Raw genomic sequence first — 57,314 nt, 5'->3', positions numbered from 1 at the left:
CGCGTGATCAAAGGCTTCAATGCGGAGGCGCAGGAAATCAAGACCTTTGAAGATGGCGTGACGCGACTTTTCCTGAACGTGAAACAGAGCCTGACCACGACCAGCATGGTGACCTCTGCCGCTACCTTGTTGCTGGGCATTGCCTCGGCGGGCATCATGGGCATCGGCGGCTACCTGATCATGAAGGGCGAGATGACCTTTGGCGACTTTCTGGCCTTTACGCTATACCTGGGTTTTATGATCGCCCCGATCCTGCAAATGAGCAACATCGGAAGCCAGTTCACGGAAGCCTTCGCCGGCCTCGACCGCACTCAGGAAATACTGAACACACCGCTGGAGGATGCCCATGGAACCCGGACGCTCAAGCTCGATCACATTCAGGGTGACATCGTGTTCGACCGCGTGTCTTTTGGGTATGAAACCGGAAAGGATGTGGTGAAGGAGATCAGCTTCCGGGCGCCTGCCGGCTCTGTCACGGCATTGGTGGGCACTTCGGGCTCCGGTAAAACGACGATTGCGGGGCTCGCTGCCTCGTTCCTGAACCCCGACAGTGGCACTATTACCGTAGACGGGCACGACCTGCAGAGCATCAGTTTGCAGAGCTACCGCAGTCAGCTGGGCGTGGTGCTGCAGGACGATTTTCTGTTCGAGGGCAGCATCCGGCAGAACATCCTATTCCCGCGTCCTCAGGCTACAGAGGAACAGCTGATGCAGGCGGTAGAGGCCGCTCATGTGCAGGAATTCACCAACCGTTTCCCGGAGGGCCTGGACACGCTGATCGGGGAGCGGGGTGTGAAGCTGTCAGGTGGGCAGCGACAGCGCATTGCCATTGCACGGGCTATCCTGGCTGACCCGCGCATCCTTATCCTGGACGAGGCCACCTCCAACCTCGACACCGAAAGCGAGAGCCTGATACAGGCCAGCCTCAAGACCCTGATGCAGGGCCGCACCACCTTTGTCATCGCCCACCGCCTCAGCACCATCCGGCAGGCCGACCAGATCCTGGTGATCGAGCAGGGCTGCATCGCCGAGCAGGGCCGCCATGAAGAACTGCTGGAGAAGCAGGGGCGTTACTATCAACTCTATACCTATCAGGCCAGAATTTGATGTGGTAGCGGTTGTGAATGTGTAGGCTGTTTTCCTGGTTTTAAAGTGGCAGTAGGTATAGCTGCTTTTGCTATGCGGATTGCAAATCCACAGCCATTGACTTCCGGATTGCAAATCCGAATGAGCTCTTGTTCCACAACTGTAAGAGCGGGGGGCACCGGTTTTGTGGATAGGCCGCCCGCTCCGTAGCTTCACACCCCTGCAGTCCCCTCAAGGGGACAATTCTCAAGCATAAAAATTGTTCCGGTAAAGATAGGGGACAGAATAAGGCTGTCAGATCGCGCCTGTATAGGGGGCGCCTGCCTTACATCATTCCTAAGATTTTCAGAATTATCCTTAAATTGGTAGATCGTTTTTCAGCTTATCTACCTTAAAACCATGAAATACCTTTTCAAGTCCCAGGCGCTCCTGCTGCTTTTGTTCGTCTACCTCTCGTCCTGCGCCACCAACCCTAAAACTGATTCTGCAAGCGAGGTGGCGAAGTGGGAAGAGCAGGCAGCCCGCATCACCATCATGCGCGATGATTTTGGCGTGCCGCACATCTACGGCAAAACCGATGCGGATGCTGTTTTTGGACTGCTGTACGCCCAGTGCGAAGACGATTTCAACCGCGTGGAGCGCAATTACCTGTGGGCCACCGGTAGGTTGGCGGAGGTAGAAGGAGAGGAGCAGCTTTACAGCGATCTGCGCGCCCGTTTGTACATGACAGAAGAAGAGGCCAAGGCTGAATATGAAAGAAGTCCGGCGTGGCTGAAGGAGCTTTGCCAGGCCTTTGCCGACGGCATCAACTACTATTTGCACACGCACCCGGAAGTGAAACCGAAACTGCTTACGCGCTTTGAACCCTGGATGCCGATGTACTTCAGCGAAGGCTCCATTGGCGGCGACATCGAGAGCGTTTCTACCAAAGGAATCAAAGCATTTTATGAATCTGACAGATCACTCGGGCTGAACAGTGCTGGTCACGGACTGGTGCAGCCGGCCTTGCTGGAAGAGCCAAAGGGATCCAATGGTTTTGCCATCTCGGGAAAGCACACGGCCTCCGGCGACGCCATGCTGCTGATCAACCCGCATACCTCTTTCTTTTTCCGGGGTGAGGTGCATGCGGTGAGCGAAGAGGGGCTGAACGCCTACGGCGCCGTGACCTGGGGGCAGTTCTTCATTTACCAGGGCTTCAACGAGAAGACCGGCTGGATGCACACGTCTGCCTATGCCGATGTGATCGACGAGTTCGAGGAGACTATTGTGAAAGAGGACGGTAAGCTGTTCTATAAGTACGGCGAGGAACTGCGGCCGGTGGAAACACAGGAAGTGACGCTGGCCTACAAGAATAGTGATGAACTGAAGCGAAAGACCTTCACGACCTACCGCACGCACCACGGACCGATTACGCACATCAACGGCGACAAGTGGGTAGCCACGGCCCTGATGTGGAAGCCGGTGGATGCGCTGATCCAATCCTATACCCGCACCAAGAAAAGCAACCTGAAGGAATTTAACGAGATGATGCAAATGCGCACCAACTCCTCTAACGCCACCGTGTACGCGGATGCCGACGGCAACATCGCCTACTACCACGGCAACTTCTTCCCGAAGCGCGACACTTCCTTCGACTACTCCAAGCCGGTGGATGGCAGCAACCCGAAAACCGACTGGAACGGTCTGCACACGCTGGACGAAACGATCCGCCTCGTGAACCCGCCAAACGGCTGGATCCAGAACTGCAACTCCACGCCTTACACGGCCGCTGCTGAGTATAGCCCGAAGAAAGAAGACTACCCCGTGTACATGGCGCCTTCGCCTGAAAACTTCCGGGGTGTGCATGCCATCCGCCTGCTCCAGAAAGCAGAGAACCTGACGCTTGACAAACTGATTGATCTGGCCTATGACCCCTACCTGCCCGGCTTTGAAGTACTGATACCCGGTCTCGTGAAAGCCTATGATGCCCAAAAGCCGAACGACCCGAAACTGAAGGCCGCCATCGACGTGATGCGCAACTGGGACTACGCCGTGTCGAAAGAGTCCGTGGCAATGTCGCTGGCACACTTCTATGCCACCAACTTGCTCCGGGACGGCAGTGCGCCAAAAGGGCATATCATGGAGCGATTTGACTATTACGCCAACACAGCCCCTGCAGCCGAGCGCCTGGAGATTTTCCAGAAGACCATCGCCGAACTGGAAAAGGACTTTGGCAAGTGGAACACACCCTGGGGCGAGATCAACCGCTTCCAGCGCCTGACAGGTGACATCAAGCAGCCTTTCAACGATGCAGCCCCAAGTATACCGGTAGGTATGGCGTCGGGCAACTGGGGTGCGCTGGCTTCCTATGGCGCCAACCGCTACGACACCAAACGCCTGTATGGTACTTCAGGCAACAGCTTTGTGGCGGTGGTTGAGTTTGGCGACAAGGTAAAGGCCAAGACCATCCTGGCCGGTGGCCAGAGCGGCGACCCGAAATCCCCGCATTTCAACGACCAGGCCCAACGCTATGCCGATGTTAATTTTAAAGACGTGGCCTATTACCGCGAAGACGTGGAGAAAAGAGCCAGGGCTACCTACAAGCCGGGGCAGCGGGTGAGCAAATAGAAACTCTAATTTGATCTGAATAATAAGAAAGGTCCGGGCTAAAGAGTCCGGACCTTTTTGTTTGGCATTGCATCGCTAGCACGAGCTGCAAGGTCGCTACTCCAAAATTGTCTACTGCCGCAGGAAATCCAGCAGCGCATTATTCAGCTCTTCTTTGTGTGTCAGGAACAAGCCGTGTGGGGCGTTCTTGATTTTAATGTATTTGTTCTGCCGGATCTCTTTGGAAGCCTGGTCGCTGCTGGTTTCGATCGGCACGATCTGGTCGGCATCGCCGTGTACGATCAGCGTTGGTACCGTTACGTTGCGCAGTTCGGGGCGGAAGTCCGTATGGCCCCAGGCTTTGGCTGTTTCGATGGTAGCGTGCGGAGACGCAGCCGTGGCAATCGTCCAGTCATACTGCAGCACCTCTTCTGTAGCCGTGTCTTTGTTATCGCTGGAGTTGTAGAACAGCTTGCTGAACTCCGCCAGGAAAGTCACCCGCTTGGTTTGGAGCGCTTCCATGATCCCGTCCAGCTTGTCTTCCGGCACGCCCTTCGGGTTATCGTCCGTTTTCTTCACGATCGGGATGATGGAGCTGATGAGCACGGCCTTGTCGATGCGGTCGTTGCCATACATGCTCAGGTAGCGCACTACTTCACCGCCTCCCATCGAGAAGCCCACCAATACGCAGTGTCGCAGGTCGAGCTGCTCGATCAGGGCACGCAGGTCAAGAGCCAGGGAGGTATAGTCATAGTGGAGGTAAGGCCGGTCGGAGTCTCCAAAGCCGCGGCGGTCGTAGGCGATGCAGCGGAAGCCGGCATCCACAACAGCCTGTACCTGGTTCTCCCACATCTTGTGGCTCAGCGGCCAGCCATGGATCAGGATCACGGGCTGTCCGTCGCCATGGTCCTGGTAATTCAGGTATACATTCTCTCCCCGCTGGATGTCTTCTGTTTCGATAAAAGGCATGATTTTAAGTTTGTTTTAGTGGTTATAGATGTTGTTCAGGGTATGCCGACAGGCATTTTCTTTTAACTGATTATAGGGGTAAATGTTCACTCAAAGGCATTTCTTACTTTTCGAGATTTGATACGCTGTGGCAATCAGATGGCCTAGGGTTGCTGCTTGACAGGACAGAAAATTATTCCATTTTCGCGGTAATTTTATTTTCCTATCTTGCATAGTAAAATAACTATATATCTATGAACAAACTTAGATTTGTATTGATGTGGTGCCTGATGCTGGGCATCCTGGTTTCGTGTGGCGACAAGGACGAAGATACTTCTCCGGCAACAACTGAACTGGATTACTTCCCTACTACAAAAGGCTCCACCTGGAATTATGGTGGTACCAATCCTTACTCGGTTACCGCCACAGGCAACACCAAGGTCATCGAAGGGAAAACCTATTCAGAGTTTGAAACGAAGCAGGGAAGTGAAACAAGAAAGTCTTATCTGCTGAAAGAAAAGGGCGTGTATACCGGCATCGGAATGGATCCAACCATTGGTAATATAGCCCTGACGTTTCTGAAAGAAGAGATGCCCGAGGGCAAGCCATGGTTCCAGACCAATGTGATGAATGGCATCGATACCAAAACGACCTTTACCATTATCGCCAAAAACATGACCAAAACGGTGGAGGGCAAGACCTACAAGGAGGTGATCCATGTGCAAACCAAGACCTCTATTACTTTCATGGAAATGGAGATTGATTCGGGCATCGAGATGAATTACTTCTGGGCCAAAGGCGTAGGCCTGATCCTGACAGATGCCGGTCAGTATGCTAACATTCCGCTGATGACCTACAGTATCACGTAGATTTGGTAAGCTTGCTGAGTTACCAGCAATCAGGAGCTTTCGAAAGTATATCCGACTGAAAAAAGCTTGTCTATTAAAAAAGCCCCTGCTTTTGGCGGGGGCTTTCACTTTTTATTTAACTCGTACCGGTATCAACTCCCGCTCGAAGTACACCAGATCCCGCTGCAAAGGGTTGCCAACAATGGTGCAGTAGTAGATGCGCTTCAGGTATTGTCTGATTATTAATTTTAGATCCGGATTCACTTTGGCGAACACTTCAGATCCGATGGGGAATGTATTTTCTAGCATATCCTAAGATACGCACTTTAATCCATTATCAACGGGTTATTCCGGGGTATTTTAACAAAGCTGCCATTGGGCAAGATCAGCATACTTATCAACCAAGTAAAACAAGCAGGGTAATTCAAACAAAGCGCGAAAATCCTGTTATTACTCCGGCTTCTCATCTTGTTTGAGTTGTTCCATACTCTGTTGGTTTACTTTGATAATACCACGTTTTGGCCGGTCCAGGTCAATGATGATGAACACCACCAGGCAGATCATGGAAATCAGGAATGCAGATGGTAGCGTGGTGCGCTTTTGGCCCAGTCCGCTGCCATACCCGATCAGGGCCCCTGACATGATGAACACAATGAACAGCAGGTATAGAATGACCTCGGGTACATGCATCGCCAGCAGGGCATTCCGTTTGCTGTGGGCGTCTATCATGTTATTGAGCGAGTTGATAAAGAAACCGGTAGTAACCGTGCGCGGATCCACACGGGCTGCCTTTACGGCATTCTCCCAGATCTTGCGCTGCAGCGCTTCAGTCTCGGTGGCAAGCGCCTCCTGCTCTGTCACCATGGCGTAATCGGTGTTGCTGAGGGCCAGGCGCAGGTCGAGGTATTGCTGGAGCAGTACATGCGAAATCGAATCGTAGGGCGCGGGAAGCAGGTGGGCGCGCATCAGGGCGGTGCCGATGGCGTTGGCCTCATTTATAACGGCCTCGCTTCGGTTGTTGTAGCGCTGCAGGGCCATGTTGAAGGTAAAACCAAGTATAAGCGCCAGCAAACCCAGGGTGCCGGCCTGTATCGTACTGGTCTGCGCTTTTAGGTCTGTGTCGGTTTTGCGCTGGTAGCGGTGTCCGATCCGGTAGCCTGCTTCCTGGGCTGCCAGTATCAACACAAACAACACCGCCACAATCAGGATACTGTTATGGTCGTACATAATTTCTGTCGCCATGCCTTTTAAGCTTTTCCGAACTCCAACCTGTCAGCCGCAGGCACCCGTAAAGCGGCTAAGCCCTATACGTAATTTCTGTTGAGATGAAGTATGTAGGACGCTATACCTACGGTAATTATCAGCCAGAACTGCAAGGGCACACTGGCAATGTTGCCGTTATCAGAGGCATTAATTAAATACACGTTGAACATTATACTTTTATTCAGAAAAAGATATATTTGTCTGCCTAACACCTGTTTACATGAAAACACGCTTACTCCTTTTCTTCGCACTCGTATGGCTGAGCGCCTGCGACAAAGACGCTGATGGTCCGGGCCTGGATTATCCCGCTACATTCGAACTCAAGCGGATTGACCAGGTACAACCCGTCCGGATGTTTACACGCAAGGGGGAGGTGAAAGACCAGACCTTTATCAAGGGCCACGCGTTAACCCTGAGAATGCAGTCGCTCTACGATTTGGGGGCCACGGAGCCTGAGGATGCATCCGGCGCCAAAATCACTTTTCTGTCCGGTTCAGAAGCAGCAATGGATAACGGGAGGGTGACCAAGTATGAGGTGCAGAAGCAGAACGATGCGCTGGTGCTTACTTCTAAAGAAGAGCGCAATGGCGGGTATAGCCGCTACGACGAGTTCTACATGAATTTACTCGCTGGCATCAGCAAGCACAAGCCCCTTATCTACGACATTCAACCCTTGCCACCTGCCCTGAACACGGGGTATGACTATACCTACAAAACAAAAGAGCGATTGGTGGCTTCCCTGAAAAGACCGGACCTGCTCTTACACCGCCTGGCTTATGCCCATCAACGGCAGTCCAGTGGCCGCGGCATGGTCGTCAGCAACCAGTTTGACCCAACAGGCATTTCCTTGCTCCGCGAGGGCGATACCCTAGTGGTGCAGGAATTCGCGATAGTGGGTGTCCCTGTCAAATAAGGAGGAGCGTGCTCTTGCACGAAACAAGCTTTTATCTGATTGGTCAAGATTTAACCACATGGCTGGCATGAATGTACGCTTCCTTTTTCCCCTGGTCCTGCTGCTGTGGGGCTGCTCCGAGCGCGATGAACCTGTACCGGTAGCGGTGCCGGAGTGCCTGCTGGTGGAGCAAACCAGTACGCTCACTTATGACCCTGTGCTTTATCCTGGTAACCCCATCAAGCCCCAGACGATCACGACCCGGCTGGAGTATACCGACAGGCAGGCGCTCGCTGCCATTTTCCAGACAGATTACGCAGGTTTGTATTTCGAAAAAGCCGAACTGAAGTATAACAAAAAAGGGCAGGTAACAGAGGTTGTACAGAAGTATAACCGTTACGTGAACGAGTACAACGGGCAGGGAAAGCTGGCGAAGCAGACCAGGTTCAACACGCGCACCGGCGACTTCAAAGAAGTGGAACTGGGCTACTATACCCTGATCTATAACAGCCGGCATGAACTTGCCGAGGCGCAGTATGTCAGTATGTCTTCCGGAAAGCCGGTTACGGAACTAATGTGGCGGTATACCTATGAGGAGGGCGATCCTGTTTCCTTAGAGCAGCTGGTTCCGGGCGCTGATAGCTACTACCATGTGCAGTTGAGCTAAGATGCGAATCCCCTGCCAGCCGCCTCGCTGGCCCATACCTATTTCGAGCCGCTGCGGCCACCGTCTGCGCACAACCTGGTTCGCTATACCGTGCAGGAAGTTAACCCAAGCTTCCCCAGCCATACCACCGCCTATACCTACAACGAACAGGGCTTTCCGACTACGGCCATTACCAGGTATAGCGATGGGAGGGAAGAAGTGGTAAGCTATACCTATCAGTGCAGGTAAAGCCACAAGTATAGTTGGGTGGGAGGGTATAGGCACGAGCTGCAAACTTTCTTCGATGGGCAAGATGGTGGCAAGTCCTGGGCTAACACCTACACCTTTTTTAGTTTCCCTCGTTTTTACATAAGTGTAACACTAACTCATTTATACTTATGATCTTACCTGCCAAACTACTCCTGCTTATATTCCTGCCTTTGGCTGCCGCTTTCTCTGTGTTGCACCATGGCTGGGCAAACTACGACCAGACCAAAACGCTTGACTATACCGGCCTGGTGGAGGAAATCACTTATGAAAACCCGCATGGCATGTTGAAGCTGCAGTACGAGGACAAAACCTGGACAGTGGTGCTGGCTCCACCCAGCAGAATGAGCTCCCGCGGGCTGAGCAAGGGTATGCTGCAGGCCGGCGACTCGGTGCGGGTGGTGGGCTATCCGCATAAGGAAGTGAAAAATGAAATGCGAGCAGAGCGGGTATATGTCGGGGATAAGAAGATAGAACTACGCTAGCGGTGACCGTGATCGGGCTGCTGCAAGGGCTGGAAGAATCAGCGCTGGCCAGCGCTATCCGGCAATCTACCTGGCTATACCCTTTTCTGGAGATCCTTCACATCCTGGGCATCGTGCTGCTGGTGGGCGCCGCTTTCCTGTTCGATCTGCGTCTGCTGGGTTTTTCCAGAAACCTGCCTGTTCCGGATTTAGCCCACCATCTGTTGCCCTGGTCCAGAAGGGGCCTATACCTGATCGTTCCTTCCGGTTTACTGCTGTTCAGCACCAACGCGGTCGCGCTGGCAGGCGATCCCGTATTTCACACCAAGCTGATCGTACTCGCGGTGGGAGGTATAAATGCCGGATATTTTCACTGGTTTCTCGCGCCTTCCTCGCCGGATTGGGGGAGCGGTAACACGCCCCGGATTGCCAAAGGGGTGGCGGTGTGCTCGCTGGTGGTGTGGGTGGTGGTGATTGCCTGCGGAAGGTTGCTGGCTTATTAAGTCATAGCAAGTCCAAAGAAAGCCTTAAACAGCTGCCGGGAAATAGAGCCTGAATTCTGTGCCGGCATCCTCTTCGCTTTCCACTTCTATTTTGCCGCCGGCATTTTCCAGGATGCGCTTTACCATGTATAGCCCGATGCCGGTGCCTTCCACATGGTCATGAAATCGTTTGAACATCGTGAACAGCTGGGTTTGCTGGCGAACGTTTATACCCAGCCCATTGTCTTTCATGCTTAACACCACCCAGGGTTCTTCCAAACGTGTGCTTAGCGTGATCAGGCAGTCACGGTCCGGCGACTGAAACTTGATGGCATTGCTGATCAGGTTGTACAAAATACTCCTGAAGTTTTTCCGTGAGAACGTAAGCTGATACACCTGCAGGTCAGTATGGATGAAGCAGTCCTTTAGCCTGGCGGGACTGTTCATATCCGCCATGATCTCATCGTACACTTCCTTGATGTTGATCACCTCACTTGAAGCACTTTCGCTGAAACCCTTCTGCATCCTACTGATCTCGGTCAGGTCGGCAATGGTCCGTTTAAACCGGTTAACAGAATCCACCACATACTGTAAAATCTCTTCTGTGGTGCTGTTCAGGGCATCAGAGGCCTCCAGTTCCCTTTTCAGGATATCCATCAGCCCTTCTATGTTCATGATCGGAGACCGGAGATCGTGGGAGGCTGTGTAAATGAAGGTATCCAGGTCAAGGTTGATGCGCTCCAGTTCGGTATTCTTGTGCTCGAGCGCACTTTGCTGGCGTGCCGCCAGCTTGTCCCGCAGCTCTTTCTGCACGGTTCTGTCGCCCGTTATCTTCGTGAAACCGATGTGCTTGCCGTCTGCGTAAATGGGGGTAAGTTTAACATTGGCCCAGAACAGGGAACCGTCTTTTCGCTTGCGCCAGTCCTGCGCTTCGTACACGCCTTCTTCCAGGGCAGATTTCAGTTCTGTCTGGGGTTTGCCCGCCTGCTGGTATTCATCCGGAAACAGCATACCATAAAAATGGCCAACAAATTCCTCTTCTCTGTATCCCTTCAGCTGCTCTACTCCCTGGTTCCAGGTGGTAATGATACCCTCGGTATCCATCGCGAATATGGCGTAGTCTTTAACCTGCTCAATAAAAAAAGAGTTGAGTGCTTCCGGTGAATGCTGTGGGTTCATGCAGAGTTAGCGTTTTTTTCAAGCTATTTACTCTTTAAACAGAACACAGGTTATGTTGTTCGTGCGGCTACCCAAGCTGAAGGTATAGGTTGCGTCGGTTTCGGTACGAGCTGCAAGCCCGCGCCAGCCACTACCAGCCAGGCCTGCCTGATCTAGCCAGCGGACCTTTTGGATTGATGGATCGAAACAATGTAAGTTCTCTATTTGCCGGATGCGGCAGTCACCGGAGGGGTGGGGGCCGGAACTACGTTCTTGATCGGCTTGGTGGATTTAAGGTAGGCGAAGATGGCCCGCAACTCTTCGTCTGTCATGTTTTTGTACATATCCCAGGGCATAGGTGGCAGTAGCATCCGGGAGTTTTCCAGACCCTTATACTTGCCCTCCCGAATGGCCGTGAAAAACTGTTTCTCCGTCCACTTGCCGATACCGGTCGCATCGGAGGTTAGGTTGGCTGCATACGAAATTCCCCAGGGCCCCACCCAGGAAGTCAGTGTACTGGTCACGATCAAGCCCTTCTGTTCCATTTCCTTGCGGTTTACGTCAGGTGCCGGCTCATTAGCAGGATGTCCGGACAAGGCTCTGTCGTAGTCCATCACTGGACCCTTGTCGGTCATTTTTTTGGGCGTATGGCAGTCGTGGCAGGCAGAAGTAAGCACCAGGTGCTCTCCTCGTTTAATCTGCTCCTGATTTGCTTGCAGTACAGTCCCGGAGACGGCCGGCTTCCTGTCTGTTTTCGGCTGATTTTTCAGAACAGGTGTCGAAAGTATCAGGATGGAGAAGAGCAGGAGGGAGGAAATCAGGAGATAAATTTTCATAGCGGTAAGGTTTTAAGTGGAATAAACACGTTAACTGGCTTACCTAATTTACCAATTATCCAAAAGATCCGGAACAACTGATTGGATTACTGCGTGAACAGCCTCAGGTCTGGTGTTAAGGTTAGAAATTCTGGAAGGAAGCGTTTTGGTAACGGTCTGCCCGGATGCTTCGTTCTTGCCCAGACACTCGCAGTACCTTCGGATACTGCATGGTCTTTAGACCAGGCTTCCTGACTTCTCAACTTTCTAACTATACCCGGTCCACCTCCTTCATAAACCTTACCAGTCCTTCGAAGTAAGTTTTCTGGTCGTCGTAGAAGGCCATGTGGCTGCCTTCGGGGCAGTGCAGGTAGCGGCCGTCCGGAAACTGCGAGGCCATCCACTCCATGTGTTTCGGGTCCATGGTGTCGTGCTGGCCGCCGATGGTGAGTGTGGGCACAGCTATACCTGGTAGGTCTTTGGAGCGGTCCCATTTTAACAGCGAGGCATTGCCCCGGATGCCGAACTCGCTCGGGCCCTGCATCTGCACGTAAATGGTCTGGTTCATGTGGTCGAGCATGCGCAACGCCGGGTCCGGCCACTCTTCCAGCGGCATGCGCAGCGCGTGCTGGGTATAGAAGTGCGGCAGCAGCAGCTCCATGTAGCGCGGGTTCTCAAAATCGTTGTCGGCCTCTATTTGCTTGATCTCGGCCAGCACCTCGGTGGGCATCTGCGGACCCAGCACCTCGTCGGCGTAGCGGTTGTAGGCGGGCACGCTCGACATCATGTTCGAGATGATCAGGCCTTTGAGGTGCTGCTGGTACTTGAGCGCGTACTCCATGGCCAGGATGCCGCCCCAGGAGTGGCCCAGCAGGTAGAAGTTGCTATTGTCTAGTTGCAGTGCCTGGCGTACCTGCTCTACTTCCTCCACAAAGCGGTCGATCTCCCAGAGGCTGGTATCGTCGGGTTTGTCGCTGTAGTGGGAACCCAGCTGGTCGTAGTAATAGTACTCGATGCCCGCCCTGGGCAGGAAACTGTGGAAGCACTCAAAGGCCTCGTGTGTGCCGCCCGGGCCGCCATGCAATAAAAGCAGCTTGATGGTCGGGTTGTTACCCACCCGCTTCGTCCAGACAAAGAATTCACCTTTCGGGGTGTTGATGGTGATCCGGCGGGCCCCGCCGCTCAGTTCGTGTTCCGTGCCGGCGTAGTTGTGGTAGTCTACCACGGAAGGTGTGTGGCTGCCGGAGTTTCCGGAAGGGGAGAGTTGGCGAATGGAGAGAAGTGATTTCATGGCGTATTGTTTAAGGTGAGAGGAAGGAATATGTACGATAAATATAAGAAAAGTATAGCTTCCTGTTCGCGTGTGGAAGGTATAGCTGTGTGGAAAGGGATATCCGCTAGTTTAGGTAGCTATCTGCTATTTGCTTCCTGATAGCTCTATCCCAGTACATTAAGTCAAAAATAAATGAAAAATAATTTGCGCAACCGATTAATTGCGCGTATATTAGCAATCAAATGGTTGCATATTTTATTCTGACATGAGAAGAGACGTTTTCCAAGCGATAGCAGACCCCACCCGCAGGGCCATTATCGGGTTGATTGCCTTGCAGGCCATGACGCCGAATGCTATTGCCGAGCATTTTGACACCAGCAGGCAGGCTGTTTCAAAGCACCTGCAGATCCTTGTAGAGTGCCAGCTTGTGAAACAGGAGCAGCAGGGGCGCGAGATTTACTATCAGCTTGAAGTAGCTAAAATGAAAGAAATTGACAAATGGCTGGAACAGTTCAGGAAGATCTGGGAAGACCGTTTCAATGAACTCGACAATGTATTATCAAACCTAAAAACAAATAAGCCATGAAAAAGAACCTTGAATTCGAGTTTTCTGTGAACAAGGAAAACAAAACGATCACTGTGAAAAGAGAGTTTGCCGCAGAGCTTCCGCTGGTGTGGGATGCCTACACCAAAAGCGAGATCCTGGACCAGTGGTGGGCGCCTAAACCCTGGAAAGCCCGCACCAAAACGATGGATTTCAGTGAAGGCGGCCACTGGCACTATGCCATGGTGGGTCCGGAAGGGGAGGAGCACTGGGCACTGGCCAATTACAAGACCATTGACCCTAAAAAGCGTTTTACCGCACTGGATGGTTTTGCCGATGCGGAAGGCGTGGTAAACCCGGAAATGCCGCAATCGAAGTGGGAGGTAAGCTTTACACCCAAAGACGAGGTGACGCTGGTGGAGAACCTGATCACATTCGATGATCTGGCTCAACTTGAAACCACCATCCAGATGGGCTTTAAAGAAGGCCTGACCATGGCCATGGAAGGCCTCGATGCACTATTGGCTGCCCAGAAACAGGAGGCTTAAGGTCTCTGTTAGCTGCAGAGAAGAAAACATACTTTGTAACTTAAATGAAAGCGGGGCTGGGATTAAAACCATCGAGCCCCGCTTTTTTGGTTTACTGCGCGCATGCATCGGCTGCTCGTGTGGGCTGATAGTTCGTAGTGCTGCATGTGCCGAAGGTATAGCTGCGTAGGAAGGTATAGGCGCGACCATAAACTCGCACCTAAGTGGAAGTCATTGAACAGGTGTTATTTAGCGTGATATCGATTAATTTGCCACTCTTTCAGTTCTTTGTTTAGTACAGCCTCCGGATTGGCCCAGTAGTCTAGGAATGAATTGTAGGTTGCGTCTTTCACCAGATAAGACGTGATGCTGAAGGGCTTTAGCAGACGGAAGTCTTTCTCTTTTAGGAGTTTCGCATTGAGCTTCTCTAAAAAAGCCTTCGGTTTAAAAGTTGTTAATTCTGATGGGGAAAATACTTGCCAGGTGGCCGTGAAGGCTCCGTCCTTTGCTTGCCATAAGGAGACAGAAGCGTTGGGCTTATCACTATCGAAAGCAAGTTGTAAGTCATCTACAGTGAAGCTTTTTACTTCAAAACTAGACCTTTCTTTAAAGCCAAATTCAGAAGGAATTGATTTGCCCAGATAGGAATATGAGTGAGCATAGCCCTGCTGATCCGTGTACCCTACCACCAGCTCAAACTCCTCAATGTTTGTAGAAGGATACAGCACTTCGTAATTGGTAGTAGGGGCCAACTCTGACTCATGCAACAGAAATTTCCTGCTGTAGTCACCCGCTTTTGGGTATCCGTATAAGTGACTATCATAATTCCTGATGCCGTCGGGCACTGGCATTGTTTTACTGGAAGCGTCTTTCGCCTCAGAAAAGTCTACTTGATGCTCTGCTGATTCGATCTGGGAGAAGATATACTTACCTTCGCTTTTCAAGAGGAAATAGGCCATATCCTGAGGTACAAGTCTCCTGTATTCGATCCTAAGCGCGTTATTCTCTCTGCGGCTAAAGACGGGCCCAAGTTGCAATGTGCTAAATAAGAAACGGCTATTAGGTGCATTGGTATATTGAATAACTCCACTCGCTGTTTGAGTAGAAAGTGGGTGTTGGAGGTTACTCACTATATTCCAATTGTCGGGACGAGCCTGCAGATAAGATCTGATGATATGAGAGTTGTTAGCAGGATTAACGGCTACCGTAGTCAGGTCTAACTTAGTGTCCTTCGTTTTGACTTGAAGTGAATGTTTTGTATTTGTGGCTACCAGGGTGTCCAGTAAAATCCTGCCATCCTGTTGTGTAACAATCAGTTCGAAGTTTTGGATGGCAGTGATCTGTGGATCATATCGGAATGAGAAGTCGTAAACAGGATCCGGCTCTTTTATCTCGGGTACAGGGTCAGACTTTTTGCTGCAGCTGAAAAGGGCACCAGTTAGTAAAAAGCCAAAGAGTAATTTTGAACGCATAAAATTTCGGTTTATTTCCGTGAGGTGTAATAGTTGAGCAGCCTAATATAGGTGTATTTTTTTTGAAATTCAGAAGCATGCTGCATCAGAAAGTATAGTTGAGTTGAGAAGCAAAGGTGCGAGCTCTTGGCGGCAGATTGGTAAAGAGAAATCCCGAAGTTTGTGGGTATTTATGAATAGTCGTGCTGTATTTCCTGCAGCAACAGTCCATGCCATTTTTCATGCGTATGATAGCCTTGAACAGGTGAAACATAAACCGATACTTACAGCATGCGCGATAAAATAAAACTATCCTTTTCCCCGGACCTGAGCCTGAATGCCGAAGGCAAGCATGTGCGCGACGGCCTTTCGACCGCCATGCTTCTGGGCGACAACCTGTGGCTGAGTTGTGACGAGCGCACCACCATTGAGCGCCTCACCCGGTTGCCCGACGGCTCTTTTGGCAAACACCAATCCTTTGACGTGCACGATTACCTGGACCTCCCGGCAAAGGATTTCAGCGAGATCGACATCGAGGGGATGGGTATGGCCGACCACTACCTTTGGCTGATTGGCTCCCACAGCCTGAAGCGTAAGAAGCCGAAACGGCCTGACTCGATCAAAAAACAGATAGAGCGACTGTCAAAAATCAAAAGTGACCCGAACCGTTACCTGCTGGCGCGCATACCTATTCTGCAGGATCCGGCAACGGGAGAGTATACCTTGTACAAAGAAGTGGAAGATCCGGACAAGCCCGGCAAAATGCTGCGTGCGGGTCAGTTGAAGGGCGACAAAACCGGCAGTCTGTTAACGGAAGTGCTGGAAAAGGATCCGCACATTGCTCCTTTTATGGACATCCCCGGCAAAGACAACGGCTTCGATATAGAAGGGCTGGCCATACACGGGCATCGCATTTTTATAGGACTGCGCGGACCGGTGCTGAGGGGCTGGGCCATGGTGCTGGAAGTGGAGCCGGAGGAGGACAAAGCCGGCGTATTACACCTGAAGCAGCTGACAAAAGAGAAGCCCTACCGGAAGCACTTTCTGAACCTGCGGGGCAAAGGTATACGGGAGCTGCGCATTTTCGGGAATGACATGTACCTGCTGGCCGGGCCCACCATGGATCTGGACGGTGTGATTGCCATCTACCGCTGGCGCGATGCCGTGAACAAACACACCGAGCAACTGCTGCACCACAACGAACTGGAGCGGCTGTGCGAGGTGCCGCACGGCACAGGCGAGAACTCCGGGAAAGACAAAGCCGAGGGGCTCGCCATACTGGATGAGCAGCGTGTGCTGGTGGTATTCGACAGCCCGATGGATGAGCGGATTGTTGGTAAAAATGATGTGCAGGCAGATGTTTTGCGGGTAGTGGAGTAGCCTCAGATGGTTTGCCAGCCGGCATCTGTGGCAGGAGAGAAGGCAGGACGGGGCGGGATATCCAGGAAAGGGTAGGTTACTTTGGACAGGTAGAGCCCCTGCGGATAGGCCGGTGAAAGGTGCTTGGGTGCTTTCTCCAGCGCCAGGTAACTTTCAAACTCGGGCAGGCTGAGCGCGCCGGTTCCGGTCTGTAGGAGTTGGCCCACGATGATGCGGATCATGCGGCTCAGAAACCTGTTGGACGTAATCTGAAAACGCAGCCTGTCACCCTGCTGGTCCATCAGCCAGCGGGCTTCTGTTACATGGCAGATGGTGCTGTCATGCTCTGCCGGCGTCAGGCACAGATTCCGGTAATCGGTGTAGAGGGGGAGCAGGGCAGTGGCCGCCTGCATGGCCTCCAGGTTCAGGTTCCGAACCGGGTACAGGGCGCTTACATCGTGCAGAAACGGATCTTTGTAAGTATGTATAAAATAGTCGTAGCTTCTTTTGCTGGCATCGAAGCGGGCGTGGGGCAGGCCCTCCACCGGTTTGATATCGAACACGGCGATATCGGACGGTAACACTTTGTTCAGCCGGAAAAGCATATCAAACTCCCAGGGCTGCGCTACATCCAGGTGAAAAAAGAACTGGCTCGCATGTACCCCGGCATCCGTTCTGCCACAACCCACGATCGCTACCGGCTGCTTCAGAACCTTCTTCAGACATTCTTCTATCACCTGCTGCACCCCAACCCCATAGGGGTGTCGCTGCCAACCTTTGTAGTGCGTGCCGCTATAGCCGATATGAAAGAAGTAGCGCAAGGTTTTGCTCAGGTATAGGTGGTGGAAATTGCCTTACAAGATAGTGATAAAGGAGGTTCAATATGTTTGTTAGCACAAGGAGTAGTGATTTTTAAGTATTCCTCCTGCGAGAAGACGACTCTCCAGTACACCAAAATGGATATTCTTTGCCATCTATTTATCCTGCTAATGTTTTAACTCCTTCGGCAGTGCGAGCTTGTAGCTCGTACTGTTCTTTAGCTGAAGGTATAGCTGTGTGGAAAAGAAAAGACACGAGCTGCAAGATCGCGGCAGTGCGGGGAATCGCCTGCATTTCAATTTTTAGGCGGGTAGCAACTTAAAGTAAATGATGGTACAACGGTCTTCGGCTGTAATGTCCGGGTAAAACACTTTCAGGTCTGCCCGGAGGGTTTCCAGACTCTCAAACCCATCCGTCAGGGCGTCAGCCTCGGTTAAGTCGGAAAACGATTTGGTAAAATCCAGCTTTTCTATCTGTGCCTTTTCTGGTAAAGGCATATCGCCAAAAACCAGCGGCAACTGTATGGCGTTTGGCAGCACATACCCTAACCGGACCGTAGACGTTTTCCGGCGCTGCTGCACCAGCTCAAGGTATTTTTCATGAAAGTGCAGGTGGTCGATGATCTCTGTTTCAGCTTTTGTCATGTGCTATTCTACTTAAAAATATAGCAGGCTATTACACCTGCTGGAGCGAGCTTGTAGCTCGTATTGTTACTCGTGCTGAAGGTATAGCTGCGTGGAAAAGAAAAGGCACGAGCTGCAAACTCGCGCCAGCGGAAAGAACTGGCTCGCATGTACCCCAGCATCCGTTCTGCCACAACCCACAATCGCTACGGGCTGCTTCAGAATCTTCTTCAGACAATCCTCTATCACCTGCTGCACCCCCACACCATAGGGGTGTCGCTGCCAACCTTTGTAGTGTGTGCCGCTATAGCCGATATGAAAGAAGTAGCGCAAGGTTTTGCCTCAGGTATAGGTGATGAAGTTTACTTGCAAGATAGGGATAAAGGAGGTTTAGTATTCTTGATAGCACAATGAATACTTAGCATGGAGGATTATTTTAAATAATATATTACAATGGCTATGTATAAATTTATGTGCATATTTGTACATAAATTTAACACAAGTTTTCAATAAATTTTTCAGCAATGCTAGGTATTGACCTGTTTTCAGGAGCTGGAGGACTTACATTAGGAGCTAAGCAAGCAGGAATCGAAGTTGTTAAAGCAATAGAATTTGACAGAGAGTCTTGCAATACATATTGTCACAATAACCCTGATGTTGATCTTATAAATGAAGATATTAGGAATGTCAAAGATCTTGCTGTGACTACAAATGGACCTCTGATTCTCTTTGGAGGGCCGCCTTGCCAAGGATTTTCTACATCAAACCAAAGAAACCGTTCGGTTAAGAATCAAAATAACTGGATGTTTAAGGAGTATGTTAGGTTTGTTCATAGCCTTAAGCCTCAATGGATTTTGATGGAAAACGTGAAGGGGTTTTATGAAACAGCTGGAGGGGCCTTTTTTGCTAAAACATTAAAGTTGCTTGAGAAAGAAGGCTATAAACTCAATTATAAAATACTTAATGCATCTGATTATGGAGTACCACAATCTAGATCAAGAGTGTTTATTGTAGGTAGTCTGAACAAAGGGATAGATTTTAAATTTCCAGAAAAATCTACAGCAAAACCTGTAAGCGTGATCGAGGCTTTAGATGATTTACCTGTTTTAGACAACGGAGCAGCAAAGTGTATATTACCTTATAAAAAAGAAGCTGAATCGAAATTCGCAAAACAACTCAGGCTCGAAAAAGAAACATCATCTAATAACTTAGTTACCAGAAATTCAGCTCTTGTAATTGAGCGGTATTCACACATACCTCAAGGAGGAAATTGGGAGAACGTACCTGAAGGGTTAATGGGTAACTATAAAAATAGAAGTAGGTGTCATACAGGTATTTATCGCAGGCTAATCGCTGATGAACCATCTGTTGTCATTGGTAATTTTAGAAAGAACATGCTTATCCACCCTTTTGAGGACAGAGGGCTATCAGTAAGAGAAGCAGCAAGACTACAGTCTTTTCCTGATAACTATGAGTTTAAAGGCAGCATAGGTTTTCAGCAACAGCAAGTAGGCAATGCAGTGCCGCCTATGTTAGCTAAAGCCGTTTTCCAAGCAATTTTGCACAGTTAACCTAAGATTATAATGTGGAACAAACAGCCCATTGAAATAAGAATGGAGGAAGCTTTGATAGCTCAATTTGGTCAAGAGCAGGGGCACAGATACTATGTTCAATACGAAACTGCGAGAAATCAATTAGTTGATGAAATTTTTCCTCAAATAAGAGCTGTTGAACCCTCTTTAACCGAACATGATGCAACACATATTAAAGATGTTCTAAAAAATGCTGAGCTGCTGCTAGGTGAAGACATCAGTAAACTTAACGGTATCGATTTATATTGTTTAGGCCTTGTAATACTATTCCATGATGTAGGTAACATTCATGGAAGGAAAAAACATAATTTGTACAAAAATACTGTTACAGTATACAATCATGTTCGTAACAGGATTGCAAAGTATAATCATGAACGCACTGTTGTTTTGCGAGCTGCGCAAGCTCATAGTGGCCTTTCTAATACTGGATCTACAGATACATTAAAAGATATTGATCCGACAGATCATATAGATGGACATACTGTTCGGCTAAGAGATATTGCTTGTATATTAAGATTTGCTGATGAATTGTCTGAAGGACCACAAAGGACCTCCACATTTATGCAAGTAAATAATAAGTATGATCCTAAAAGTAAAATTTTTCATAAATATGCTGATAGTACTCATATTCATATAGATAGGCCAAACGAGAGGATTGCTATAACATATCATATCGACATTGAGAAAAAGGGTAAAAAATTCTCTGCTAAAGCAGAGAAGGAATTTATCGAATTAATTCATTTTACATATCATAGAATTCTTAAACTCGACCAAGAGAGAAAATATACAAAGCATTATAGTGGATTACTATCGCCTTTCAAGAAGACGTCCGTAAAGCTGAACATTCATGTAAATGGTCAACTGCAAAATTTAGATTTGAATGAGATAACACTAACTGACATTGTAGTACCGGGTGATGAATGTAGAAATATTTTTGAACTAGACGAATCGTACAGAGTGGAAAATATTTTAGATGCTTTAAAATCTATTGGATCATGAAAAAAAATAAAAACCCATTTGAATACGAAGGCTCTAATAACTTGTCAGATGAGGAGATTTTAGATTTTTACATAGAAGATTTTAATTACTCCAGATTTATCCAGTCCACTCGCAATGTTTTTTTAGTTGGAGAACGTGGTACTGGTAAAACAATGGCGCTACTTTATAACTCATTTATAATACAGAGCAAATTAGCAGCAAGAGAGGCATCTTCATTGTCATTTGATAAAATTGGAATACATATTCCCTGCAATACACCTCTTTTTCATAAGAAAGAGCATCTACTTATAGAAGATTCATTTCGTGCATCTATAGTATCAGAACATTATTTAGTATTATCTATAGTATCTCAGATAGCAGAAACGCTTTCTGCGATTGAAGAAATAGAAGAGGCTTTTAAGCCCTACAATAAAAAACTTAAAGAAGAATTTGAATATGTGCTTGGCATAACGCTACACAAGGCTTCTTCCTTTTTAACATCCATTACTTATTTTATAAAAAAAGAGGTAATTGATACGCAGAGAAAAATTAATAGTCCAGAGTCTAATTCTTTTTATGAAAATGCCTTTTCTTTTTCATCATTGGCTCTGCCATTCATAAATAGCCTTAAAAGTGTACCTATCTTAGGAAAGTCTCATTTCATGCTTATGATTGATGACGCTCATGATCTAAATAAATCTCAAGTTGAGACTTTAAACTCATGGATAGCATATAGAGACCACTCTGATTTTAGCTTTAAGGTTGCTACAACAAGAAAGAATCATTCTTATGTCACTTCTAACGGAGGTTCAATACTAGAAGGTCACGACTTCACTTCTATTGATATGGGGAAAGCTTTATTTAATAAAGATTCAGATTTTGCGAAGATGGCTAGAAGGATAATTCAAAAGAGATTAGATACCTTGGGAAGGAAAATAAAAGTAGATAATTTTTTTCCTATTAATCCAGACTTCCAAAAAGATTTAGAAGAGTGTAAGGAAAAAGTAAGATTAGAAGCTGAAGACAAATTTAAAGGAGGGACTAAAAAGCAAATAAGAGATCATATATATAAGTATGCTAGAGCTGAGTATTTTCGCAACAGATCTAGCAAGGCAAATAGACCTCCGTATTCTGGTATTGATACAATAATTGATATTTCTACAGGTGTTGTTAGAAATTTACTAGACCCCTGTTTTTGGATGTATGACACTGTCTTATCTGAATCTAATAATCGTGAAATAAAGAGTATACCTTATACAGTCCAAAATGTAATTATCATAAATCGTAGTGAAGCTAAATGGGAAATTTTAAAGTCGCTGCATAAAATTGTAGAAGGGTGTACAGAGGAAGATAGTAAAAAGGTTTTCTGTTTGTTTGACAACTTAATGGTTCTGTTCAGAGAAAGATTACTAAAGCATAATTCTGAGCCTAGAGCTATTATGTTTTCTATCTCACAAAAGAAAGATAGTATAATGGAAAGGATTCAACCTCTTCTAGACATAGCTATTAAGTCACAAATGCTTTATACACGCTCAGGAAATTCAAAAGATGATGGTAAGCAAGAGACTTATTTTGTCCCTAATCGTATGCTATTGCCTGCAAGAGGTTTGGATCCTCATGGGCAACATGCACGTGTGTCTCTAAAGGCTGTTGATATCTTAGCCGCAGCGGAAAACAATAAGTCTTTCCCCTTTGTTGATGCTGATAATGAATTAAAACAACCAGTTCAAACAGGTCTTTTTGATGAATAATTACGATTCACTTGTTACCGTTTTAGGTTGGGAAGATCGCTCTAGCGAAGGTATTCTTAACGATTTAAGGAATAATCGGATTTTGAGGATCTATGCTCTTGATTTTGAAAAAAACCAAGATACCCCACCGTTCAAAAGTGGAGAAATCGATGAATACTGTCTAACGCATCATATTGAGTTTAATAAGATTAAAATTGATTATGAAACTCCTCTGAAAAGCTGGAAGGGAATTGAGGGCTTCGTTCAAGGGCAAAGTGATATTGGTACAAAAGTGCTTCTGAATATTACTACAATGCCTAGAGAAACTATTTGGAGCTTATTGTTTTTTTTAAGACAGAGTAAAGCAGCCCAAATAGATTATGTTTATTACAAGCCCCAAAAGTATTCTAATAAATGGTTGAGTAAAGAGCCTTGTAAGCCGCGCTTACTTTTTAAGCATTCTGGTATAACTGAATTAGGAAAACCAACTGCTTTGATTATACTAACAGGTTTTGATGCAGATAGAACAAGACAACTTATAAATTTCTATGAGCCAAGTTTAACTGTCCTTGGAATTCAAATTGGAGATCAATTTGATAATTTGAATAGGAATGACAAAAAAATGCATATTGAAAAATGCATGGGTGTCACTAGTTTCAGTGAATTCAATATCGATGCCTATTCAGAAGATCATGGGTTAGAAGTACTGAGGAAAGAAGTTAAAAAGCTGAAAAAATTCAACATAATCATTAGCTCTTTGGGACCTAAATTATCAGCAATTGCTATTTATAAGTTGTTCCTTGAATTTCCTCAAATTGCTATTAGTTATGTTTCAAGTAAACATTACAATTCAGATTACTCTGAGGGTACAGGAGAACCTATTAAAGGATCTTTTATAGAGAATAATTGATTTTAAATTATTTCTCCTTGGCTTCAACCCATTCACCATAGCCCCCCGTTCGGGATATTATACCTGCCCTCAGCGATCATCTCTCAGTAAAAACAAAGCAGTCCCGGCAACAAACGTCCGGGACTGCTGCGTTTAAGAGGTATAGCAGCTCTCTAAATTTTGCTGTAGCAGCTATACTATACCTTCACACCTCTCACCGCTTCCTGTTTTTGTTGAAGAAGCTCCACATCATTTCATTGATGTCGATGTCGGCGGTCGTGTTGCCCAGGGGGTAGCCGATGTTAAAGGGTGCACTGCCCGGCCAGGTATGGCCCCCGTTTTCGACCGTCACGAGCGAGACCGTAATGCCTTTGTCGCTTACTTCCTGAACCATGACGGAGGTACTGTCCTTCTTATTCACATTCAGCACCTTTTTGCTTTCTTTCTGACCAGCCAGTCCGTTGTGGGTGAGCCAATAGGTATAGGTTGCCGGGGCCGAGGCATAGCCATTGGCTTTTCCGTCGTATTTCACCACCTCGTCTGCAGTGCCATGCACCTGCAGCACACTGATCCGTTTATCCGTCCGGTGATAAAATTTAACCGAGTCCGGCAGCGGACCACCAATAGAAGCGATGGCAGCAAAATCGTTTGGCATTTCAGCCGCAAGGCGGTGACAGAAGAAACCACCCCGCGACAAGCCGGTCGCAAAAATCGCTTTGTCATCTATCCGGTAGCTTTGTTTCAGGCTGTCGAGCAAAGCCTTCACGAAGCCCACATCGTTGGTGCCGTGTTGGTGCGACATATCAAAGCCCACATTCCAGTCCTGCTTTATACCGGAGGGGTACACCACAATAAAGTTGTGCTTATCGGCGGCGTCATTCATTCGGGTGTACAGCATTTGCTCGGCCACGGTCATGCCCCCGCCATGAAAATGGAACACCACCGGAAAGGCTTGCGCCGGGTTGGCCGCATAGGAGGCAGGCAGGTAGAGCAGGTACTTACGCTTGGTACCTTCAAATTCGAAAGGTTTCAGTTGAGCTGAAACCGTGATAGTGGCAAGCAGTAGCGCCGCAGTAAAAAGAAATTTTAACATGATCGTTTAGGGTTTAGTTCTGACACAAAAGAAGCAGCAGCGTGTGTCAGAATCTTCCAGAATGATCATTTACCTATAGCAAATCGCGATTTTGGCAGTGTTTGGGAGGAAGGCCGACAGGGAGTAGGGGAATTCTTCTTTAGGGAATTCTCCCCTTGAGGGGAGCGCAGAGGGGTGTCATTAAGCCGGAATTCATGCAAGGAAGTAACTACGAAGCAAAGCCTCAGCCTTATACACCCCTATAATCCCCTCAAGGGGATAGTTTTTTCTATAAAGTAATGGTCAAACCTGCTTGAGGAGCCAGCGGATGCCGCCCTAGGTTTGCGTAACCCGCTTGCGGTAAGCAGAAGGCGTTTCCTGCAGCTGTTTTTTAAAGGCGGTATTGAAGCTGGTGAGGCTGTTGAACCCCACCTCAAAGGCGATGGCTGCGATCGTGCTTTCACCGGATTGGCTGTGTTCCAGCAGTGCCTGCGCCTGCTTAATGCGGTACTGATTCACAAAGCCGTTGAAATTGGTGCCGGACCTGCTGTTGATCGCCATCGATATTTTCTGCGGACTTACTTTCAGCGCTTTGCTGAAGGTGCTCAACGTCAGGTCCGGGTTCTTGTACAGCGCCTTGTCTTCCAGTAGCCGCTTCACCTCCTCAAAGATCTGGTTTACCTCCGCCTCAGACAGTGGCGTTGTCTTATACTTGGCTGCATCAAGTGCATCGATGTATCCCTTTTTGATAGCCATAAACGTCACCCCGTACGCGATAAAAGAATACAGAATCGGCCCCAGGATGTAAGGCACGTCGTCGTCGAGCAGGTTCAGCACATAGACCACCCAGAGCGCCGCCAGCGCATAGGTGAGCGTGCGCAGCCATTGCACAACGGCATCAGCGCCTCCGGCAGCGGCCCGGTACTTCTGTATCTGCCGGTAACTCAGGTATAAGTATACCAGGTAATGGCCGTAATACACACAGAAAAGGAGCACAAACACAGGTATAGGGATGGTCTTCGCATGCTCCTTGTTGATAAAAAAGCTGAAGGCAAGCCCAACCAGGAAGGGGATGCCGTGCAGGAGGGAGCGGTAAGTGAACCGGATCGATTTCTCGAGCACAGACCGGGTATAGCCATAAAAGAGCGGCCCGATGAGCAGGAGGGAGGCGAGGCCTGCAAAGATGAGCTGCAGGTATACGTCCTCCACAAATTCCAGAAACAAGGACTTGCCGATACGGAAAGAGAGAATGAGCAACAGGACGCTCAGTATTTTATTGGAGGTGGTGAGCCCTTTGGGGTAGAACCAAAGAAAAGCCGCCAACACCAGCCCATGAAAAACACCTAGGCCACTGAGCAGAATAAGAATAAAATGACCTGTAGACATAGGAGCAAATAAACAAATTAATAAGCTCGGAAGTATTTCGCCTTTGCTTTAAATTTTCTGCCTGGCTGGTTTGCGTGGCTGCTGTTTGAGACTTTGGGGACCATTACATACAGCGGACTATCTTTCTGCTCGAACTTGCTCCGGGAGGTGACCTATACCTGCTCTGCCATTATAAGTTTAGTAAATTGCTATATCTTTATGCTGGTATTCTTAGAATATGGGTCGACATCTACTTTCTGGCGGGTTTATTAGCCTTCTCCTGCTTTTACTTATTACAACAGACGCTAAGGCGCAACGCAACAGGGCCAGTCACTGGTATTTCCCCTATCTCTCCGGTGTTGATTTCACACAAAATCCACCTGTTCCTACAGACTACGGGAAGACAGATGAAATTTATAGAGGAACGGCTACCATTAGCGATAACACAGGACAGCTGCTTTTTTACACCGACGGGCATCGTGTCTGGAACAGAAACCATCAGCGAATGCCAAATGGCTCAGGCTTAACGAAAGGGGAAGTGCAGACCTCTTTACAATCGTCCCTGATTGTACCCAGGCCAGGCTCCGAAACACTGTTTTATATTTTCACGACGAACCCCGGCCATGGGCCAGTGGAACAGGGGTTGTTCTATGCCGTAGTGGACATGTCGCGCCGAAGTGGATTGGGCGATGTGATCCAGAAGCATGTGCCGCTCCACAACCCTGTAACGGGAAGTTTAACAGCCGTACAGCACGCCAACGGAAACGATTATTGGGTGATCGCGCATGAATATGACAGTGGCAAATACCTGGCTTACCTGGTAACAGCATCCGGTGTGCAGACAAGTCCGGTCATCAGCGAATTACCTTCCATACAGCGGGAGTACCCAGGCCAGATGAAGGCTGCCCCTGACGGAAGCCGGATTGTGGTGCCCGCCGATGCAGGCGCGGAAATTTCTGATTTCAATACACGTACAGGGAAGCTGTCTAACCCATATGTACTGCAACGTAATCCGAACGCCTGGGTATCCGGGTTAGAGTTTTCACCAAATTCAACTTTGCTCTATGTTGCCAACGCCAATCAAACCATCTACCAGTATGATTTGAACAAGAACACATGGGCTGAGGTGGAAGCCTCCAAATACCAGGTAGGAGGATGGGGGTTCACCAACCTCATTCATGATTTGCAACTGGCCCCGGACGGAAGAATTTATGCGGCCAAAGGAGGTGGACAAGGCTGGGGAGCTACTTATCTGGGTGTTATCAGCAATCCAAACGGCTTACGGAATCAGGCTAGCTTCGATGAGAAAGGCTTCCCGCTCGTATCGCCTGTCGATCAAAGGCTCCCCATGTTTGTTACGTCATTCCTGGCTGATCCCGCAGCCATCAGTTATACCAATCATTGCTTTGGTGAGGCTACTGTCTTTCGTGCTACCGGCATTGGCAGCAGGGAGGCCCTGCTTTGGAACTTCGGTGACCCGGCTTCAGGAAATGCGAATACCTCTGCAGACTTAGCCGCCACCCATACCTTCAGTTCGCCCGGCACCTATACCGTATCGCTGCAAGTGACTTTAGGAGACCAGGTGAGAACCCACCAGGTGCAGGTAACCATTCACGCTAAACCTGCAGTTGACCTGGGGCCAGACATAAACGTGTGTGGAGGCACCGATGTAACGTTGGATGCAGGCGCTGGAAACGATTTCACATACCTGTGGTCTACAGGCGAAACAACTCAAAAGATAGCGCCCACTTCCGCTGGCAGCTATTGGGTGGAAGTGAGCAACGGCTTTTGCACGGCCCGGGACGAGATCAGGGTAACGATCACGACAAAGCCAGGTTTAGAACTGGGACCGGATCGTACGCTTTGTGAAAACACACCCGTGCTGCTATCAGCGGGAGGAGCGAATCAGGACTATAGTGTTTTATGGTCTACTGGCCAGACGACTCCTGACATAACAGTGACCAAACCCGGTTTGTACTGGGTGGAGGTTACAAATGGGGTGTGTCGTGTCAGGGATGAAATCACGATCAACTATACCGGGTTGACAGACCTGTCGATAGCTGCTGCAAATGACACTTTGTCTTATCAGGAGCCGCTATACCTGGAAGCAGTGGGTACCGATCTTGTTTCCTGGAACTGGGATCTGGGCGATGGTGCTACTTCCAATACGGCCAAGCCTATCCATCAGTACGCCTATGCAGGCACGTACAATGTCAAGCTTCATGCAACAAACAAGAATGGTTGTCCGGCCATTGCTGAAAAGGAGATCGTTGTGAAGCCCCACCTGTTCATCCCCAATATTTTTACCCCGAACAATGACGGGAAGAACGATTCCTTTCGGGTAGAATACAACGGGAGAGGAGCATTTGATGTGCAGCTATACAACAGGTGGGGAAAGCAGGTATACGAGGCCGCAACAAAAGACTTTGCCTGGTCCGGAGAGAACTTTCCGGCAGGGGTATACTTTTACCTGATAAAAACCGAAACCGGCACCTACAAAGGCTCCGTAACCTTAGTGAAGTAAGACATCATCCATATCATCTAATAATTACCCCTTGCCTTTCAATCCATTCTCCATAGACCTCCCCGTTCGGGAAATTATACCTGCCGTCAGAGAACACCTTTCGGCGCAGAATACCTTGATCGTTAACGCTCCTCCGGGAGCCGGTAAAAGCACCTTGCTGCCGCTGGCCATCCTCGACGAGCCCTGGCTGAAAGATCAGAAGATCATCATGCTGGAGCCCCGGCGCCTGGCGGCCAAGACTATTGCCGAACGACTGGCGCAGCTGCTGGGCGAGGAGGTAGGCCAGACCGTCGGTTACCGCATCCGCTTCGAGACGCGCATTTCGGACAAGACCCGCATCGAGGTCGTGACTGAAGGCATCCTCACCCGCATGATCCACAGCGACCGCACGCTCACAGGTATAGGCATCGTGATCTTCGACGAGTTTCATGAACGCAGCATCCACGCCGATGTGGCCATGGCCCTGAGCCGGGAGGCGCAACAGGCGCTTCGCCCGGACCTGCGCATTCTGGTGATGTCGGCCACCCTGGATATGCCGCAACTCACGAAACTACTGCAGGCCCCGGTGGCGCAAAGCATGGGGCGGCAGTACCCTATCGAAACCTTTTATACCGGCGATGCCGACGACCGCATGCTGCCCGAAATGACGGCCAAAGTGGTGGTGCAGGCGGCAAAGGAGCAGGAAGGCGATATCCTTGTTTTCCTGCCCGGCGAAAACGACATCCGGAAAGTAGAAGAGCTCCTGCGCCGGCAGCTGCGTGATTTCAGGATACACCCGCTGTTCGGGATGCTGCCCTTTGGCAAGCAGTACGCCGCCATCATGCCCGACCGCGAAGGCAGGCGCAAAGTGGTGCTGGCCACCAGTATCGCCGAGACCAGCTTGACCATAGAAGGTATTTCGGTGGTGGTGGATACGGGCTTTGGCAAAACCTCCCGCTTCGACCCGAAATCCGGTTTATCGCGCCTCGAAACCGTGCGCATCTCCAAAGACGCCGCCGACCAGCGTGCCGGTCGCGCCGGACGTTTGGGCCCTGGCACCGCCTACCGCATGTGGAGCAAAACCACGCAGGAGCGCATGGCCCCGCACCGCACACCCGAGATCATGGAAGCCGACCTGTCCTCACTGGTGCTCGACATGGCACAGTGGGGCATCACGGACATCCGGGGCCTGACATGGCTGAACCCGCCGCCGCGCGCTGCCCTGGCCTATGCCACCGACATGCTGCACCAGCTGCAGGCGCTGGAGCACGGCCGCATCACCGAGCACGGCAGGAAAATGCACGCGCTGCCCTGTCACCCGCGTATTGCGCACATGCTGCTCAAAGCCGAGGAAACCGACCAGGTGGCCCTGGCCAGCGACATTGCCGCCGTCCTGGAAGAGCGCGACCCGCTGGACCGCAACGCCGGCATCGACATCAACTTAAGAGTAGAGGCCTTGCGCAGGTATAGAAAAGAGCAGGGGCAGGGCAAGAAATTTGGCAAGATCGAGAAAGTCGCCCGCTCGTACCGCTCTCTTTTCAGCATTGAGCCGGACAATGGTAACTTCGACGACTACGAGACCGGTGTGCTGCTCACGCATTGCTACCCAGAGCGCATCGCCTACGCCCGTCCCGGCAACAATGCGCAGTTTCAGCTGGCGAGCGGTCAGTATGCTTCTGCCGGTCACCGCGACGACCTGGCCCACGAGCCCTGGCTGGCCATCGCTCACCTGCACGCCGGCACCGGCGACAATCCGGGTCGCATCTTCCTGGCCTCGCCGCTAAACCCGAGGGATCTGGCCCCGCTCGTGAAGCAGCAGGAAAGTTACCACTGGGACCTGAACGACGGCGAGCTCACCGCCTCGATGGACACCCGCATCGGGAGCATCGTGCTGCAAAGCAAACCGCTGCCAGCCCCCGACGAGAAGCACCGCGTTCCAGCCATATCCCAAGCCATCAAGCTGGAAGGCGAGCACCTGCTGGACTTCAACTACGAAGTAAGGCAATGGCAAAACCGCGTGCTGAGTCTACGCAAGTGGCGCCCCTCCGAGTTCTGGCCCGACGTGAGCACCAGCACTTTGCTGATGACGAACTGGGACTGGCTGAAGCCCTACCTGTTCGACATTGAGCACCCCGATGAACTGATGGAGCTGGAGCTCCTGCCGATTCTGGAGAAGTTTCTAAGTGACGAGCAGCGTGCCCGCCTGGAGGTGTTGGCACCGACAGGCATCACCTTGCCGGATGGTTCCGCTATCGACCTCACCTACCAACCCGACGGCAGTCAACCCAAACTGGAGATCCGGCTGCAGGATGTGCTGGACTGGGAAGAAAGCCCGAAAGTAGACGATGGCGAAATGACGGTAGAGCTGGCTTTGCTCAGCCCGGAGCTGAAACCGATCACGACCGTTTCGGACCTGGCGAGTTTCTGGAAAGGCAATTACCGCGTGATCAAGCGGCAGCTGGAAGTGGTGTTTCCGGAAGTTGAATGGAGTAGGGGAGTTTAGTGACCGAACGAAGATAGTTTGTGCACGATTACACCCCTGTGGTCCCCTCAAGGGGACACTCTTTTACTGCGGTTTTAAGGCTATACCAGGTAGTAACCCTATTTTTTCGATGCTAAGCATACTAAATTTTGAAATAGTAATAGCGGAACTGTCCCCTTGAGGGGACCACAGGGGTGTAATCGTGCACCGGCAAGATCTACAGGGTGTCACCAAGTATAGGCAATATCACTGGTTCTCAGTTATCCAATGCTCTAATGTTCGAAGTACATTTTGGATATTTTTCTTGACCTCGATATCATCAAATCTTAAAAACTTTACCCCATACTTTTCCAGCTCCGACTGTCGCTTTGCATCATTATCAAAGCTGTAATCATGGCTATCCCCATCTATTTCAATTGCCAATTGCAACTCGTGGCAATAGAAATCAACGATATAATCTAACATGGGTACCTGTCTGTGAAATTGAAAACCCATCAGTTTTCGTTCCTTTATTTCCTGCCATAAAAGGATCTCAGCGAGTGTGCTGTTTTTCCTCAGCTCTCTTGCTTTGACTTTAAGATACTCCTTGTAAGGTACAATGGTGTTCTTTTTCATACTTGGTATTTGCCATATTTAATGCGCTGTAACCCATACACAAGGCAGGATTTTTAAGTTCTGCAGAAAACTACAGACTGCGCATATTACAGGCTTTATAGATTCGAAAAGAACACCCCTATAATCCCCTCAAGGGGATAGTCCCCAAAAACGACTACCCTGTAAAACAAAAAGAGACGCCTCAACAGCGTCTCTTTCGTTTTCATCTCTTATCTCTAGAGCTAAACCGCTTTCAGTTCTCTTTGATCCAGCGCTTCCGGCGCGTCCGTGCCGATGGCTTTGTTCCAGTCGCCGGCGTTCTTGATGCCGAGTTTCTCCGGGTCAAAGGTCGGGTCGAGGCCCGCTTTGCGCTGGGCCATGTAATCTTGCAGGGTGCGTAAGGCGGGCTTGCGCAGCAGGATGATGGCGACCACGTTCAGCCAGGCCATGATGCCCACGCCGATATCGCCCAGCATCCAGGCCGATTCCGCTGTCTTTACCGAGCCGTAGAAGGTGGCGGCGAGTATAAAGAAACGAAGTGCCCAGAGCATCCATTTTTTGTTTTTGGTGTTCAGGTAGCTCAGGTTGGTTTCGGCGATGTAGTAGTAGGCCATGATGGTGGTGAAGGCGAAGAAAAACAGGGAGATGGCGATAAAGCCGCTACCCAGCGCGGGGAAGTGGGAGCTAACCGCCAACTGCGTATACTCTGGCCCGAACGGCACACCTGGCAGGTTCTCCACTATAAAGCCGCCCTCCGGATTCACTACATTATATTGCCCTGTAAAAAGGATCATGAACGCCGTAGCAGTGCACACAAAAAGCGTATCTACATACACAGAGAATGCCTGCACCAGGCCCTGCTTGGCAGGATGGCTTACCTCGGCCGCGGCTGCTGCATGTGGGGCAGTGCCCTGGCCTGCTTCGTTTGAGTAGATGCCACGCTTCACGCCCCACGAAATGGCCATGCCGAACACGCCGGCAAAAGCGGGCTCCAGGTCAAAGGCGGAGCTGATGATCAGGCTGAGCACGGCGGGGACTTCCGAAAAATTCATCAAAATGATGACCACAGACATCAGGATGTAAGCACCGGCCATAAACGGCACCACCACCTGTGCCACGTTGCCGATGCGCTTCACGCCCCCTACAATAATAAGGGCAAGCAGCAAGGTTACGGCACCACCCGTGTACGCCACCGGTACCTGGAAGGCATTGCTGATCCCGGAGGCGATGCTGTTGCTCTGCACGCCCGGCAGGAACAGGGCCATGCTGATAATGGTCGCTACAGCAAACACAACAGCGTACCATTTTACGCCAAGCCCTTTCTCGATGTAGAAGGCAGGGCCACCTCTGTACTGGCCATCCTTTACCTGCTTGTAGATCTGGCCCAGTGTGGCTTCTATAAAGGCCGAAGAACTGCCCAGGAAGGCGATCGCCCACATCCAGAACACGGCGCCCGGTCCGCCCATCGCGATGGCAGTGGCAACGCCGGCAATGTTACCGGTGCCAACGCGGCCGGCAATGGCCACGGTAAAAGCCTGAAAAGAACTGATGCCTTTGTTGGAGGATTGCCCCCGGAAGAGCAGGCGCAGCATTTCGCCGATATAGCGAACCTGCAGGAATTTTGTGACAACGGAGAAGTAGACACCTGCCCCAAGGCAAAGTATGATGAGGGCATTGCTCCAAACGATGTCGTTCACTGAACTGATAAGGTTTTCCATGAGAGAGTGGCAGGGGTAAAATCTTGTAAAGTTTAGTTTAACAGCCTGTTATGGGAGAATTACAGGTTTTGAGCTGTTTAAATTAAACAGAATATCCGAAAAGTGTATCCTTTATCTCAAGGTTATTGATCGGGACGTAGACAGTTTTGAATGGGAATGGCCGCGTGCAGGTGTAAAATAAGTCGCTCGTGATGAGGGATGTAGCAAATTAAAAGGGAGCCCAAGCCAAAGCCAGGACTCCCTTCCGAAAATCAAAAATAACCGTGGGGATTAGCAGACCATACAAAGGGTATAAGCACATTCACTCCTGGCACCCTATCCTAACGCTCCAACCGGAAGAACTTTCTGGAGATAGGGATCAGCATGGCGCCTGCCAGGGCGAAGGTGACGAAAGCGAACTTGAGGTTGAAGGCGTGGGCCAGGTAGCCGATGAGTGGCGGGCCCATGAGCATCCCCACGATGCCGAAGGTCACGATCATGGAGATGGCGATGCCAGGCGAGTACTTTTTGGAGGCGCCCGCCAGTGTGTACGTCATCGGTATAACCGAGGCGGTGCCGAAGCCCACCAGTGAGAAGCCGACCATGGCCGGCCAGAAACTCGGGAACAGAATGGCCAGTGCTATACCTGAGAAAATAAGGCTGGCACTGAGCACGTAGGTTTTTTCCATCCCGATCTGCTCGATGACCCGATCTGAAACGAACCGCGATAGCGCCATAAAGGACATAAAAATAAGATAGCCTGCGGTAAAGACCTCTTCGCCTACCACCTGCTGGAAGTAAATGCCACTCCAGTCGAACATGCCGCCTTCGCAAACGGCCGCAAAGAACACAAGCAGCCCCAGGTATAGGATGTACGGATCGGGCTTGCCGAACGTGAGCTTATTGCCAGTCGTGGAGCGGTCGTTGCGCAGCAGGTAGGGGAAGGCGCCCAGCACAAGCAGCGTCGTGATGATGGAGACGGCCACCAGATGCGGCACGATGGATATGCCAAGCGAAACCAGCAGGGTGGTCACGCCGACGCCCACAATGCCGCCCGTGCTCCAGAGACCGTGGAAGGCGCCGTTTATTTTGCGGTCGTAGAGTTTCTGCAGCGTAATGGCCTGGGTATTGATCGCGATGTTGAATACCCGCATGCTCAGCGAGAACAGGAACAGGGCCACGACCAGGGCAAACGGTGTGGCGGCTATCCCGATCAGCGAGAGCGAAGCGGCATTCAGAACCATGGCCACAATCAGGGGATAACGGCTGTCGAACCTGGTGACCAGCCAGCTAGATAAGGGCAAGCCGATCAGCGAGCTCACCGGCATGGTCAGCAGGATGCTGCCCAGTTCGGCCTCGTTCAGTTGAAGCTTGGACACAATGGTGGGAATGCGGGATGCCCAGCTCGCAAAGTTGAAGCCGGAAAGAAGGAAAAAAAGGCTAAGCGAAAGCCGGTTCGTAGTGATAGAATGCATTGCGGAAAAATAAAGACGCAAGTTGCTAAAAAGTAAAGCCTTTCAATACGTTTATGCTTTCTTTTCATGGGAGGCCATGTGCAAATTCAGTTTTTTTTCGTGCAGAGCAGATTCGTCTGCCAGGCTGAGCGTCTGATGAGCCTGGTCAGTCTCAATGCTTAAACGACCGGGGCTTTGGGAGGAGGAAGCTATACCTGCACAGGGGTTTGGAATGGCCAGTCCGAAATGCAAGACATTAACAAAACCTGTCAGGAAAGAGTACATGTTATTGTTGGCAGGAGAATGCAACACCTTCCGGCACCGATTCGCTTAAGCAACCTTACCTCACAGAAAAAAACAATAGAAGGATGATTCAGAAAACCTACCTAAAGACCAAAGACCAGTGCAAAGTGAAGTTTACGATGAGCCTGGCCGATGCGGAAAGAGTGGAAATACGGGGGCTAAATGGCGACTGGGACACGCCGATCCAGATGACCAGGAAAAAGGGCGGCATATTTGAGAGTGTGCTGACACTTCCGCGCCATACGCAGCACGAATTCAAATACCTGGTAGACGGCACCGAATGGCGCAACGATCAGGAGGCGGACGGAGAGGCCCCCAACGAGTATGGCGGCACCAACTCCCTGCTGGTCTTGTAATTGACGTTTCTTTAAGGCAGCAGCTTGATCTAATTGCTTATACCGGAGATGTAGGAGGCTATTTCCTCCTCCTTTTCCTGCATGTGCCCGTAGGCGAACTTCTGTAGCACATCGCAGGCAACTTTGTCCAGCACACCGAAAATACGCGCCTCACTGATCACTTCCTGGTTCCAGTCAGAGGCGATGACCATAATGGCCTGCCCGTTGTAGGGCGTGAGGTCCAGCAGGTCGGCGGTGAGGTTGGGTGAGGGCCACTTGCCGGCTGCCAGGCTGTACGTGCCCGCCTCCCAGCGGGGAGGGCTCTGCTTCAGGTCCGGCAAAGGTTTGAAATAGCCATTCTCCACAGGCCCTATAAACAAAACGTTCGCTTTGTTCAGCGTAGTCGGAACAAGCGTTTGGGGGTGGGGCAATACGGTGCCGGCTTCTTCCAGCTTTTCTTCAGCGTCATTCATACCTATACTTACTATCCGGAAAGGCAGAGGGTTTTCCGGCAGAGCTGCGGTAGTGCCTATACCTGATTAGGTGATAAAAATTTACTCCGCTGCTGTGCGAAGCGGTAGGCAACGAACCGGTCATCAGTTAAATCGCGTGCAGTACAACAGTGGTCAATTGTAGAGCTGTTCCCCTATGACAGCGTCTGCTTGAATCACTATGTTCCGTAATCCATTGTCCTTTGTCACAAATTCCTTTGTCAAAAAGGTCGCCCGGAGAAAAAGCAGGAGTGCCATCGCGTAGTTTGCAGCCGGTCTAAACGTAGAGCGAGCTCACCAGGTCTTTATACCTTTCCAGAATAACCCGGCGCTTGAGCTTGAGGGTGGGGGTGAGCTCCCCGTTTTCGATGGACCACTCGGCAGGTATAAGCGCGAACTTCTTCACCTGTTCTACCGGGTTGAACTCCACGTTGTACTGGTTCACTGCCTGTTTGATCAGTTTCCATACCTCCTGGTCTTCCAGCACGGCCTTGTTGCCTGGGTAGGATTTGCCCTGGGTGTCGTACCACTCGCGCAGCTTGTTGAAAGCCGGCACGATCAGGGCGCCCACGAACTTCTGCATCTCGCCCACCACCATGATCTGCTCGATCCAGTTGCTCTCCACCATCTTGTTCTCGATCGGCTGCGGGGCCACGTACTTGCCACCGCTCGTTTTGAAAAGCTCTTTCTTGCGGTCCGTTATTTTCAGGAATTTGCCGTCGATCATCGTGCCGATGTCGCCGGTATGCAACCAGCCGTCCCGGTCAATGACCTCGGCCGTCAGGTCCGGACGACGGTAGTAGCCCATCATCACGTTCGGCCCTTTGCACAGGATCTCGCCGTCCCCGGCAATCTTCACTTCCACACTTTTAAGCAGCGGACCCACGGTGCCGAACATACGGTTGTGTTCCGGGTAGCGGTTACCGCTGATAATTGGGGAGGCCTCGGTCAGGCCGTAGCCCTCCTGTATGACGATACCGGCAGCGGTGAAGATGCGGAGCAGGCGCACCTGGCAGGCAGCTGCCCCCGTGATGATGGCTTTCACTTCGTCACCCAGCGCCTGCCGCCACTTGCTGAACACCAGGCGGTCGGCCAGGGCCAGCTGCATCCGGTAGGCCAGCGGCATCGGCTTATTGATTTCAAAGCGCTCGGCCAGTTCCAGTGCCCAGAAGAAGATTCTCTTTTTGCTACCGGTGAGTTCGGAGCCTTTGGCCACAATACCCTCGTATACCTTCTCGAGCAGGCGCGGCACTGTGGTGAACATGGTCGGCTTCACTTCGCGCAGGTTGGCGGCGATGGTTTCCATCCCTTCGGCATAGTAGATCGACACGCCGCAGTAGAAGTAACAGTAGGTGGCCATGCGCTCGAAGGCGTGGTTGAGCGGCAGAAAACTGATGGCCTTTTTGCGGTACACACCGATCTCCTGGATGATGAGCGCACTGTCGAACATGTTGCTCAGGATATTGTTGTGTGAGAGCATCACGCCTTTGGGTGTTCCGGTGGTGCCGGAGGTATAGAGGATGGTGGCCAGTTCGTGCTCGCCCACGGCATCGCGCAGCAGCTCCACCTGCTGCAAGGTATAGGGAGAAGGTTCGGCCAAGAGTTCTTTCCAGTGGGGGGCGTCCTCCACCGCCTTGAAGGTATAGACGGCCTCTAACGCAGGGAGCGCGTCCTGCATGCCCAGTATCTTGCGGTAAAGTACTTCGTTCCCCACAAAGGCCAGTTTCACGGCGGCGTCCTGCAGCACAAACTCCATTTCGCTGTTGTTGATGGTGGGGTAGATGGGTACCGAAATGGCGCCGATCTGCTGGATGGCCATGTCCACCAGCATCCACTCGGGGCAGTTGGGGCTGATGATGGCGATCTTGTCGCGGCCCTCGGCGGTGCCGTCGCCTTTGGTGATGCCGAGCCCAAGCAGGGCGGCGCTGATGCGGTTCACCTTGTCCTGCACATCGCGGGTGCTATACCTGATCCACGCATCGTCTTCCTTGGCGGCCAGCATGTCTTCCAGCGGAAAGTTCTTCAGTTGCCAGTCAATGCAATCGAACAGGCGGCTGGGCTTTGCCGCCTGTGCTGTTCCTTCGTTTTTTTCCACGAATCTCTGTCTTAAATCTATACCTATACAGCAGTACTGCGTCAGTAGCTTCTGTGTTGCCAGAGGCTATACCCGCCGCTACTCCCACCACTGCGATTTTGGAATGCTTCTATTCAGGATGATGGGCTCCCCGATGCGCGGTGTGGTCGTGGGCACGTTCAGCTCCCTTGCCTTTTTCGTCACGCGCTCAATCGGGTCGGTCCAGGAGTGCATGGCCAGCGTAAAGGCGCCCCAGTGGATCGGCATCATCAGTTTTCCTTTCAGGTCGAGGTGGGCCTGCACGGTTTCCTCCGGCATCATGTGGATGCTCTGCCAGAGTTCGTTGTACTGCCCGCACTCGAGCAGGGTGATGTCGAAGGGGCCATACCTTTCGCCAATTTCCTTGAAGCCGTCGAAATAGCCCGTGTCGCCGCTGAAGAAGATTTTTTCGTTTTTGCCCTGTATCACCCAGGAGGTCCAGAGGGTCTTCATACGATCAGAAATGCCGCGTCCGGAGAAGTGCCGGGCCGGGGTAGCGACAAATGTTATACCTGCCAGCTCGGCCTCGTCCCACCAGTCCAGCTCCGTGATCTTTTCGGCCGGAATGTCCCAGCGCTCCAGGTGCGCGCCCACGCCCAGCGCCACATAAAAGTGACCGGTCTTTTCTGCCAGTTTTTTGATGGAGCCGTAGTCGAGGTGGTCGTAGTGGTCGTGCGAGATGAGCACTGCATCGATGAAGGGCAGGTCTTCAATGGTGATGGGCAGCTCGTCGGTAAAACGCTTCGGACCCAGGAAACTGAGCGGTGAGGCCCGCTCGCCCAGCATGGGGTCGACGAGCAGGCGCTTGCCGTCCAGCTCGATCAGAAAGGTGGAGTGGCCGAACCAGGTGAGCACCGTGGCGGTGTCCTGCGCCGAGGCGAGTCTACCCGGATCCAGCTTCTCCACTGGCAACTGCCAGTCAGGCGCCTGGTTCTCCGTTTTGTCGAAGAGGCGGGAGTTGATCATTTTGACAATGCCCCCGAAGCCCATGTCCATGTTGGTCGGCACCGGGTTGTGAAAGATGCCGTCTTCGTAGTTAGGTGAGGCCTGCATGAGCTTCAGTCGTTCGCCTTTGGCCTCGCCGCCGAACTGGGGGGAGAGGTGCATAAAGCTACAGCCGGCAGCACCGGAAATCAAGAGCAGGGAAAGTAAAGCGTAGGACGTGATTTTTTTGAGCGTCATGGGCCAAAAATACACATTCTTTTGCTCTGTGAAGGTGGAGGGCAGCAAAAAGCCCTGTTTGCTTTCAGCCGGAGAGGCTTTGCAAACAGGGCTTGTGCCTATAATCGCGAAGTCAGGTTAATTGGAAGAAAGCTGCGTAACGCCCAGGTGACCAAAGTGCGTGGCCAGGGCCATAAAGACAGAAGAAATTACAACGCCAATGCTTATGGCCAGGAAAGCCTTTCTACGCTCAATCTTGAAGATGTTGGCGGCAATGGTACCCATATAGGCGCCTGTGCCGGGCAGCGGGATCATCACAAACACCATCAGCCCCCAGAAACCATGCTTTTGCACATTGTCACCGGCCAGTTTCTTCGCTCGCTTTGATAAGAAAACCACCCCTCTTTTGTAGGCCCTGAACGGCCAGAACTTCTGGCTAAAGGTATCGATCAGCCACATGAAAAGTGGGAACACCAGTGTATTGGCCACAGTGCCAACCAGGAAGGCCAGAATAAAATGCACATTATTTAAAATGGCGTATGGTATGCCTGCCCGCGCTTCTCCGAAAGGGGAGATACTCAAAAGAAAGGTATAAAGAAGCGTTTCAAACATATGGATATTAAAAATAAGCTAAGCTACTAGTCAAAAGTCTGCAAATATAACGGCAAAACCAGTGGTTATACATCAGTGCAGTATGCGATAGCTGAAAATAATTCAGCCACCGGCTTTACGGACCGTCCAACCACCGTGTTGCTAACAGAGTGATCTACAATATAATTCAACGTGATTTGGTAGTTTTTTGATATAGTGATTTGCTAATTATAAATATGATCTTGGACGTATATAGCGTTTTGACATGCTAAACCGATCAGCAAAGGCTTTTAAAAGACATTTCAGGTGGCGGGGCAATGTTTCAGAGCCTAGTCCAAAGAAGCCTTAATATTTGTTTTAGTTGTATTATTTTTATTTGATAAAATGATTAAAATTGCACGTATACCTATAAACAAACACAGGTGCAAAAGTTCTGGACTTTGCACCTGTGTTTGTTTATACTGTCAAAGCTCACACATAAGGTGTGGGCTGGCAATATTTGGCTTATAGCGGACGCTGCGGAGGGAGCGGGGTTACGTTTACCTCTTCCACAATCTCCACGACTTCCACCATCTCCGGTCTGGTATTCGCCTGTTTATACCGGTCGCCGTTCATGCTCGTGCGCTTCTTGCCCATTAGCGCCAGCGCGGCGGCACCTGCGGCAGCCACCACAGCGCCTGCTATGACCGGGTTGGTCACCGCGCGGGTATAGAGGCTGGTCGGCATGGTGTCCTTGATGCGGCCGTGTATGCGGCCGCCCTCCCCCGGCTGGTGCAGGGTTCCCTCGCGGTGGCGGGCCGGCTCGTCGAGCAGTTGCTGATCGGTCATCAGTTTTTCGCTGGAAAGGTCCATCAGACCCGGGGCCAGTTTGTTGGTCAGGCTCATGAGCTTGCCTCCGCCGCCCACCATGATGTCGCGTTTCTGATGGGTGGCGGCATACAGAATGGCGTTGGCCACTTCCTCAGGCTCGTATACTGGTGGCGGAAGCGTCAGCTTGCGGTCGGTATAGTTCTTGGCGTGGTCGGGGTAGGGGGTGTTGATGGCGGCCGGTTTGATCAGGGTAACCGATACAGGCGCCCCTTCTTCTTCCAGTTCGATGCGCAGGGCATCCGTAAAGCCCTTCACGGCGTGCTTGGTGGCGCTGTACATCCCCTGCATGGGGATGGCAGTGTCGGAGAGTACACTGCCGAGGTTGATGATGGCGCCGCCCCGGTTGCGCAGGTGCATGGCCGCCATCTGCGAGCCGTATACCAGTCCCCAGAAGTTGGTGTCGAAGAGGCGGCGGTTATCTTCGTCGCTCACCTCCAGCAGGCGTCCGTAAATGGATACGCCGGCGTCATTCACCCAGGTGTCGAAGCCCCCGAAGTGGGAGAGGGCCGCATCGGCGATGCGTTGCACGTCCTGCTGCCGACCTACATCGGCCCCAACGGCAATGGCCTGTCCGCCCTTGTCGTTTATTTCCTGGGCTATTTCCTGCAGGGCCTGCTCGTTGCGGGCTGCCAGCACCAGGCGTGCGCCCTTTTCGGCGGCGGCAAAGGCTGTGGCCAGTCCAATGCCGCTCGATGCCCCGGTAATCACGATTACCTGGTCTTTCAATGGTTTAAGTTTGATCGTCATAGTTGTAAATTGTTATATCAGTAATAAATGCTACCTTCATAAGGTACGGCCTCAGGCGGCGCATGTTGGGCTGCGTGCCAGCCGGCACAAAAATCGCTGCCCTTTGAAATGAATTGCCGCAGAGTTTGTTACAGGTATAGCTTACCACATGATAGCCCCTAAAATGACCGAAGAAGAGTTCGACGCCACGTTCACCTATACCTTAGATGTGCTGCTGGCCACCATGGCGGAGGAGCCTGAGATTGACCCTGAGAAGTTTTACAGCATGGCCTGCGTGCTCGAAAATCTGCGGTTTTTCAGTCCTGTTCTCTACGGCGCTTTGCGGGGTAAAGAGGACTAAGGCGGGGCTATGTGGAAGAATCCGCAACGCCAGACCGCAACACAGCGTATGCGGGTACATACATGTAAACAACCCTATGTTTCTCTCATATATTTTTCAGGATTGGAACGCAAACAAGGGAAACCTGAAAGGCCGCCTTGTGATGCTGATGTTCCGCATTGCCTACCCTGCCCGCCTCAACACTTTTTTCCGCATTATCTGGCTGCCTTACCTGATGTTCTACAAAATACTGGTAGAGTGGTTTATGGGTATCGAGTTGCCCCACTGGACCAAAGTGGGTAAGAATTTCTTCCTGGGCCACGGGCAGGCGCTGGTCGTAAACGGCTGCTCCGTGATCGGCGAGAACTGCTTTTTCCGCCACTCCACCACGCTGGGCAATATCCGCCGCGAGGACGGCAGTTACACGGGTTCCCCCATCATCGGCAATAATGTGGAGCTGGGCTCCAACGTGTGCATCATCGGCGAGGTGCGCGTCGGGAACAATGTGCGCATCGGGGCGGGGTCGGTCGTGGTGAAGGACATACCCGATAACTGCGTGGCGGTAGGTAACCCGGCCCGCGTCATCAAGCGCCTCGACCAGCCAGCCGTAGCGAGTGAACCAAGCGCTACCCTGCAGGCGCAGGAGGTATAGCCTGGCCCGTCCAACCCGGTCGATTGACCTTGAACAGATTTTTTCCCCTATATTAGCCAATTGCTAACAATGTTTTATATCAAAGGCTGAACCCTCTCTTATACCTTACTCACCTTACCTAAGCAGCTTTTTTGAATGGACATAAACTTAAAACCAGTTACTGCTACCGCAGCAGGTATAGACACCAGCGGCGAAGAGCAGTACCGGATTCTTATTGACAGCATCACGGACTATGCAATTTTTCTGCTCGATGCCGAAGGCCACATCATCACCTGGAACACCGGTGCCAGGCAGATCAAGGGCTATGAGGAGCAGGAGATCCTGGGCAAGCATTTTTCGATCTTCTATACCCAAAAGGATATTGATACAAACTACCCGGCGCAGGAGCTGACCAAAGCAATTGCTGAGGGCAAGTACGAAGAGGAGGGCTGGCGCGTGAAAAAGGACGGCTCCGTTTTCTGGGCCAACGTGGTCATCACACCCGTGTATGACAAAGACCGGCAGCTGGTTGCCTTCTCAAAAATAACCCGCGACCTGTCGGTGCGCAAAAAAGCCGAAGATGACCTGTACCGGGCCTTTGAGGAGCTGAAAGAGAGCGAAGAGCGCTTTCGCCTGCTCATAGAAGGGGTAACCGATTACGCCATCTTCATGCTGGACCCTGCCGGTAACGTGGCGACCTGGAACAATGGTGCCCGCCGCATGAACGGCTATGAGGCGCACGAGATCATCGGGAAGTATTTTGCCCGGTTCTACAGCCAGGAGCTGATCGCTGAGGGTTTTCCGGATTATGAACTCAAGCAGGCCAAAGCGCATGGCCGCTTCGAGGACAATGGCTGGCGTTACCGCAAAGACGGTTCTGCCTTCTGGGCCAATACGGTGATCACCTCCATTTACAATTCCAAAAAAGAGCTGATCGGCTTTTCAAAGATCACGCGCGACCTTACGGATAAACTGAAAATGGAGCAGCAGCTTTTCCTCACCAACGAAGAGCTGCGGGAAAGCGAGGAAAAAAGCCGCCTCATGATCGACAGCGTGAAGGACTACGCCATCCTGATGCTGAATCCGGAGGGAATCGTGATGAGCTGGAACGAAGGCGCCGAGCGCATCAAAGGCTACAAACCGAAAGAGATTATCGGGCGCCATTTCTCCACGTTTTACAACCGGGAGTCCATCGCGAACGGGTTTCCGCAGTACGAGCTCAAGAAGGCGCAGGAGATGGGCCGCTTCGAAGACGAAGGCTGGCGAATTCGCAAAGACGGCACCGCTTTCTGGGCCAACGTGGTGATCACGCCGATCTATAACAGCAAAAAGCGCCTGCTGGGCTTCTCCAAAGTAACCCGGGACCTGACAGAGCGGCGGCGCAACGAGGAGCTGATGCACAAAAACAGTGAGCTGATCAAGATCAACAACGAGCTCGACAATTTTGTGTACGCCGCCTCCCACGACCTGAAAGCACCGATCACCAACCTGGAAGGCCTGCTGCAGGCGCTCCGGGAAGACCTGGGGGACAACCTGGCGCAACATGAAGTGCTGTTAAACTACATGGGCAGCGCACTCGGCACGCTCAAAAACGTGATCGCCGATCTGTCGGACGTCACCAGGCTGAACCATGAGCTGGAATCGCCGGAGGATGTGCAGATACGGGACATGATGGAGGACATCAAGATCAGTTTGCAGCCCTATATCGAGCATACCGGCGCCGTGGTGGAGTGCACCGACATGGAGTTTAACACGCTGCGCTATGCCCGCAAGAATCTCCGGAGCATCCTGTTCAACCTGGTTTCCAACGCCATCAAGTACGCTGACCCCGATCGAAGCCCGGTGGTCAGCATCAGCACGGCCATTACAAAGGAAGGGGTATACGAACTCTCTGTGCAGGACAACGGCCTTGGCCTTGCTCCGAGTCAGATCGGTAAGATCTTCTCGCTGTTCAAGCGTGCGCACGATCATGTGGAGGGCACGGGCATAGGGCTGTACCTGGTGAAGCGCATACTTGACAACGCCGGCGACAGCATCGCGGTGGAGAGCGAAGTAGGCGTAGGCTCCAGGTTTATCGTCAGCTTCCACCAGAAAAAGGACTGATCGCAGTACTCCTATACTTTCAGTATAGTAGGTATAGGAGTGCTTCGGGAAATTATGAAACGGTATGGCTGGAAGCCGCGCCGCCAGGTATGGCGTAGGGGCCATGCCGCCTTTTGGTAACATGGTCCGCACACCCATAATCAATGTTCATTATAAAAGTACCGCATGCTAGATAGCACAGTTCCCACTCAGGGGAATCAGTCTGACCAAGCCGTCCCCTTCCAGCAATTGCTGGAAGCACAGAGTGGCCTGATCTTGCTTATTTCGCCTCACCTGACCCTGATAGGTGCCTCAGATGCTTATTTGCGTGAGGCGTTTTTAACCCGTGAGCACATCATGGGCAGGCATCTCTTCGACGTTTTTCCGGACAACCCTAATACGCCCGAACTCACTTCTTCGGCAAGCCTGCGAGCATCCATCGAGCGGGCGATCGCTACCCGTAAACCCGACAAAATGGATGTCATGCGCTACGACATTCAGGACCCCGGCAAGGCAGGGGGATTTTTTGAACGGTACTGGACCTCTACAAACACACCTGTTTACAATAGCCAGGGCGAACTCGTTTGTATTCTGCATGAAACAAAAAACATTTCGGACGACCTGAAAACAAAGGCACAACTCGAAGAGAGCCGTGTGAAAGAGCAGGCCGCGCTAGCCCAGGCAGAGCAACAGCGCCTTCGCTTGGATCGCTTTTTTGACCAGGCACCGGCGGCCTGTGCCATGCTCGAGGGACCAACCTTCATCTACAGGGTAATCAACAGTTCCTATTACCAGCTTTTTCCGGGTCGTGAACTGCTGGACCTGCCCCTGTTCGAGGCTTTGCCGGAGCTGAGGCACCAGCCGGTCTATGACATCATCCACGAGGTATACAAAACAGGCGTCACCTACGAAGGGAAGGAAGTGCTGATACCGGTGGCGCGCTACGAAGGGCAGCCTGCCGAGGACATCTACTGGAATTTTATCTACCAGGCCCTGCTCGACGCGGAAGGGAAGGTAAATGGCATCCTGATCTTTGCGCTGGATGTGACAGCGTTCGTGGCGGCGCGCCAGCAGGTGGAGTCGAGTGCCGCATCGCTTCATAGCATGAATCTGGGCCTGGAAGAAGTGATAAAACGCCGCACCTTCGAACTGGAGCAGGCGCAGGCGGAGGCTGAGCGGCAGAGCAAACGTTTACAAAGCCTCTTTATGAGTGCGCCGGCCGCCATCTGTATTCTCAACGGGTCTGACCTGGTATACGAGCTGGTTAACCCGGCCTATGCCGCGTTTTTCCCCGAGCGGCAACTGCTCGGCAAACCTATACTTAAGGCCCTGCCCGAAATAGAAGGCAACCCGGTTTACAAAACGTTTCGGGATGTGTACGAAACGGGCCGCACCCACGAAGAGAAGGAAATGTACATTCCGTTTGCGCGGCCTGACGGCGAAATGGAAGACAGGTACTTCCGCTACATACTGCAGGCCCGCTACAACGAACAGAACCAGATCGACGGCGTGGTGGTATTCGCGCTGGAAGTGACGGAGCAGGTACAGGCACGCAAAGCAGTGGAAGCAAGCGAACAGCAGCTGCAAAAGGCCAACAAGGAGTTTGGCATTGCCAATCAGCAACTCATCTACATCAACAAAGACCTCGATAACTTCATCTACACGGCCTCGCACGACCTAAAGGCGCCTATCTCGAACATCGAAATGCTGATGAGCGAACTGTTATTCGAACTTTCGGAGGGAAGCCTCGCCAATCCAGAGGTCAGAAGAATATTTAACATGATCCAGGGCTCCGTGTTCAGATTCAGGAAGACGATCGCCAGCCTGACCGAAATCTCAAAGCTGCAGAAGGAAGAGCTGAACAGGCAGGAGCATGTGGTGGTGACGGAAGTTGTGAGGGAAGTAGAGCTGGACCTGGAGAAGATGATCGCCGAATACGGTGCCCAGATCGAGACGGACGTTGCCGACTGCGCGACCATGGCCTTTTCAGAGAAAAACCTGCGCAGCATTCTGTACAACCTGTTGTCGAACGGCATTAAGTACAGTCATCCGGACAGAAAGCCGCAGGTAAAGGTGAGTTGCGGACAGGTGAACGGATTTCAGGTGCTGCAGGTGAAGGACAATGGCCTGGGGCTGGCTCCCGCACAGAAAAACAAACTCTTTACCATGTTTAAGCGTTTCCACGACCATGTGGAAGGCTCCGGGGTGGGCCTGTATATGGTGAAAAGGATCGTGGAGAACGCAGGTGGCAGGATAGAAGTGGAGAGTGAGCTGGGCGTCGGCACAACCTTCAGCGTATACTTTAGTAAGTAGGGCTGGCACCGGCCTACTTGTTCCTGGCTCACAGTCGAAAGCCATCGCGCCAGGTATAGGATTCATTTAAATGCGTATGTATGCTGGATATCGTCATTGAAGCCCGTAAAGCTTCGCTTGCTCCCGGAATGGATGTGCGGCGCATTCTGCCTTTTCGGCTGCGCCGCATGGTAGGTCCTTTCATTTTCATGGACCACGCCGGTCCCGTGGAGGTGCAGCCACCGCTCATCCACGACATGGACGTGCTGCCGCACCCGCACATCGGCCTGTCCACGGTCAGCTATCTTTTCGGCGGGCAGGTGACCCACCGCGACAGCCTGGGCGTGGAGCAGATCATAAGGCCGGGCGAGGTGAACTGGATGACGGCCGGCAGCGGCATTGCGCACTCCGAGCGCTTCGAAGACCCCGCCACCCTGGCCGGCGGCGAACTGGAGATGATACAAACCTGGGTGGCACTACCCGAGAAAGATGAAGAAGCCGCCCCTGCATTTGAAAACTACCAGCCCGGACAGTTACCCATCTTTACCGAGACCGGCGTGTGGATGCGCCTGATAGCCGGGAATGCCTACGGGCTGCGAAACGACGTGAAAACCCATTCCCCTTTGTTTTATCTGCACGTGGCGCTGGAAAAAGGCGCCCGCTTTGGTCTGCCGAAAGAGCACGCCGAGCGTGGAATTTATGTGGCGAAAGGCAGCATCGAGGTCGCGCACAAAACCTATACCGTCGGGCAGATGCTGGTGTTCAGCAAAGGCGCCGACCCGCTGATACTGGCGAAAGAACCTGCCACGCTGATGCTGCTGGGCGGAGAGCCGCTGGGCGAGCGCTTTATCTGGTGGAACTTCGTGTCATCGCGCAAGGAACGCATAGAGCAGGCGAAAGCCGACTGGAAAGAAGGACGCATCCTGCTGCCGCCAAACGATAACCTGGAATACGTGCCGCTCCCCGCCGACCGTTCCAAACCCGCAGGCGGAGGCCCGGCACCGCAGGCGCTGTCTTAAGGTATAGCAGGTATAGTGCCTGCCATACCTGACGTACTGAATTGTTCGGGCACTCCGCACAAGGCGCCACCAGCCGCTTCCTCCTGTTTCTATTAAAATCCTAAAAATATTGATTCGCAAAAAGTAGATAAATACTTAACATTCGCTTAACTTTGGACCGAAAAACGATTTTGGTCCAACAGGTATGACGGAGAGGGATGAGCTTGTAAAAAAGGAGGTTCTGGACGAGGCTCAGAGACTGTTCAGGCACTTTGGCTGGTCCAAAACGACCATGGAAGACATCGCCAAAGCCGCCGGAAAAGGGAAGAGCACCCTCTACTATTATTATAAGAGCAAGGACGAGATCTTTGACGCGGTCGTGTCGCGCGAAATGGACGAGGTTTTCAGGACGCTGCAGGAGGAGGTAGGCAAAATGCAGACTGCTGAAGACAAGTTGAGAACGTTGTGCCTTACCCGGTTCGATATCCTCAAAAAGAGAGCAAACCTGTACAGTGTGATCAAAGGGGATATAGAGGCGAATATTCCGCGTTTGCGGGACCTGCACAGACGGTACGAACTGAGGGAAATAAGCTTGGTCCGCAACATCCTCCGTTTTGGCCTTGAGCGGAAGGAGTTTGCCCAGTACGCGGCAGAAGATATAGACGCCATCGCATTCGCCATGGTGTGCGCCTTCCGGGGACTGGAGGTCGGCCTGCTGGTTGAAAATAAGTTTGCCGCGCTGGAAGGCCGGATGGACATTATCCACAATATATTAATGCGGGGATTGAAAACATAAAGTTCCTCACCTCGTTAAATTAAATCAAAAAAATCCATAAAATTCAAGGTAATATCAATAATAAAAGCTAATATTAGTATACGTTTGTAGTTCTATAATTTATGAACTAGGAGAACTTTTAGAGACAAAGTGCTCAGTTTCAAACCGGCTGGTGACGTGGTGGGTTTGTGCCAGATAAATAAATTGCGAATCATTTTTAAAGTATTGCAGATGGGCAAAATACTTCGTGAGAAAATCCTCGCCCGAGAGAAGAGTGCTGCATACCATGCAGCTGAAAGGGCGATGGCGCAGGGGGCCTATCCTTATTTCAGATCAATAGAGTCTGCTCAGGATACAGAGGTAATTATAAACGGCCAGAAGGTGCTGATGTTCGGTTCGAATGCCTATTTGGGGCTGACGAACCATCCGAAAGTGAAGGAGGCGGCCATCGGGGCCATTGCGAAGTATGGCAGCGGCTGTGCGGGCTCCCGCTTTCTGAACGGCACCCTCGACATTCACATGGAGCTGGAGGACAGGCTGGCCGCCTATGTCGGCAAAGACGCCGCCCTGGTGTTCAGCACCGGGTTTCAGGTAAACCTGGGCGTGATCTCCAGCCTCACCGGCCGCAACGATTACATCATACTGGATGAATATAACCACGCCTCTATCATCGACGGCAGCAGGCTCTCTTTTTCCAGGGTGATCAAGTACAGGCACAACGACATGCAGGACCTGGAGAGCAAACTGAGCCGTTTGCCTGCCGAGGCCATTAAGCTGATCGTGGTGGACGGGGTGTTCAGCATGGAAGGCGACATCGTAAAGCTGCCGGAACTGGTCGCCCTGTCCGAACGCTACGGCGCCAGCATCATGGTAGACGATGCGCACGCCTTGGGTGTGATCGGCGAGCAGGGGGCAGGCACGGCTTCTCACTTCGGGCTGACAGACCAGGTAGACCTGATCATGGGAACGTTCAGCAAATCACTCGCCTCGCTGGGTGGTTTCATAGCGAGCGACTTCGACACCATCGAGTACCTGAAGCACCATGCGCGCTCGCTCATTTTCAGTGCCAGCATGTCGCCTGCCTCCGTGGCCAGCACACTCGCCGCGCTGGATATCATACAGTCGGAACCGGAGCGCCGTGCGCAACTTTGGCACAACACCAACTACGCGATAGAACTCCTGACAGCCGCCGGCCTGGAACTGGGGCCGACCGAGACACCCATCATTCCGGTGTATGTGCGCGACAACGACCTGACCTTCCAGGTAACTAAAATACTGCAGGACAACGGCATCTTCGTGAACCCGGTGGTAGCGCCCGCCGTTCCGGCCGATTCTACCCTGCTGCGTCTCTCCATCATGGCCACGCATACCTTTGGCCAGATAGAAGAGGCAGTTACCAAAATTGCCGATGCATTCAAATTGCTGGGCATCAACACCCGAAACACGCCTTATGAAGAGAGTACTGCCTGTTGAAACCAAGCAGCAGTTGAAAGCCTTCATCGACTTTCCGCATGCGCTGTATAAGAACGATCCGTATTACGTGCCGGAGCTCTTTATCGCGCAAAAGGATATGTTGACGCCGGGCAAGCACCCGTTTCACGAGCACTCCGAAGTGCGGCTATACCTGGCATATGACGGGGACAGGCTCGTCGGGCGGATCGCAGCCATCCTCAACAACAACCACAATGCCTTCAATAACAGCCGCGACGGTTTCTTCGGTTTTTTTGACTGCGTGAACGATGGGGAAGTGGCTGCCAGCCTTGTGCAGGAAGCGCAACGGTGGCTGCTCTCGAAGGAAGTCAGGTCGATGATCGGGCCGGTGAACTTATCGACGAACGAAACCTGCGGCATGCTGGTGGAGGGCTTCGACAGCTCGCCTGTGGCCATGATGCCTTACAACTACAGCTACTACCGGGAACTGCTGGAGGGGTTGGGCTTTCAGAAGAAGGTGGACCTGCTGGCTTATCAGTTCCTGGCCGAGGGTTACAACGACAAAGCAGCCCGCATGGCAGCGGCACTCCGTGAGCGCCTGGCGCAGAAAGGCATCCTCATCCGCCCGATCAACCTGAAAAACTATCAGCAGGAAGCAGAGAGCCTGCGCGAGATCTATAACTCGGCCTGGGACAAGAACATGGGCTTTGTGCCGATGACGCCAAAGGAATTCGACTACATGGCCAAGGATCTGAAAATGATCGTGGACCCGGATTTCTGTCTGATCGCCGAGCACAACGGGAAAGTGGTGGGTTTTTCACTGGCTATACCTGACATCAACCAGATCCTCAAAAAGATCAGAAAAGGGCGTCTGTTGCCGACCGGTATCTTCAAGTTGCTGCTGCTGCGCAAAAAGATAACGGCCGTGCGCATCATCGCGCTCGGGGTGATCGAAGGCTATCGGAAGATGGGGATAGAGGCCTGCTTTTATGGCGCCGCCATGCAAAAGCACCGCGAGAAGAAGATGCATTCAGCGGAGGCCTCCTGGATACTGGAAAACAACCTGCTCATGAACCAGGGGCTGCTGAAAATGGGTGCTACGCCTTATAAAAAATACAGGATCTACGAGAAGGCGATATGAAGGAGCGGGTACTGATAACGGGAGCGAGCGGCTTTGTGGGGCACCACCTGGTGGAGGCCGCTGTGCAGGCAGGGCTGGAGGTATACGCTGCCGTGCGCCCTTCCAGCGACATCGCGCACCTGCAGCCCTTCGGCATCCGCTATACCTCGCTTGACTTCACTGATACCCAAGCCCTGGTAAAGGAATTGGAGGGGAAGCAGTACCAGTACATCATTCATGCGGCCGGCATCACCAAGGCCAGGACCGAGCAGGAGTACAACCAGGTAAACGCCGGCTATACCCAAAAGCTGGCGCAGGCTGCCCTGGAGGCCAATATCCCGCTGAAGAAGTTTGTCTTTATCAGCAGTCTGGCGGCGCTGGGGCCGGTGGTGTACAACGACAGCACCCCCATCCATGAACAAAGCAAGGCGCAGCCGGTGACGGCCTACGGCAAGAGCAAACTGCTGGCCGAGCAGTACCTGGCGGAGCTGGAGGAACTGCCCCTGGTAGTGCTTCGCCCGACGGCGGTGTACGGTCCGCGGGAGAAAGACATTTTCATCGTGCTCAAAACCCTGAACCTGGGGCTGGAGCCCTACATTGGCAGCAAGCCGCAGTGGCTGAGCTTCGTGTACGTGAAGGACCTGGCCCGGGCGGTGATGCAGGCGCTGGGCGCAGACATACACCATGCCAGTTACAACGTGTCGGATGGCAACAGCTACGACCGCTACGCGCTGGCCACCATTACCAAGCGCATCCTGGGCAGGAAGTCCGTCCGCGTTCACCTCCCGATGGGAGTGGTGCGTGCGATGGCCCATGTCATGGAGGCGGCCTATGCCGGTAGCAGTAATACGCCGGCCCTGAACCAGGAGAAGCTCAACGAACTGGCCGCCGAGAACTGGAACTGCAGCATCGACCGGATTAGGCAGGACCTGGGCTTTGTGCCCGCCTACGACCTGGAGAAGGGGCTGGCGCAGACATTGAAATGGTATAAAGAAAACAATTGGCTATAAGTAGTAATTTTAAACAGTTTTAGACTTAAGTGAATAAGATGGAATATCAAGTTAAACCAGCCGAAGGGCGCTTAGGTATCCTGCTTCCGGGACTGGGAGCGGTGGCCACCACATTTATTGCAGGGGTAGAGGCAATCCGAAAAGGTTTCTCCCAACCCGTGGGTTCACTGTCTCAGATGGGCAACATCCGCCTGGGCAAGCGCACGGAAAACCGCAACCCGCTGATCAAAGACTTCGTGCCGCTGGCCAACCTGAACGACATCGTTTTCGGTGGCTGGGACGTGTACGAGGACAATGTGTTTGAAGCGGCCGTGAACGCGAAAGTGCTGGAGCCCATGCTGCTGCACTCCATCAAACCAGAGCTGGAGGCCATCAAGCCGATGAAAGCGGTGTTTGACAAGTCCTACGCCAAAAACCTGGACGGCACCAACGTGAAGGAAGCCGCCACGAAGTATGAGCTCGCCGAAGCACTGATGGACGACATGCGCACCTTCAAGCATGAGAACGGCTGCGACCGCCTGGTGATCGTGTGGTGCGGCTCTACGGAGGTATACACCGAGGTGAGCGAAGTGCATCAGACCATAGCAGCTTTTGAGGAGGGTCTGCGCAACAACGACCCACGCATCGCGCCAAGCATGATCTACGCGTACGCCGCCCTCAAGCTGGGTGTGCCTTATGCCAACGGCGCCCCGAACCTGACCGTGGACATACCTGCGCTGGTAGAACTCGCCAAAGAGAATGGCGTGGCCATCTCCGGCAAGGATTTTAAAACAGGCCAGACGCTGATGAAGACCATCATAGCGCCAGGGCTGCAGGCCAGGGCGCTGGGCATCAACGGCTGGTTCTCCTCCAACATCCTGGGTAACCGCGACGGCCTGGTGCTCGACGATCCGGACAACTTCAAGACCAAAGAGGTATCGAAGTTGGGCGTGCTCGAAGACATTCTGCACCCGGAGGACAACCCGGAACTGTACGGCGATCTGTACCACAAAGTGCGCATCAACTATTACCCTCCTCACGGCGACAACAAAGAGAGCTGGGACAACATCGACATCTTTGGCTGGCTGGGTTACAAGATGCAGATAAAGATCAACTTCCTGTGCCGTGACTCGATCCTGGCAGCGCCGATCGTTCTGGACCTGGCCCTGTTCACTGACCTGGCGCAACGCTCCGGCATGAGCGGCATACAGGAGTGGCTGTCGTTCTACTACAAGTCGCCGCAGACAGCGGAAGGCCTGCGCCCGGAGCACGATATCTTCAAACAGCTGATCAAGCTCCAGAACACGCTGCGCCACATCATGGGCGAAGACCTGATCACGCACCTGGGCCTGGACTACTACGAAGACCTGGTAGAGTCGAAGTAAAGAGCATGCTGAAACTGCACAAACTGGTTTCCACCAGCCTGGGCATCGGTTACATAGGCAAGGGTGGCGGCACGGTGGCTGCTGTGGCTGTCTGTCTGTGCCTGTACGCTATACCTAAGGCGGGTGGGGGCCAGCTTGTTTTCTGGCTTCCCATCATCACCCTGGCGCTCACCGTGCTGGGCGTTTGGTCGGCCAACGAGGTGGAGCCGCACTGGGGCAAGGACGATAAGAAAGTGGTGATAGACGAGGTAGCCGGCATGCTGATCACGATGCTGTTTATACCGGTGTCGCTCAGTACATTGCTGGCCGGACTGGTGCTGTTTCGCTTTTTCGATATTGTGAAGCCGCTGTACATCAGAAGGTTAGAGAAAGTGAGGGGAGGGCTAGGCGTAATGCTGGACGACGTAGTGGCGGGCGTTTACGCAAATATTGTTTTACAAATATTGCTATACCTGAAGCTATTCTAAATGTTTACCTTTCTGAAGGCACAGGCTGCTTCCATGGTGGCTTCTGCGGTTGATTTTCTGGTCACGGTGCTGGTGGTGGAACTGCTCGGTGTTTGGTATGTGACCGGCACCGTAACGGGTACCATCACAGGGGGCATCACACACTTTGCCCTCGGCCGGAACTGGGTGTTTGAGGCGGTGCATAGAACCGTGCCGTTGCAGGCCGTGAAGTATCTGGTCATCTGGAAGGGGAGCCTGGCGCTGAACGCGTCCGGCGTGTATGTGATCACTCAGTATGGCGGTTTGCCCTACCTCTACTCTAAAATCATTACCTCGCTGCTTGTCGGCTTTTTTTACAATTACATTTTTCAAAAACGATATGTTTTCAAATAGGAATAGGTATACCGTGTACCTATACCGGCTGTTATGTTTCCTGCTGCTCGCTGTGGCAGGCGTATACACCCAACCTGTGATGGCCCAGGGCCTCACAACGATTAAGGGCACCGTGAGAGACGCTGCCACAAACGAGACGCTCATCGGCGTTTCTGTTTTTATACCTGGCACCAGCACGGGTACCAGCACCGACTACGAGGGCAATTTCCAGATCCGGACAAACCAGATCGTAAACAAGATACAGTTCTCATACCTGGGTTACCAGACTACTACCCTGGCCGTGACGCCGGGGCAGGAGCAGACTCTGGCGGTAAAGCTGCAGACGGATGCCAAAGTGCTGAATGAAATAGTAGTTGTGGGCAAGAAGCGCAAGGTGCACTACAGCAACAAGAACAACCCGGCCGTGGACCTGATCCGCGAAATTGTGGCCAACAAGCCGAAGAACCGACCGGAAAACTACGACTACGTGCAGTACGAGCAGTACGAGAAAACGCAGATGTCTCTGGTGAACACGCCGGAGAAACTGAAGCGAAACCTCCTGCTGCGCAAGTACGACTTCATCACCAGCAACATCGACACCACTGTGCTCGCAGGCAGGGCGGTCCTGCCTTTCTTCATACAGGAGGAGCTGAAGGAACAGTATTTCCGCAAGTCACCGCAGGCGCACAAAACCGTGGTGCAGGCCGAGAAGAAAGTGGATTTTGGCGAGTTTGTCGACAACAAGGGCATCATGGCCTACATGCAGCACATGTATCAGGACGTGGACATCTACGAGAACAACATCACCATCCTGACCAACCAGTTCCTGAGCCCGATCGCCGACATGGCGCCAACCTTCTACAAGTTCTACCTCAAGGACACGGTGACGGTCGATGGAGGACAGCAACTGGCCAGACTGCAGTTTGAGCCGCGCAACCCATCAGCCTTTATGTTCACGGGCAGTCTGTATGTAACGCTCGACGGTACTTACGCCGTGCAGAGCGTGGACATGGAGGTGAGCAAGGGCGTGAGCATCAACTGGGTGCGCGACCTGAAGATCAACCTGGACTTCGAGAAGAACCCGGATGGCCGCTACCACCTGAGCAGAAGCGGCCTCAAAGCCGACTTCGGCCTGACGCAGAACAGTGACATGGGGTTCTATGGAGAACGTGTGGTTTCCTTTAAGGACTACAAGGTAAACGAAGCACAGCCTGCATCGCATTACGAAGGAGACGCCGTGGTGCGCGTGCTGCAAGCCGGGCTGGGTGAGGAGTTCTGGCAGGCCAGCCGGCATGACTCGCTTTCGGCCGTGGAGCTGAACACCTACACCAACATCGACAGCCTGGTGAACATGAAATCCTTCCGGCGCACCATGGACTGGGGTACTGCCCTGATCGCGGGGTATAAACGGGCGGGTGCCAACATCGAGATCGGCCCGATCAACACCTTTTACAGTTTCAATCCAGTGGAGGGCTTCCGGCTGCGCTTCGGCGGGCGTACCACCAACAACTTCAGCAAGAAAGTGATGCTGGAGACCTACACGGCCTATGGCTTTAAGGACGAGAAATGGAAGTACTACCTGGGCGGTACCTACTCGCTCACCGACCGCTCCATCTGGGAGTTTCCGGTGCGGGCGATCCGGGTGAGCTACCAGAAGGACACCAGCATACCGGGGCAAGAGCTGCAGTTTGTGCAGGAGGACAATTTTCTGCTCTCATTCAAGCGCGGCGATAACGACAAGTGGCTCTACAACGAGACCTACAACATCGATTACCTGCGGGAGTTTGAGAACCACATGTCCTATCGCATCGGCTTCCGCAACTGGAAACAGGCACCGGCCGGTTCGCTGCAATACCTACAGATGGGTGATGCGACTGGCGAAGACGAGACAGTGGCGCTTCAGCAGCTGACCACAACGGAGACTTCGCTGGAGTTGCGCTGGGCACCGAACGAGCAGTTTCTGCAGGGCAAGATCTACCGCACGCCTGTCGCCAGCCGACATCCGGTGTTCACGCTGCGCGCTGCGGCCGGTATAAAGGGCACGTTCGGCGGGCAGTTCGAATACCAGAAGGTGGCCCTGAACGTGAACAAGCGCTTCTACCTTTCCCAACTGGGCTACTCGGACGTGGTAACAGAAGGTGGCTATACCTTCGGGCAGGTGCCTTTCCCGCTGCTCACAGTACACCGTGCCAACCAGAGTTATTCTTACCAGCTGCAGTCCTATAACCTAATGAACTTCCTCGAGTTTGTGAGCGACCAGTATGCCAGCGTGCACATCGACCACAGCTTCAACGGCTTCATCTTCAACAAGGTGCCGCTGATCAAGAAAACCAAACTGCGGGAGTTCGTGACGTTCAAGGCGCTGTATGGCAAAGTGCGGGATGAAAACAGGCCGTACGAAAATCCGGGTCTGTTACAATTCCCGACTGATGCGAATGGGCTGCCAATCACGTATACCCTTGAAAACAAGCCGTATATGGAGGCGAGCGTAGGTATAGGTAACATCTTCAATTTCTTCCGGGTGGACCTGGTGAAGCGCCTGACTTACCTGGATCATCCAAATGTGTCGGAATTAGGTATAAGGGGCAGCTTTAAGTTTGATTTTTAAGCAATTGTCAGATAACGCATGAGCATGGAAAAATTACGCGACGCGCTGCAGCAGGGGATCTACACGGTGATCAACCCTTTTGTGAGGCTACTGATCAAACTCGGCTTTACGCCCAACGCCGTCACCACCACGGGGCTGATCCTCAACATCGGCGTGGCCGGCATCTTTATCTGGGGCGGGGAGACCAGCAACCGGGGAGAGCTGGAGTACGTGGGCTGGGCCGGAGCGCTGGTGCTCTTCGCCGGCGTGTTCGACATGCTCGACGGGCAGGTAGCGCGGCTGGGCAACATGAAGTCGACCTTCGGGGCCATGTACGATTCGGTGCTCGACCGCTACAGCGAGATGATCATGTTCATGGGTATCTGCTACTACCTGATCTCCCACCACTACCTGCTCAGCTCGCTTTTTGCCTTCATCGCCCTGATCGGTTCGATGATGGTGAGCTATACCCGGGCGCGGGCCGAGGGGCTGGGCGTGGAGTGCAAGGGTGGCCTGATGCAGCGGCCGGAGCGCATCGTGCTGATCGGCGTGTCGGCCATTGCCTGTGGGGTGACCTACTACTTTGTGGGAGCCGACTACAAGGTATACGTGCCGGGCGTTCCGTTCCATGTGTTCGAGACCATGTCGGTGTTCACCTTGCCAATCACGGTGATGGCGGTGATGACGAACATCACGGCCTACAACCGGCTGATGGACTCAAAAAAGGCCATGGAGGCAAAGGAGATGGCCACACGCTAAGCAGAAGGATTAAGAACGTGAGAAAATTTTTATACCTGGCACTCCTGCTGTTCTACACAGGTATAGGCAGCGCCAGTGCCAACAGCCCGGCAGGTATAGCCGAGGCACAG

The 57,314-nt window shown here is 51.9% G+C and carries 54 protein-coding genes (2 of these 54 running past the window's edge); 32 read left to right on the top strand and 22 right to left on the bottom strand.

Features of this window, described 5'->3' with window-relative positions; genetic code table 11:
- Together IEV97_RS02790 and IEV97_RS02785 are read left to right on the top strand one after the other, a co-directional pair.
- On the top strand, window positions 1-1,107 hold the 3' portion of the coding sequence (locus tag IEV97_RS02790; protein ID WP_188499970.1) for an ABC transporter ATP-binding protein. 642 nt of this gene lie to the left of the window's left edge; 1,107 of the gene's 1,749 nt are visible here — the last part of the coding sequence; its start codon lies off the left edge, out of view; its stop codon occupies window positions 1,105-1,107.
- Window positions 1,108-1,485: 378 nt separating this feature from the next.
- Window positions 1,486-3,693, top strand: a complete 2,208-nt coding sequence (locus IEV97_RS02785; protein ID WP_188499969.1) for an acylase — start codon at window positions 1,486-1,488, stop codon at window positions 3,691-3,693.
- Window positions 3,694-3,804: 111 nt separating this feature from the next.
- On the opposite strand, the gene IEV97_RS02780 is transcribed toward IEV97_RS02785, so the two are convergent.
- Complete coding sequence (locus IEV97_RS02780) at window positions 3,805-4,641, bottom strand: alpha/beta fold hydrolase (protein ID WP_188499968.1); 837 nt, start codon at window positions 4,639-4,641, stop codon at window positions 3,805-3,807.
- A gap of 233 nt (window positions 4,642-4,874) precedes the next feature.
- Between IEV97_RS02780 and IEV97_RS02775 the strand changes: the two genes are divergently transcribed.
- Window positions 4,875-5,489, top strand: a complete 615-nt coding sequence (locus IEV97_RS02775) for a hypothetical protein (protein WP_188499967.1) — start codon at window positions 4,875-4,877, stop codon at window positions 5,487-5,489.
- Between the two features lie 111 nt (window positions 5,490-5,600).
- Here IEV97_RS02775 and IEV97_RS02770 read toward each other — a convergent pair whose 3' ends face one another.
- Window positions 5,601-5,777 (bottom strand): hypothetical protein, encoded by a 177-nt coding sequence (locus IEV97_RS02770; RefSeq protein ID WP_188499966.1) that lies wholly within the window; start codon window positions 5,775-5,777, stop codon window positions 5,601-5,603.
- Window positions 5,778-5,918: 141 nt separating this feature from the next.
- Complete coding sequence (locus tag IEV97_RS02765; protein ID WP_229733758.1) at window positions 5,919-6,710, bottom strand: bestrophin-like domain; 792 nt, start codon at window positions 6,708-6,710, stop codon at window positions 5,919-5,921.
- A 241-nt stretch (window positions 6,711-6,951) separates the two neighbouring features.
- Between IEV97_RS02765 and IEV97_RS02760 the strand changes: the two genes are divergently transcribed.
- Entirely contained in the window at window positions 6,952-7,644 is a 693-nt protein-coding gene (locus tag IEV97_RS02760) for a hypothetical protein (RefSeq protein ID WP_188499965.1), read from the top strand.
- Between the two features lie 58 nt (window positions 7,645-7,702).
- Complete coding sequence (locus IEV97_RS02755) at window positions 7,703-8,290, top strand: hypothetical protein (RefSeq protein ID WP_188499964.1); 588 nt, start codon at window positions 7,703-7,705, stop codon at window positions 8,288-8,290.
- On the opposite strand, the gene IEV97_RS02750 is transcribed toward IEV97_RS02755, so the two are convergent.
- Entirely contained in the window at window positions 8,237-8,524 is a 288-nt protein-coding gene (locus IEV97_RS02750) for a hypothetical protein (protein ID WP_188499963.1), read from the bottom strand. The genes IEV97_RS02755 and IEV97_RS02750 overlap by 54 nt on opposite strands.
- Before the next feature lie 143 nt (window positions 8,525-8,667).
- Between IEV97_RS02750 and IEV97_RS02745 the strand changes: the two genes are divergently transcribed.
- Entirely contained in the window at window positions 8,668-9,021 is a 354-nt protein-coding gene (locus IEV97_RS02745; protein WP_188499962.1) for a DUF6152 family protein, read from the top strand.
- Between the two features lie 2 nt (window positions 9,022-9,023).
- Window positions 9,024-9,503, top strand: coding sequence for a DUF6644 family protein (locus tag IEV97_RS02740; RefSeq protein ID WP_229733757.1), 480 nt, complete (start codon window positions 9,024-9,026; stop codon window positions 9,501-9,503).
- A gap of 24 nt (window positions 9,504-9,527) precedes the next feature.
- On the opposite strand, the gene IEV97_RS02735 is transcribed toward IEV97_RS02740, so the two are convergent.
- The 3 genes from IEV97_RS02735 to IEV97_RS02725 form a co-directional block, all read right to left on the bottom strand.
- A complete protein-coding gene (locus IEV97_RS02735; RefSeq protein ID WP_188499961.1) occupies window positions 9,528-10,661 on the bottom strand; it encodes a sensor histidine kinase in 1,134 nt (377 codons plus the stop codon).
- A gap of 200 nt (window positions 10,662-10,861) precedes the next feature.
- Window positions 10,862-11,476, bottom strand: a complete 615-nt coding sequence (locus IEV97_RS02730) for a c-type cytochrome (RefSeq protein ID WP_188499960.1) — start codon at window positions 11,474-11,476, stop codon at window positions 10,862-10,864.
- Between the two features lie 250 nt (window positions 11,477-11,726).
- Window positions 11,727-12,746: a proline iminopeptidase-family hydrolase gene (locus tag IEV97_RS02725; protein ID WP_188499959.1), complete on the bottom strand. Its 1,020-nt coding sequence runs from the start codon at window positions 12,744-12,746 to the stop codon at window positions 11,727-11,729.
- Between the two features lie 247 nt (window positions 12,747-12,993).
- On the opposite strand from IEV97_RS02725, the gene IEV97_RS02720 reads away from it, so the two are divergent.
- Both IEV97_RS02720 and IEV97_RS02715 read left to right on the top strand, forming a co-directional pair.
- The gene (locus IEV97_RS02720; RefSeq protein ID WP_188499958.1) at window positions 12,994-13,314 is read left to right on the top strand and encodes an ArsR/SmtB family transcription factor; all 321 of its coding nucleotides are present in this window, start codon (window positions 12,994-12,996) and stop codon (window positions 13,312-13,314) included.
- A complete protein-coding gene (locus tag IEV97_RS02715; RefSeq protein ID WP_188499957.1) occupies window positions 13,311-13,820 on the top strand; it encodes an SRPBCC family protein in 510 nt (169 codons plus the stop codon). Before IEV97_RS02720 ends, IEV97_RS02715 begins: the two co-directional genes overlap by 4 nt.
- A gap of 224 nt (window positions 13,821-14,044) precedes the next feature.
- Here IEV97_RS02715 and IEV97_RS02710 read toward each other — a convergent pair whose 3' ends face one another.
- A complete protein-coding gene (locus IEV97_RS02710) occupies window positions 14,045-15,271 on the bottom strand; it encodes a hypothetical protein (protein ID WP_188499956.1) in 1,227 nt (408 codons plus the stop codon).
- Window positions 15,272-15,541: 270 nt separating this feature from the next.
- Here IEV97_RS02710 and IEV97_RS02705 point away from each other — a divergent pair, with 270 nt between their 5' ends.
- Complete coding sequence (locus IEV97_RS02705; protein ID WP_188499955.1) at window positions 15,542-16,630, top strand: DUF3616 domain-containing protein; 1,089 nt, start codon at window positions 15,542-15,544, stop codon at window positions 16,628-16,630.
- 2 nt (window positions 16,631-16,632) lie between these two features.
- Here the strand turns inward: IEV97_RS02705 and IEV97_RS02700 are convergent, their stop codons facing one another.
- The 3 genes from IEV97_RS02700 to IEV97_RS02690 form a co-directional block, all read right to left on the bottom strand.
- Window positions 16,633-17,430, bottom strand: coding sequence for a tRNA pseudouridine synthase A (locus IEV97_RS02700; RefSeq protein ID WP_188499954.1), 798 nt, complete (start codon window positions 17,428-17,430; stop codon window positions 16,633-16,635).
- A 300-nt stretch (window positions 17,431-17,730) separates the two neighbouring features.
- A complete protein-coding gene (locus tag IEV97_RS02695; protein ID WP_116544235.1) occupies window positions 17,731-18,072 on the bottom strand; it encodes an ASCH domain-containing protein in 342 nt (113 codons plus the stop codon).
- A 66-nt stretch (window positions 18,073-18,138) separates the two neighbouring features.
- A complete protein-coding gene (locus IEV97_RS02690) occupies window positions 18,139-18,384 on the bottom strand; it encodes a tRNA pseudouridine synthase A (protein ID WP_308419841.1) in 246 nt (81 codons plus the stop codon).
- 191 nt (window positions 18,385-18,575) lie between these two features.
- Between IEV97_RS02690 and IEV97_RS02685 the strand changes: the two genes are divergently transcribed.
- Genes IEV97_RS02685 through IEV97_RS02670 form a run of 4 tightly spaced genes read left to right on the top strand, consistent with a single transcriptional unit; the run spans window position 18,576 to window position 23,261 of the window.
- Window positions 18,576-19,622, top strand: coding sequence for a DNA cytosine methyltransferase (locus IEV97_RS02685; RefSeq protein WP_188499953.1), 1,047 nt, complete (start codon window positions 18,576-18,578; stop codon window positions 19,620-19,622).
- 12 nt (window positions 19,623-19,634) lie between these two features.
- The gene (locus IEV97_RS02680; protein ID WP_188499952.1) at window positions 19,635-20,642 is read left to right on the top strand and encodes an HD domain-containing protein; all 1,008 of its coding nucleotides are present in this window, start codon (window positions 19,635-19,637) and stop codon (window positions 20,640-20,642) included.
- A complete protein-coding gene (locus IEV97_RS02675; protein ID WP_188499951.1) occupies window positions 20,639-22,372 on the top strand; it encodes an ORC-CDC6 family AAA ATPase in 1,734 nt (577 codons plus the stop codon). Before IEV97_RS02680 ends, IEV97_RS02675 begins: the two co-directional genes overlap by 4 nt.
- Window positions 22,365-23,261: a hypothetical protein gene (locus tag IEV97_RS02670; protein ID WP_188499950.1), complete on the top strand. Its 897-nt coding sequence runs from the start codon at window positions 22,365-22,367 to the stop codon at window positions 23,259-23,261. Before IEV97_RS02675 ends, IEV97_RS02670 begins: the two co-directional genes overlap by 8 nt.
- Window positions 23,262-23,454: 193 nt before the next feature.
- Here IEV97_RS02670 and IEV97_RS02665 read toward each other — a convergent pair whose 3' ends face one another.
- Complete coding sequence (locus tag IEV97_RS02665) at window positions 23,455-24,333, bottom strand: extracellular catalytic domain type 1 short-chain-length polyhydroxyalkanoate depolymerase (RefSeq protein ID WP_188499949.1); 879 nt, start codon at window positions 24,331-24,333, stop codon at window positions 23,455-23,457.
- Window positions 24,334-24,648: 315 nt separating this feature from the next.
- Complete coding sequence (locus IEV97_RS02660) at window positions 24,649-25,698, bottom strand: helix-turn-helix domain-containing protein (protein ID WP_188499948.1); 1,050 nt, start codon at window positions 25,696-25,698, stop codon at window positions 24,649-24,651.
- Window positions 25,699-26,182: 484 nt separating this feature from the next.
- On the opposite strand from IEV97_RS02660, the gene IEV97_RS02655 reads away from it, so the two are divergent.
- Window positions 26,183-28,201 carry a T9SS type B sorting domain-containing protein gene (locus IEV97_RS02655; protein WP_188499947.1) on the top strand — a complete coding sequence of 673 codons (2,019 nt, stop codon included), beginning with the start codon at window positions 26,183-26,185 and terminating at the stop codon, window positions 28,199-28,201.
- A gap of 31 nt (window positions 28,202-28,232) precedes the next feature.
- Window positions 28,233-30,683, top strand: a complete 2,451-nt coding sequence (gene hrpB / locus IEV97_RS02650; protein ID WP_188499946.1) for an ATP-dependent helicase HrpB — start codon at window positions 28,233-28,235, stop codon at window positions 30,681-30,683.
- Between the two features lie 225 nt (window positions 30,684-30,908).
- On the opposite strand, the gene IEV97_RS02645 is transcribed toward hrpB, so the two are convergent.
- The 4 genes from IEV97_RS02645 to IEV97_RS02630 all read right to left on the bottom strand — a co-directional run bounded on the left by IEV97_RS02645 (window position 30,909) and on the right by IEV97_RS02630 (window position 34,692).
- Window positions 30,909-31,277, bottom strand: coding sequence for an endonuclease domain-containing protein (locus IEV97_RS02645; protein ID WP_188499945.1), 369 nt, complete (start codon window positions 31,275-31,277; stop codon window positions 30,909-30,911).
- A 221-nt stretch (window positions 31,278-31,498) separates the two neighbouring features.
- A complete protein-coding gene (locus IEV97_RS02640) occupies window positions 31,499-32,974 on the bottom strand; it encodes an alanine/glycine:cation symporter family protein (RefSeq protein WP_188499944.1) in 1,476 nt (491 codons plus the stop codon).
- 320 nt (window positions 32,975-33,294) lie between these two features.
- Window positions 33,295-34,428 carry an MFS transporter gene (locus IEV97_RS02635; protein ID WP_188499943.1) on the bottom strand — a complete coding sequence of 378 codons (1,134 nt, stop codon included), beginning with the start codon at window positions 34,426-34,428 and terminating at the stop codon, window positions 33,295-33,297.
- A gap of 51 nt (window positions 34,429-34,479) precedes the next feature.
- Window positions 34,480-34,692, bottom strand: a complete 213-nt coding sequence (locus IEV97_RS02630; RefSeq protein WP_188499942.1) for a hypothetical protein — start codon at window positions 34,690-34,692, stop codon at window positions 34,480-34,482.
- An 83-nt stretch (window positions 34,693-34,775) separates the two neighbouring features.
- Here IEV97_RS02630 and IEV97_RS02625 point away from each other — a divergent pair, with 83 nt between their 5' ends.
- Window positions 34,776-35,066 carry an isoamylase early set domain-containing protein gene (locus IEV97_RS02625; RefSeq protein ID WP_188499941.1) on the top strand — a complete coding sequence of 97 codons (291 nt, stop codon included), beginning with the start codon at window positions 34,776-34,778 and terminating at the stop codon, window positions 35,064-35,066.
- Window positions 35,067-35,095: 29 nt separating this feature from the next.
- Here the strand turns inward: IEV97_RS02625 and IEV97_RS02620 are convergent, their stop codons facing one another.
- From IEV97_RS02620 to IEV97_RS02600, 5 genes are all read right to left on the bottom strand, one after another.
- Window positions 35,096-35,518, bottom strand: coding sequence for a hypothetical protein (locus tag IEV97_RS02620; protein ID WP_188499940.1), 423 nt, complete (start codon window positions 35,516-35,518; stop codon window positions 35,096-35,098).
- A 295-nt stretch (window positions 35,519-35,813) separates the two neighbouring features.
- The gene (locus tag IEV97_RS02615) at window positions 35,814-37,631 is read right to left on the bottom strand and encodes an AMP-dependent synthetase/ligase (RefSeq protein WP_229733756.1); all 1,818 of its coding nucleotides are present in this window, start codon (window positions 37,629-37,631) and stop codon (window positions 35,814-35,816) included.
- Between the two features lie 78 nt (window positions 37,632-37,709).
- On the bottom strand, window positions 37,710-38,831 hold the full coding sequence (locus tag IEV97_RS02610) for an MBL fold metallo-hydrolase (RefSeq protein ID WP_188499939.1): 1,122 nt from the start codon (window positions 38,829-38,831) through the stop codon (window positions 37,710-37,712).
- A 117-nt stretch (window positions 38,832-38,948) separates the two neighbouring features.
- Window positions 38,949-39,422, bottom strand: a complete 474-nt coding sequence (locus IEV97_RS02605) for a COG2426 family protein (protein WP_188499938.1) — start codon at window positions 39,420-39,422, stop codon at window positions 38,949-38,951.
- A 483-nt stretch (window positions 39,423-39,905) separates the two neighbouring features.
- Complete coding sequence (locus IEV97_RS02600) at window positions 39,906-41,018, bottom strand: SDR family oxidoreductase (RefSeq protein WP_188499937.1); 1,113 nt, start codon at window positions 41,016-41,018, stop codon at window positions 39,906-39,908.
- A 148-nt stretch (window positions 41,019-41,166) separates the two neighbouring features.
- On the opposite strand from IEV97_RS02600, the gene IEV97_RS02595 reads away from it, so the two are divergent.
- The 15 genes from IEV97_RS02595 to IEV97_RS02525 all read left to right on the top strand — a co-directional run.
- Complete coding sequence (locus IEV97_RS02595; protein ID WP_188499936.1) at window positions 41,167-41,358, top strand: hypothetical protein; 192 nt, start codon at window positions 41,167-41,169, stop codon at window positions 41,356-41,358.
- Window positions 41,359-41,434: 76 nt separating this feature from the next.
- The gene (locus IEV97_RS02590) at window positions 41,435-41,989 is read left to right on the top strand and encodes a serine acetyltransferase (RefSeq protein WP_188499935.1); all 555 of its coding nucleotides are present in this window, start codon (window positions 41,435-41,437) and stop codon (window positions 41,987-41,989) included.
- A 135-nt stretch (window positions 41,990-42,124) separates the two neighbouring features.
- Window positions 42,125-44,071 (top strand): PAS domain-containing sensor histidine kinase, encoded by a 1,947-nt coding sequence (locus IEV97_RS02585; protein WP_188499934.1) that lies wholly within the window; start codon window positions 42,125-42,127, stop codon window positions 44,069-44,071.
- Between the two features lie 165 nt (window positions 44,072-44,236).
- Window positions 44,237-46,363 carry a PAS domain-containing sensor histidine kinase gene (locus tag IEV97_RS02580; RefSeq protein ID WP_188499933.1) on the top strand — a complete coding sequence of 709 codons (2,127 nt, stop codon included), beginning with the start codon at window positions 44,237-44,239 and terminating at the stop codon, window positions 46,361-46,363.
- Between the two features lie 80 nt (window positions 46,364-46,443).
- On the top strand, window positions 46,444-47,361 hold the full coding sequence (locus IEV97_RS02575; protein WP_188499932.1) for a pirin family protein: 918 nt from the start codon (window positions 46,444-46,446) through the stop codon (window positions 47,359-47,361).
- Between the two features lie 184 nt (window positions 47,362-47,545).
- Window positions 47,546-48,136 carry a TetR/AcrR family transcriptional regulator gene (locus tag IEV97_RS02570; protein WP_188499931.1) on the top strand — a complete coding sequence of 197 codons (591 nt, stop codon included), beginning with the start codon at window positions 47,546-47,548 and terminating at the stop codon, window positions 48,134-48,136.
- 129 nt (window positions 48,137-48,265) lie between these two features.
- Window positions 48,266-49,588: a serine palmitoyltransferase gene (spt, locus tag IEV97_RS02565; protein ID WP_229733755.1), complete on the top strand. Its 1,323-nt coding sequence runs from the start codon at window positions 48,266-48,268 to the stop codon at window positions 49,586-49,588.
- Window positions 49,566-50,687, top strand: a complete 1,122-nt coding sequence (locus IEV97_RS02560; protein WP_188499930.1) for a GNAT family N-acetyltransferase — start codon at window positions 49,566-49,568, stop codon at window positions 50,685-50,687. Before spt ends, IEV97_RS02560 begins: the two co-directional genes overlap by 23 nt.
- Window positions 50,684-51,676, top strand: a complete 993-nt coding sequence (locus IEV97_RS02555; RefSeq protein WP_188499929.1) for an NAD-dependent epimerase/dehydratase family protein — start codon at window positions 50,684-50,686, stop codon at window positions 51,674-51,676. Before IEV97_RS02560 ends, IEV97_RS02555 begins: the two co-directional genes overlap by 4 nt.
- A gap of 38 nt (window positions 51,677-51,714) precedes the next feature.
- Window positions 51,715-53,040 (top strand): inositol-3-phosphate synthase, encoded by a 1,326-nt coding sequence (locus IEV97_RS02550; RefSeq protein WP_188499928.1) that lies wholly within the window; start codon window positions 51,715-51,717, stop codon window positions 53,038-53,040.
- A 5-nt stretch (window positions 53,041-53,045) separates the two neighbouring features.
- Entirely contained in the window at window positions 53,046-53,507 is a 462-nt protein-coding gene (locus tag IEV97_RS02545) for a phosphatidylglycerophosphatase A family protein (protein WP_188499927.1), read from the top strand.
- Window positions 53,508-53,879, top strand: coding sequence for a GtrA family protein (locus IEV97_RS02540; RefSeq protein ID WP_188499926.1), 372 nt, complete (start codon window positions 53,508-53,510; stop codon window positions 53,877-53,879).
- Complete coding sequence (locus IEV97_RS02535) at window positions 53,866-56,466, top strand: DUF5686 and carboxypeptidase-like regulatory domain-containing protein (RefSeq protein ID WP_188499925.1); 2,601 nt, start codon at window positions 53,866-53,868, stop codon at window positions 56,464-56,466. Before IEV97_RS02540 ends, IEV97_RS02535 begins: the two co-directional genes overlap by 14 nt.
- Window positions 56,467-56,490: 24 nt before the next feature.
- Complete coding sequence (locus tag IEV97_RS02530; RefSeq protein ID WP_229733754.1) at window positions 56,491-57,204, top strand: CDP-alcohol phosphatidyltransferase family protein; 714 nt, start codon at window positions 56,491-56,493, stop codon at window positions 57,202-57,204.
- 17 nt (window positions 57,205-57,221) lie between these two features.
- On the top strand, window positions 57,222-57,314 hold the 5' portion of the coding sequence (locus IEV97_RS02525) for a DUF4833 domain-containing protein (RefSeq protein ID WP_188499923.1). 468 nt of this gene lie beyond the right edge of the window; only the first 93 of its 561 coding nucleotides appear in the window; it begins with the start codon at window positions 57,222-57,224; the stop codon falls past the right edge of the window.

Origin of the sequence: Pontibacter amylolyticus (assembly GCF_014638845.1) — a bacterium.
GTDB classification, from domain to species: Bacteria; Bacteroidota; Bacteroidia; order Cytophagales; family Hymenobacteraceae; genus Pontibacter; species Pontibacter amylolyticus.
This window is presented reverse-complemented; position numbering and strand designations above follow the sequence as displayed.

What these genes read in the sequence shown, in the direction of transcription:
- IEV97_RS02785 (WP_188499969.1), top strand. Translation starts at nt 1,486, where the DNA reads ATGAAATACCTTTTCAAGTCCCAGGCGCTCCTGCTGCTTTTGTTCGTC.
- IEV97_RS02780 (WP_188499968.1), bottom strand. Translation starts at nt 4,641, where the DNA reads ATGCCTTTTATCGAAACAGAAGACATCCAGCGGGGAGAGAATGTATAC.
- IEV97_RS02775 (WP_188499967.1), top strand. Translation starts at nt 4,875, where the DNA reads ATGAACAAACTTAGATTTGTATTGATGTGGTGCCTGATGCTGGGCATC.
- IEV97_RS02770 (WP_188499966.1), bottom strand. Translation starts at nt 5,777, where the DNA reads ATGCTAGAAAATACATTCCCCATCGGATCTGAAGTGTTCGCCAAAGTG.
- IEV97_RS02765 (WP_229733758.1), bottom strand. Translation starts at nt 6,710, where the DNA reads ATGGCGACAGAAATTATGTACGACCATAACAGTATCCTGATTGTGGCG.
- IEV97_RS02760 (WP_188499965.1), top strand. Translation starts at nt 6,952, where the DNA reads ATGAAAACACGCTTACTCCTTTTCTTCGCACTCGTATGGCTGAGCGCC.
- IEV97_RS02755 (WP_188499964.1), top strand. Translation starts at nt 7,703, where the DNA reads ATGGCTGGCATGAATGTACGCTTCCTTTTTCCCCTGGTCCTGCTGCTG.
- IEV97_RS02745 (WP_188499962.1), top strand. Translation starts at nt 8,668, where the DNA reads ATGATCTTACCTGCCAAACTACTCCTGCTTATATTCCTGCCTTTGGCT.
- IEV97_RS02735 (WP_188499961.1), bottom strand. Translation starts at nt 10,661, where the DNA reads ATGAACCCACAGCATTCACCGGAAGCACTCAACTCTTTTTTTATTGAG.
- IEV97_RS02730 (WP_188499960.1), bottom strand. Translation starts at nt 11,476, where the DNA reads ATGAAAATTTATCTCCTGATTTCCTCCCTCCTGCTCTTCTCCATCCTG.
- IEV97_RS02725 (WP_188499959.1), bottom strand. Translation starts at nt 12,746, where the DNA reads ATGAAATCACTTCTCTCCATTCGCCAACTCTCCCCTTCCGGAAACTCC.
- IEV97_RS02720 (WP_188499958.1), top strand. Translation starts at nt 12,994, where the DNA reads ATGAGAAGAGACGTTTTCCAAGCGATAGCAGACCCCACCCGCAGGGCC.
- IEV97_RS02715 (WP_188499957.1), top strand. Translation starts at nt 13,311, where the DNA reads ATGAAAAAGAACCTTGAATTCGAGTTTTCTGTGAACAAGGAAAACAAA.
- IEV97_RS02710 (WP_188499956.1), bottom strand. Translation starts at nt 15,271, where the DNA reads ATGCGTTCAAAATTACTCTTTGGCTTTTTACTAACTGGTGCCCTTTTC.
- IEV97_RS02705 (WP_188499955.1), top strand. Translation starts at nt 15,542, where the DNA reads ATGCGCGATAAAATAAAACTATCCTTTTCCCCGGACCTGAGCCTGAAT.
- IEV97_RS02695 (WP_116544235.1), bottom strand. Translation starts at nt 18,072, where the DNA reads ATGACAAAAGCTGAAACAGAGATCATCGACCACCTGCACTTTCATGAA.
- IEV97_RS02685 (WP_188499953.1), top strand. Translation starts at nt 18,576, where the DNA reads ATGCTAGGTATTGACCTGTTTTCAGGAGCTGGAGGACTTACATTAGGA.
- IEV97_RS02680 (WP_188499952.1), top strand. Translation starts at nt 19,635, where the DNA reads ATGTGGAACAAACAGCCCATTGAAATAAGAATGGAGGAAGCTTTGATA.
- IEV97_RS02675 (WP_188499951.1), top strand. Translation starts at nt 20,639, where the DNA reads ATGAAAAAAAATAAAAACCCATTTGAATACGAAGGCTCTAATAACTTG.
- IEV97_RS02670 (WP_188499950.1), top strand. Translation starts at nt 22,365, where the DNA reads ATGAATAATTACGATTCACTTGTTACCGTTTTAGGTTGGGAAGATCGC.
- IEV97_RS02665 (WP_188499949.1), bottom strand. Translation starts at nt 24,333, where the DNA reads ATGTTAAAATTTCTTTTTACTGCGGCGCTACTGCTTGCCACTATCACG.
- IEV97_RS02660 (WP_188499948.1), bottom strand. Translation starts at nt 25,698, where the DNA reads ATGTCTACAGGTCATTTTATTCTTATTCTGCTCAGTGGCCTAGGTGTT.
- IEV97_RS02655 (WP_188499947.1), top strand. Translation starts at nt 26,183, where the DNA reads ATGCCAAATGGCTCAGGCTTAACGAAAGGGGAAGTGCAGACCTCTTTA.
- IEV97_RS02645 (WP_188499945.1), bottom strand. Translation starts at nt 31,277, where the DNA reads ATGAAAAAGAACACCATTGTACCTTACAAGGAGTATCTTAAAGTCAAA.
- IEV97_RS02640 (WP_188499944.1), bottom strand. Translation starts at nt 32,974, where the DNA reads ATGGAAAACCTTATCAGTTCAGTGAACGACATCGTTTGGAGCAATGCC.
- IEV97_RS02635 (WP_188499943.1), bottom strand. Translation starts at nt 34,428, where the DNA reads ATGCATTCTATCACTACGAACCGGCTTTCGCTTAGCCTTTTTTTCCTT.
- IEV97_RS02630 (WP_188499942.1), bottom strand. Translation starts at nt 34,692, where the DNA reads ATGTACTCTTTCCTGACAGGTTTTGTTAATGTCTTGCATTTCGGACTG.
- IEV97_RS02625 (WP_188499941.1), top strand. Translation starts at nt 34,776, where the DNA reads ATGATTCAGAAAACCTACCTAAAGACCAAAGACCAGTGCAAAGTGAAG.
- IEV97_RS02620 (WP_188499940.1), bottom strand. Translation starts at nt 35,518, where the DNA reads ATGAATGACGCTGAAGAAAAGCTGGAAGAAGCCGGCACCGTATTGCCC.
- IEV97_RS02610 (WP_188499939.1), bottom strand. Translation starts at nt 38,831, where the DNA reads ATGACGCTCAAAAAAATCACGTCCTACGCTTTACTTTCCCTGCTCTTG.
- IEV97_RS02605 (WP_188499938.1), bottom strand. Translation starts at nt 39,422, where the DNA reads ATGTTTGAAACGCTTCTTTATACCTTTCTTTTGAGTATCTCCCCTTTC.
- IEV97_RS02600 (WP_188499937.1), bottom strand. Translation starts at nt 41,018, where the DNA reads ATGACGATCAAACTTAAACCATTGAAAGACCAGGTAATCGTGATTACC.
- IEV97_RS02595 (WP_188499936.1), top strand. Translation starts at nt 41,167, where the DNA reads ATGATAGCCCCTAAAATGACCGAAGAAGAGTTCGACGCCACGTTCACC.
- IEV97_RS02590 (WP_188499935.1), top strand. Translation starts at nt 41,435, where the DNA reads ATGTTTCTCTCATATATTTTTCAGGATTGGAACGCAAACAAGGGAAAC.
- IEV97_RS02585 (WP_188499934.1), top strand. Translation starts at nt 42,125, where the DNA reads ATGGACATAAACTTAAAACCAGTTACTGCTACCGCAGCAGGTATAGAC.
- IEV97_RS02580 (WP_188499933.1), top strand. Translation starts at nt 44,237, where the DNA reads ATGCTAGATAGCACAGTTCCCACTCAGGGGAATCAGTCTGACCAAGCC.
- IEV97_RS02575 (WP_188499932.1), top strand. Translation starts at nt 46,444, where the DNA reads ATGCTGGATATCGTCATTGAAGCCCGTAAAGCTTCGCTTGCTCCCGGA.
- IEV97_RS02570 (WP_188499931.1), top strand. Translation starts at nt 47,546, where the DNA reads ATGACGGAGAGGGATGAGCTTGTAAAAAAGGAGGTTCTGGACGAGGCT.
- IEV97_RS02560 (WP_188499930.1), top strand. Translation starts at nt 49,566, where the DNA reads ATGAAGAGAGTACTGCCTGTTGAAACCAAGCAGCAGTTGAAAGCCTTC.
- IEV97_RS02555 (WP_188499929.1), top strand. Translation starts at nt 50,684, where the DNA reads ATGAAGGAGCGGGTACTGATAACGGGAGCGAGCGGCTTTGTGGGGCAC.
- IEV97_RS02550 (WP_188499928.1), top strand. Translation starts at nt 51,715, where the DNA reads ATGGAATATCAAGTTAAACCAGCCGAAGGGCGCTTAGGTATCCTGCTT.
- IEV97_RS02545 (WP_188499927.1), top strand. Translation starts at nt 53,046, where the DNA reads ATGCTGAAACTGCACAAACTGGTTTCCACCAGCCTGGGCATCGGTTAC.
- IEV97_RS02540 (WP_188499926.1), top strand. Translation starts at nt 53,508, where the DNA reads ATGTTTACCTTTCTGAAGGCACAGGCTGCTTCCATGGTGGCTTCTGCG.
- IEV97_RS02535 (WP_188499925.1), top strand. Translation starts at nt 53,866, where the DNA reads ATGTTTTCAAATAGGAATAGGTATACCGTGTACCTATACCGGCTGTTA.
- IEV97_RS02530 (WP_229733754.1), top strand. Translation starts at nt 56,491, where the DNA reads ATGGAAAAATTACGCGACGCGCTGCAGCAGGGGATCTACACGGTGATC.